Below are 57468 nucleotides of genomic sequence, written 5' to 3'. Positions count from 1 at the left end.
CGGCTATTCCAGCCTCAGCTACTTACAAAATCTGGATGTGGATGTCCTTAAAATTGATAAATCTTTTGTCGATGCGCTGGAATATAAAAACGTCACGCCGCATATTATTGAAATGGCGAAAACGCTCAAACTTAAGATGGTCGCAGAAGGCATCGAAACGACCAGGCAAGAACAGTGGCTACGCCAGCATGGCGTACATTATGGTCAGGGCTGGTTATACAGTAAGCCCCTACCCGCTACGGCATTTATTCTTTGGGCGGAACAGCGGCTATAACGTCGCACAGCAGAAAAGAACAGTATGGAGAGGCACAAATGGGTGGGGGCCCTGCCAGCTACATCCCGGCACACGCGTCATCTGCCTTGGCTGCTTCCTTCCGGACCTGACCTGGTAAACAGAGTAGCGTTGCGGGAGAACCAACAGAGCCCCCATTGAGAGCGTTGTGAACCAACGCGCAGGCGCATTATCACTGCTATATCGTGCAATTGCAACCCATCAGGCATCGGATGCTGGTTTCTTGCGCATCCGGGCTTTCCTCCCCCCTTATTCCAGATTATCCTGAAGCATTAACGCAGGATTCTATTATGGATATTCAGGACACATTTCCTCAACGCGTCTGGCAAATCGTCGCCTCGATCCCGGAAGGATTTGTCACGACCTACGGTGATGTCGCCCGGCTTGCCGGTTCGCCTCGGGCGGCGCGTCAGGTCGGCGGAGTTTTAAAACGTCTGCCGGAAGGCAGCACTTTACCATGGCATCGGGTGGTGAACCGCCACGGCGCAATATCACTTACCGGGCCGGATCTACAGCGGCAACGTCAGGCATTACTGGCGGAAGGCGTGGTGGTGTCGGGAAGCGGACAAATCGATTTACAACGCTATCGCTGGGTGTATTAACCCTCTCCGTAACGGAGAGGGTTGGCGCAGGATTAATACTGGGTAGGCGCAGGAACGGCAGAAGACGGATTGACCTGGGTCGGCGAAGTCGATGGAACCGTCGTCGTCGCACCACCGCTGGCCTGCACAGGCACCGCCGTTTGCTGTACCGGTACCAGCGTCAGATCCGCTTTAGTGCCGCCATTGTTAATCACCGGTTTCACGCTATCGGTAATAAATACCAGCTTATTGTCAACGGTGATAGCCGCGCTCAGGAGAATACGCGCGTTAGGTTGAATATCTGATGGATTAAACGGCAACACAAAACTGAAAGGCGCCTGTTTACCTTCGGTACGTACCGCTTTTTGCGACAGCACCTTAGACGGCGCATCAGCCAGCGAAGCATCTGAAAGCGTCACGGTCAGCACCGCATCTGGCGGCAGAGCGACCTTCTGGCGGATCCAGACGGTACCGGAAACATTGGGTTGCTGAATAGTAGACTGGTTAGCTGTAATCGACATGTTAGGGTTTGGCGCAGGCGTCTGGATATCAGCGCTTTTATCAGCGCAGGCCGCCAGAGATATCGCAACCGCTAAACCACTTACGATGTGCACGAGTTTCATTCAATTCTCCTTATCATCAATGCACCAGCAGGCCTTTCCCCCCGCCGGAAGAGTGGTTAACAGAAACATAACGTGATTAAGTGTGGCACATGTCACTCATTTTTGCCTGGAATTGGTCTGTTATTCAGACTTTTGTACCCATCGGACCACTTGCAAAATTGCGTTATACTCTGCCCTACCTCGCTTCGGCATCGTTGTCACCTGGAGAGTATGTATGAGTCAGACACTGAATAATTTGCTGACATTATTGAATCTGGAAAAAATTGAAGAAGGACTCTTTCGGGGCCAAAGTGAAGACTTAGGGCTGCGCCAGGTATTTGGCGGTCAGGTGGTGGGCCAGGCGCTCTATGCCGCCAAAGAAACGGTGCCGGAAGCGCGACTGGTGCATTCATTCCACAGTTATTTTCTGCGGCCAGGCGACAGCCAAAAACCCATTATCTATGACGTAGAAGTGCTGCGCGATGGGAATAGCTTCAGCGCCCGCCGCGTTGCCGCTATTCAGAACGGGAAACCCATCTTTTACATGACCGCCTCATTCCAGGCACCGGAACCGGGTTTTGAACATCAAAAAACCATGCCGACGGCAGTCGGGCCGGAAGGACTACCGTCAGAAACGGAAATCGCGCAATCGCTGGCGCATTTACTGCCGCCGATTCTGAAAGAAAAGTTTCTCTGCGATCGCCCGCTGGAAATTCGTCCCGTCGAATTTCACAATCCGTTGAAAGGTCACGTCGCCGCGCCTGTGCGTCAGGTATGGATTCGCGCCAACGGCACCGTTCCGGATGACATTCGCGTCCATCAATATTTACTGGGATATGCCTCGGATCTGAATTTCCTTCCCGTCGCGCTTCAGCCTCACGGCATCGGTTTTCTGGAAAAGGGCATTCAGATCGCCACTATTGATCACTCTATGTGGTTCCATCGTCCGTTCAATTTTAATGAATGGCTACTTTATAGCGTGGAGAGCACTTCCGCCTCCAGCGCCCGGGGCTTTGTTCGCGGCGAGTTTTATACTCAGGATGGCGCTCTGGTCGCTTCAACCGTGCAGGAAGGGGTAATGCGTAATCACAATTAAAAAACATGCCGCTATGCGGCGTTAATGGCCTGATGACGCTGCGCTTATCCGGCCTACGGTAAACTGGATAAGCGCAGCGCCATCAGGCATGTTGCGCAATCACGCGTTATACGCATTCTCGCCGTGACTGTTCACATCCAGCCCCTCGCGCTCCTGCTCTTCCGGTACACGCAGTCCAACAAGGATATCCGCCAGTTTGTAACCAACAAACGCGACAACGCCGGACCAGACGACCGTAATAGCAATACTTTCCAGCTGTACCATCACCTGATGTCCCATCGTAACGCCGTCGACAAAGCCAACGCCGCCCAGCGAACTGGCGGCAAAAACGCCGGTCAGGATACAGCCGACTATTCCGCAAACACCGTGAACGCCAAATACGTCGCACGGATCATCTACCCGTAACAGACGTTTAAGCATGGTGACTCCCCACAATCCCGCCAGACCCGCAATAACGCCGATAACCAGCGCGCCGCCAACGCCAACATAGCCACAGGCTGGCGTCACGCCGACCAGACCGGCAATCGCGCCGGAACACGCTCCCAGCAGGGAAGGCTTACCGCGTAGCGTCCACTCGCCGATAATCCACCCCAGAATCGCGGCGGCGGTCGCCACCACGGTGTTCACAAAGGCCAGCGCTGCTATCTCGTTTGCGCTACCAGCAGAACCCGCGTTAAATCCAAACCAGCCGATATACAGAATCGCAGTACCGGTAAAGACCATCGGCAGGTTATGGGGTTTAAATGCTTCTTTCCCAAAGCCGACGCGTTTGCCAATTAAATAAGCCCCCACCAGCCCGGCGATAGCGGCGTTAATATGCACCACCGTACCACCGGCAAAATCCAGCGCGCCGTGAGCAGCCAGCAGGCCGCCGCCCCACACCATGTGCGCAATCGGAATATAAGAGAGCGTGAACCACACCACGACAAAAATCAGTACCGCCGAAAAACGAATACGCTCCGCCAGCGCGCCGACAATCAGCCCGACGGTAATACAGGCGAAAGATCCCTGAAACGCGACATGAATATACTGATAAATCGTACCCGTTACCGCCGTCAACGCGATATTCTTCAACATCGCCCCATCGGCATTACCGAAGAAATGATTCCCTTCGCCAAAAGCCAGCGAATAGCCGTACACCACCCATAAAATACAGACCAGCGCAAAGGTGACGGTCACTTGCGTTAACATTGACAGCACGTTCTTGGCGCGAATTAATCCGCCGTAAAACAGCGCGATACCCGGTATCGTCATGAACAGCACCAGCGCGGTGCAAATCATCATAAAAGCACTATCCGCTTTATCGGCAACCGCCGGCGCGGCTATCGTTAGCCCAGGCAGCAGCGCCAGTGAAGCCAGTGTGGTTTTTATCATCGCTATCTTCATTTTTTCATTTCCTGTTGCTGTGTGGCGGGTCTTACAGCGCTGCTTCGTCAGCTTCGCCGGTACGAATCCGAATAACGCGCATGAGCTCCGCGACGAAAATTTTGCCGTCGCCAATTTTTCCGGTGTAAGCCGCTTTACTGATGATATCGATCACCTCTTCCAGTTGGTCGTCGGCGATAGCCACATCAATTTTGACCTTCGGCAGGAAATTCACGCTGTACTCCGCGCCGCGGTACAGTTCGGCGTGTCCTTTCTGACGGCCAAACCCTTTCACTTCGGTGACGGTCAGTCCCTGAATGCCAATGGAAGAAAGCGCCTCCCGCACGTCCTCCAGCTTGAACGGTTTGATAATCACAGTAACCAGCTTCATAGAACCCTCCAGTCAGAATTAGGTAACGGCTGCCGCCGCGCATGGACTCTTCAGGATGGATATTGCAAAGGATGTGCCAGAAGCTGGCGAGCGAGGAAAAGCGCGGTTAGCGGCGCGTCTTTATATTGACGCGCCCCAAAATCGAAGCAGGGAAAGAAAAACGCACCATGACGGTGCATGATGGGCGAGGTTTTGCTCTGTGGCGCCAAACCTTACGCCGCAGGGCCGGATTCTTCGTGTACGCTGGCGGCTAACTCCTCGCCAACTAACTGTAATTGATACATTTGCCAGTAGCGCCCTTGCGCCGCCAGCAATTGTTGATGCGTCCCGCGCTCCACCGCCTGGCCGCGATGGAGAACCAGAATGGTATCCGCCTCCACGATTGTCGATAGCCGATGGGCAATAACCACCAGCGTGGTGCGCTCGCGAATCGCCGCCAGCGCCTGCTGTATCGCCTGCTCAGTGCCGGAATCGATGCTGGCCGTCGCTTCATCAAGAATTAATATTTGCGGGGCGTCAACCAGCACGCGCGCCAGCGCCAATAGCTGTTTTTGCCCGACGGACAGCGTATTTCCCTGCTCGCCGAGATGCGTATGCAGCCCGTCGCTCAGGCCGCGCGCCAGATCTGCCAGTTGTACCGTTTCCAGCGCCTGCCACACCTGCGCCTCGGAGACATCGCGCCCCAGCGTCACATTAGCCAGAAAGGTATCCGCCATCACTACCGGGTCCTGTTGAACCATCGCCACGCCCTGGCGTAAAACGCGATGATTAAGAGAGGCGATTTCTCGCCCATCCAGCCGAATTTCGCCTTGTGTCAGGGGGTAATACCCCATTAATAAGCTGGCGAGCGTGCTCTTCCCGCTGCCGGTGTGCCCCACCAGCGCCACAAAGCTACGGGACGGTACTGAGAGCGTAATGTCCTGTAAAACAAGATTATCGTCGCGGTAAGCAAACGACAGATGATCAATATCAATCGCCCCGCTTTGTAACGGCCTGTCGTCGCTGCCATAGCGCTGGCGCGGGCGATCCATCAGTTCAAAAACACGTTCTCCCGCCACAACCGCCTGCTGTAGCATGGATTGCTGGGTGGTCAGTTCAATGAGCGGCTCGTTCAGACGTGACAAATAGCTAATGAACGCATACAGCACTCCGACCTCAATCGTGCCGGCAGACGTAAAGCTGAAAAGCATCAACAGACCGCACAAAATGAGCGCAGAAAAGAGGCTAAGCAGCGGACGCAATAAAAAGCCGTCTAAGCGTAGTGTCTGCATCCGCGCCATGTAGTGCGAGCGGCTGGCCTCGCCCATGCGTTCGCCGAAGCGCGCCTGCTGGCGAAACTGCTGGATTACGCTCATCCCGTTGATGATTTCGTTAAAGCCGTCGTTAATATCCGCCAGGTATGCCCGCACGCGGCGTACAATCGGCGTGCTGTAGCGCTGATAAATGACCATCACGGTCAATACCGCCGGAAAAATCAAAATCGCCACCAGCGCCATCCGCCAGTCAAGGCTGAACATAGCGACCAGCATGGCGCCGATCAACGCCGCGCTACGTAATACCGTTGCGACGACCGTGACGTACAGATCGCGGATGACTTCCGTATCGTTGGTCACACGTGAAATTAATTGTCCGACAGGCTGCGTGTCGAAGGCGCTTAGCGGCTGGCGCAAGGCGGCATCCATGACGTCCGTGCGCAAGGACTGAACCACGCCAACGGCCGCCCGGTTAAATAATAAAGACTGGGCGTAATGCAGACCCGCCGCCAGAAACTGTAGCCCCACATAGGCGGCCGCCAGCCCCGCGACCTTGCCCAACGGTAAATGGTGGCGGGCCACCATGTTATCAATGAAATAGCTGATCAGCAGCGGACCGCTAACCTCCGCCGCCGCCGCAATCCACAGCATCATCACCGCGACAGAGAGCGGTTTTCGCCATGGCGAGCCATACGCCAGCAACCGTTTCAGCGTCGGCCATAGCTGTCCAAAACTACGCATTCACCGCCTCCTCGCCGCGTTCCGGCGCGTCATCCAGAGCGGCCTCCAGTTGCTGATAGCGATACATATCGCGATACCAGCCAATCTGCTGCGCCAGTTGATCGTGATCGCCGCGCTGAACAACATGACCATGTTGCATAACGATAATTTCATTGGCGTCGGTCAGCGCGGATAAACGATGCGCGCTGATGATGACCGTACGCCCTTCGCCCCACTGGCGCAAATTATGCAAAATCTGATGCTCCGTGCGGCCATCTACTGCAGAAAGCGCATCATCAAGAAGCAGAATTTCCGCATTTAACAGTAGCGCTCTGGCAATCGAGATACGCTGTTTTTGCCCTCCCGATAACATGACGCCACGTTCACCTACCTGCGTGTCGTAGCCCTGAGGCAAACGGAGAATATCCTCATGTACGCTGGCTAAACGCGCCACCTGTTCAATCTCCTCCTGAGTCGCCTCCGGGCGTCCGAGCGCAATATTATTGGCAATAGAGTCCGAGAACAAAAACGGCGTCTGGCTGACGACCGCCAGTCGGCTACGCCAGCTATCCAGTTGCAGATGCGTCAACGGCATGTCATGGAATCGGATCTCTCCCTGCGTCACATCAAAATGGCGCTGGATAAGCGACAATATTGTGCTTTTCCCCGCGCCGGTCGGACCGCATATCCCCAGCATCTGACCCGGTTTAAGACGAAAGTTCACATTCTCCAGCGCCGGATGCGTCGTTTGCGGATAGCAAAACTCACGAATGGCCGCCGTCAGTTCGCCGCGCCCCGCCGGGACCGGCTCTTCGCCATCCTTAACTACCGGCGCTTCCGCCAGCATGGCGCGGATGCGGCTGTATGCGGCGCTACCCCGCTCCACGATATTAAACATCCAGGCCAGCGCCAGCATCGGCCAAATCATCAACCCCAGATACATCATAAAGCTGGTGAGTTCGCCCAGCGTCAGGCTGCCGTTAACCACCATCCAGCTTCCGCCGCTAATCGCGAGCAGGTTCGCCATGCCAATGGCGATGTAAATGGTTGGATCAAAACGCGCGTCAATACGCGCCACGCGCATATTTTTCTTGCCGGTATCTTCGGCATCCGCCGCAAACAGCGAAGACTGGCGATCCTCCAGACCAAACGCTTTGATCATGCGGATGCTGGTCAGACTCTCCTGCGTGCGATCGTTCAGGCTGGAGAAGGCGGCCTGCGCCAGTTTGAAATAATCATGCAGCCGATCGCCGTAACGTTTGATCATCAGCGCCATAATCGGCATTGGCAACAGCGCTAATAGCGTTAGCTGCCAGCTAATTTGCGTCGACATGACAATCAGTACCGCGCAGCCCATTACCAGCGAGTCAACCAGCGTCAGAACGCCCTCGCCCGCCGCAAATACGACGCGATCCACATCATTCGTCGCGCGCGCGATAAGATCGCCCGTCCGATGGCGCTGATAAAATTCAGGATGCTGACGACTCAGCTGGCGATAATAATCCTCACGCAGTTCGACGGCTAATTGATAAGAAGCGCCAAATAGCAGCACGCGCCAGACATAGCGCAACAAATAGACCACTACGGCGATCAGGGCAATGGTGCCAATCCACATCGCTATTCGGCCTGGAGTAAAATGCTGTGCGGTTACGCCATCCACGACAATCCCCACCACTTTGGGCGGGATCAGCTGAAGCATCGCAATAAGCATAAGCAGGGCCACCGCGCCAAGATAGCGACGCCATTCCCGGCGAAAGTACCAGCTTAATTGAGCAAATAATCGCACGCGTTATTTCCTGATATGATTTCCGGCAATACCGGGAGAATTATTCAATGGGCAGAGAGGTGGTGTACTTAATCTGTTCCATCGCAAAACTGGAGGTGACGTCTGACAGTCCTGGAACGCTATTGACCAGACGTTTATAGAAGTCGTCATACCGCTTCATGTCGGCCACCTGAACTCGCATCAGATAGTCGTATTCCCCCGCCATCCGCCAGAAGCCAAGCACTTCCGGCATCTCAGAGACGACGGTCACGAACCGACAGTACCATTCACTGCTGTGGTGCTGCGTTTTTATCAACACAAAAGCGGTTAATCCCAGCCCCAGTTTTTCCGGGTCCAGCAGCGCGACCCTGCCAAGCAGGATACCGTCATCTTCCAGGCGTTTAAGCCGCTTCCAGCAAGGCGTTGTCGTCAGATTAACGGCATCCGCCAGCGCCTGCAAAGAGAGGGTACAGTCCTGCTGCAATAAGCAAAGCAGTTTACGGTCAATTTTATCTAACATACCCACTCCATAGAGAATATTTTTCTCCTTACATTGTAATTTAAAGGTCAAATAGCAACAATTTTTTCCGTACTTTTCGCTACTCTTGGCACAAAATGATAAATGGATATTAATGATGAGTAGCAATTGGGTTAAAAATGCCATTAATGAAATTAACGCTGACCACCAGCGCTCGGCGGATACGCATCTTATTCGTTTGCCCCTGCCGGCATTTCCAGGTATCCAGCTTTACCTGAAAGACGAAAGCACGCATCCCACCGGTAGCCTCAAGCATCGTCTGGCGCGCTCGCTGTTCCTTTATGGGCTGTGCAATGGCTGGATTAAAGAAGGCACTCCGATTATTGAAGCGTCATCAGGCTCAACGGCGATTTCCGAAGCCTGGTTCGCGCGTTTACTGGGACTACCGTTCATCGCCGTCATGCCCGCCTGTACCGCAAAACGTAAAATCGAACAGATTCAATTTTACGGCGGCCACTGTCATTTTGTGGAGAGCGCCTGCGAAATTTATGCCGCCTCCGAGCGGCTGGCGCATGAACTGAACGGTCACTATATGGACCAGTTTACCTACGCAGAACGAGCTACCGACTGGCGGGGCAACAATAATATTGCCGACAGTATTTTCCGCCAGATGCGCAACGAACCCCATCCGGTACCGCGATTTATCGTCATGAGCGCCGGAACGGGCGGAACCTCTGCGACGATTGGGCGCTATATTCGCTGCCAGGGCTATGATACTCAGCTCATGGTGGTGGATCCGGAAAATTCCGTCTTTTTACCTTACTGGCAGGATCGCGACGCTTCATTACGCAGCCCGGTAGGCAGTAAAATTGAAGGAATTGGTCGTCCGCGAGTAGAGCCTTCTTTTATTCCGGATGTCGTAGATGAGATGCTGCGCGTGCCGGACGCCGCCAGCGTTGCCACCGCACACTGGCTGGAAACGCAGCTAGGCCGTAAAGTCGGCGCCTCTACCGGCACGAATATGTGGGGAGCGCTGCAACTAGCGGCCCGGATGCGCGAGGCTGGAGAAACCGGCGCTATCGTGACGTTATTGTGCGATAGCGGCGATCGCTATCTGGATACCTATTACCATCCGTCCTGGGTTAGCGACCATATCGGCGATTTGACGCCGTGGTCAGCGGCCATCGAAAAATTACTTACCGGCGACTAGAAACAAAAAAAAGCCAGACTGAATGTCTGGCTTGCTGGAAGAGATCTCTCATTCGGGGGAATAAGGTAGATGCGGATTGTCCAGCCAATGCGTCAAAAAGTGTGATACCGCTTGATTACCACAATGTCCGATAACCGAAAGGTGTGGCAGCGCGGCGATAAGCTGCGGCATGGCATTGCCCATAATGAGCCCCCGCCCGACGCTGCCCAGCATTTCCCGATCGTTCATCGCGTCGCCAAACGCCATGCAATCTGCCAGTGAAAGCCCTAAATGGTTGCTCAATACCGCCAGCGCCGATCCTTTATTGCACCCCAGCGGTAGCACTTCCAGGCAGTCGACGGCAGAGAAACAGAGGTGCGCGCGTTCTTCCAGCGCCTCATTGAGCTGAATGCGCAAACGGATCAGATCGTCATGATCGCCGCAAAAACAGATCTTCGTCACCTGATGGGCCGGAATGCTTTTTATATCGATAACCTGATAACGAAAGCCGCTGTAGACGTGCGCCTGGAGTAGCGTGGGGATCTCCTGGCCTGTAAACCAGCCATTGTCATTAAACACATGCATACTGGCTCGGGTATCCCAGGCATGGTGCATCACCGTATCGGCAACCTGAGGATCGAGATCCTGACGATGCAGCACGTCGCCTTCCAGCGAGTGAATTCGCGTCCCGTTACCGGTAATAAGATAAGCATCCAGTGAAAGCGTCCCCAGAATATGCCGCATTTCCAGCACATGACGACCCGTAGCGAATGTCAGGGTGATATCGCGTTCGCGCAGACGCGCCAGCGTGGCGATCGTTTCTCTACCCAAATGGTGATCGGGCATTAATAACGTGCCATCCATATCAAATGCTGCCAGACGGGCCATCTCTTTCTCCACACTGTGACGCGGTTAACTTGTTGTTCAGTATTACCTGAGATATACGGAAGTAATAGTGAACAGATAAAAGGAAGTGTTCCGGGTTTCTATGAGGCTACTGAATCGGCTTAATCAATATCAACGCCTCTGGCAGCCTTCCGCCGGGGAAACGCAACATGTCACCGTTAGCGAACTGGCCGAACGCTGTTTTTGTAGCGAGCGCCATCTGCGAACGCTGCTGCGTCAGGCCCAGCAGGCAGGTTGGCTAAGATGGGAGGCGCAGTCCGGGCGCGGGAAACGTGGACGGCTCCAGTTTCTGGTCACGCCGGAATCGCTCCGCACCGCCATGATGGAACAGGCGCTGGAAAAAGGGCAGCAGCTCAACGTACTGGAACTGGCGCAGCTGGCGCCGGGCGAGTTACGGGCGATGCTCCAGCCTTTTATGGGCGGCCAATGGCAAAACGATACGCCGACATTGCGTATTCCCTACTATCGTCCGCTTGATCCGCTGCAGCCGGGTTTCCTGCCAGGCCGCGCGGAACAGCATCTCGCAGGGCAAGTTTTTTCCGGGTTAACGCGCTTCGACCGCGACAGTCAATATCCTTGCGGGGATTTGGCGCATCACTGGGAGATTTCCGCCGACGGTTTACGCTGGGATTTTTATATTCGCTCCACGCTGCACTGGCATAATGGCGATACGGTGGATACCGCGCAGCTACACGAACGCCTGGAAAGGCTGCTTACCCTACCGGCGTTAAGCAAATTGTTTATTAGCGTCGCACGGATCGAAGTAACGCATCCTCAGTGCCTGACCTTTCTCCTTCACCGACCTGATTACTGGCTGGCGCATCGTCTGGCGAGCTATTGTAGCGGTCTGGCGCATCCTGACCTGCCGCTTATCGGCACCGGTCCTTTTCGCCTGGCGTTGTTCACGCCGGAACTGGTGCGTCTGGAAAGTCATGACCATTATCACCTCAGCCATCCGCTGCTGAAAGCGATTGAATTCTGGATCACCCCGCAACTGTTTGCCCAGGATCTGGGCACCAGTTGCCGCCATCCGGTGCAGATTGCCATCGGCAAACCGGAAGAGCTGGCGACGCTGAGTCAGGTAAGTAGTGGTATCAGTCTTGGCTTTTGTTATTTAACCCTCAAAAAGGGCTCACGGCTCAACGTACAGCAGGCGCGGCGTCTGATACATATTATCCATCATACTTCGCTGCTGAAAACCTTACCGGTAGATGAGAACTTGATTATGCCAAGTCAGGGGCTGCTACCCGGCTGGACAATCCCGCAATGGCAGGACGTTGATGAAACGCCATTGCCGAAAAAACTTACCCTGGCGTATCACCTTCCCGTAGAGCTGCATACGATGGCGGAACAGCTTCGACATTACCTGGCGACGCTCGGCTGTGAGTTAACGTTGATTTTTCATAATGCCAAAAACTGGGATAACTGCCCTGCGTTGGCGCAAGCGGATCTGATGATGGGCGACAGGCTGATCGGCGAAGCGCCGGAATATACGCTGGAGCAGTGGCTACGTTGCGATCAGATCTGGCCGCATGTCCTGGACGCGCCTGCGTTTTCCCATCTGCAGGCTACGCTTGACGCTCTGCAAATTCAGCCCAATGAAAAAGATCGCCGCGCCGCGCTACAACAAGTTTTTGCTAACCTGATGGATGACGCCACACTTACGCCGCTGTTTAATTATCACTATCGCATCAGCGCCCCACCGGGCGTTAACGGCGTTCGACTCACCCCTCGCGGCTGGTTTGAATTTAGCGAAGCCTGGCTTCCGCCGCCTTCGCCGTGAAGAAGCTGGTCGGGATTATCCGTACGCGTTACCATATTGGCTTTCGTCATTGATCAGGATAACTATGAAACGCGCCGTTGTTGTATTTAGTGGAGGTCAGGACTCCACCACTTGTCTGGCGCAAGCGCGGCATCAGTATGATGAAGTGCATTGTGTCACGTTTGATTATGGTCAGCGCCACCGCGCAGAGATTGATGTCGCGCGCGCACTGGCGTTAAAACTTGGCGCACGCGCGCATAAAGTGCTGGATGTCACTTTACTGAACGAACTGGCGGTCAGTAGCCTGACGCGGGATAGCATTCCGGTGCCGGACTATGAACCGAACGCTGACGGTATCCCCAATACTTTCGTACCGGGACGCAATATTCTCTTTCTGACGCTGGCGGCGATTTACGCTTATCAGGTCAAAGCCGAAGCGGTGATCACCGGCGTTTGCGAGACCGATTTTTCCGGCTATCCAGACTGTCGCGATGAGTTCGTCAAAGCGCTGAATCACGCGGTGAATCTGGGCATGGCGAAAGATATCCGTTTCGAAACGCCCCTAATGTGGATTGATAAAGCTGAAACCTGGGCGCTGGCCGATTATTGGGGCCAACTGGATTTAGTTCGCGAAGAGACGCTGACCTGCTATAACGGCATTAAAGGCGATGGCTGTGGTCATTGCGCAGCCTGTAATCTGCGCGCTAACGGCCTGAATCATTATCTGTCGAATAAAGCGGCGGTGATGGCGGCAATGAAGCAAAAAACCGGGTTAAGGTGATTGTTTTGCCGGATGGCGGCGCACGCGCCTTATCCGGCCTGGCGATATTCACCATGGTCAATATCGCCAGGCCGGACAAGTTCAACGCCATCAGACAGCGAGGCGTTATTGCACCATCTGTTCCAGCTTTTCACGCAATTCGCCTTCCAGCGGCAGCGCTTTTTGCGTTTTTAAATCAATACAAACAAACGTGATGAGCGCATCAGCCACCACCTGCCCTTCTGGCTCCAGCGTAATCGTCTGGCTTAATACGCCGCTTTTACCGTTAAGCTGTTGTACCTGGCTGGTCACGGTCAGTAGATCGCTCAATACCGCCGGGCGACGGTAATTTATATTGATGTTTACCACCACAAAGGCAATATTGCGGGCCGTCATCCACTGAAAGCTGTCGCTGTTTTCCAGCCCATCCCAACGGGCCTCTTCCAGAAACTCCAGATAGCGGGCATTATTAACATGTTGATAAACATCAAGATGATATCCACGAACTTTGATTTGTGTTTGCATAGCGCAATAACCTTACGTTGTTGTTATAAGTAAACGACAAGTACAGAGGTCATAACTGGTATGACCTCTACAGTCTGGCAAATTTTTGCCACTGTGCAAGTGATTACAATGTTAAAACTGCCAGATTACGCTCCACCAGCGCGCTTCCCATTCCCGGCACCTGCTTTAAATCATCCACCGTTTTAAAAGGACCATACTCCTCCCGATAGCTCACAATAGCCTGCGCTTTTTTCAGCCCAACGCCGTTCATCACCCGCGCCAGATCCTCCGCAGACGCGGTATTAATGCTCACCCTGGTACCTTCATCATCGCTGGCTTTAGCAGGTAATGCCGCTTTGGCGGAGGATGAAGAAGGCGTATCCGCTTTTGTTTCCACCGCTGCATTTTTTGCGACAGGCGTCGCCGCCAGCGCGCTATGGGCCATGCCCGCGCAGGTTAAAGAAAGTGTAATAAGCAGTGCTTTAATTCCGTGTTTCATACTGTTTTCTCCTTGTTTGTTAACAGTGCAGCCACGATAGCGGGGCGGAGAAAAACGAACAAACGACAATTCTCAGAAATGGAAAAGGCCGCGAAAGCGGCCTTTGTGGGATACAACGTTTTGCAATTTTTTGCGAAGCGCCTCGACGATTACTGCTGTTCCAGAGCGTCGCCGATTTTGATTTTCGCCTCTTTACGCAGATTGCTCATCAGCGCCTCAAAGACAATTTGCGCATTGTTCTGCGTGATGCCCTGCACCATCGCTTTTTTCTGCGCTTCCGGCATGGCGCCCGCTTTCACCTCGTCAAACGCCAGCAGAACGACGTTACCCTGCATATCGTTCGCCACGCCATAAACTGGCTTATCTTTCGTCGGAAGGCTTAACGCAAAGGCCGCCTGACTCACCGGATCCTGACTGGTACGACTTAACGTTTTAGGCTCGCCAAAACTCAGACCCGCCGCTTTCATCGCTTCCGCGCCTTTGCCCGCTTTCAGCTCGACCAGCAGTTTTTCCGCATCCAGCTTCGCCTGTTGTTCCGCTTTGTTATGCTTCACCAGGGCAGTGACCTGTTCTTTCACTTCTGCCAACGGCTTCACGGCTTCAGGTTTATGTTCGCTCACGCGCACAACAAAAGCCCGGTCGCCATCTACGGTGATAATGTCTGAATTCGGCCCCGGCGTACCGTTTTCGCCTACCAGACCGCCATTAAAGATAGCATCGGCTACCGGTTTGAAGTTCAGCTCTTCCGGTAAGGTGTCACGGCTAAACCAGCCGGTTTCAACTGCTTTTACGCCAGCGACCTGTTCAGCGCCTGCTAACGACTCATTGTCGTTGCTTGCCGCATCGCTCACCTTCTGCTGCAACGCATAGTAAGCATCCAGCGCTTTTTCCTGTTTCACTTTCGCGGCAATGTCGTCGCGAACCTCGCTTAACGGTTTCACTTTGGCAGGCTGAATATCATCCAGACGCGCCACCAGAAAACCGACAGACGACTTAATCACGCCAGATATCTGGCCTTTTTCTTTTAATCCGGCGTTTTTCAGTTCCGGCACCGTGGCAGACTCTTCCAGCCAGCCCATATCGCCGCCATTACGCGCAGAGATGATATCGGTAGATTTCTCTTTCGCCAGCGTGGCGAAATCTTCGCCCTTGTTCAGCGCATCCAGTACCGCTTTCGCATCATCTTCCGTTTTGGTCTGAATAATGCTGTAACGAATGCGCTCCGGCTGAGTAAACTGATCTACATGCTGGTCATAATAGGCCTGAATATCCGCATCGCTGACCGGTGCCTGCATCGTCGCGGCATCCAGCTTGATATAGCTTACGCGGAACTGTTCCGGCGTCATAAAGCGGACTTTATTCTGATCGTAGTAGCTGGACACTTCCTGATCGGTCACCTGCTGCTTCGCCGCCAGCGCGTTGACATCAATAACGGCTTCACGCACCACGCGCTGTTGAGAGACTAATGCCGCCAGTTCGTCGGTTTCCCCTTTCAGCATAAAATCAGTACCGGCCACGCCGTTGATCAGTTGCTGAGTGGTAAGCTGGTTACGCAGCGCCTGAGCGTACTGATCGGCGGTCATTCCCATCTGATTCACAATCGCGTTATAGCGGTTGTTGTCAAACTTACCGTCCACCTGAAAAGCGGGAGTGGCGAAAATCGCCTGTTTTACCTGCTCATCGCTGATGCCCAGTTTCAGTTCGCGGGAATATTGATCCAACAGCGCTTCATCTATCAGACGATTCAGCACCTGCTGGCGCAGGCTTTTCATATAACCTTCGTTGGCCGCCAGTTCAGAATACCTGTCGCCCAACTGCTGCTGCATACGGTTACGTTCGTTGTTAAACGCATTCTCAAACTGTGCCCGGCTGATTTCCTGGCCATTCACTTTTGCGGCGTAGTTATTGCTTCCGCCAATCAGGTAACCACTAACGCCGGTCAAAATGAACGACACGATAATGATAACGAAAATAATCTTGAGCACGAGACTGTTTGCAGCCGTGCGTAAGCTGTCCATCATGGTGTAACCACACTCCGCTGTAGGTGACTTTACACTTTATCTTTCAGGCGGCTTCTCCGCTGGCTACCGAGTGATTCGCTCAGTCGCCGCGTCGACGCAACCTGAATGATTTGCGTATAGAGACTTCACGCGCATCGCATTTTCTGAACGCGGCGCACAAAAGCCTATTGTGACAAGAAACGAGGGCAATTGTCAGCCCGCAACGCACAGAAAGTCCCGAATCGCCAATAAAAAAGGCACATCAGTTGATGCGCCCTTGTACTTTGTCACATCCCCCGAGGGGATCACGCTTAGTTTACCGCGTCTTTCAGCGCTTTACCTGCACGGAAACTCGGCACTTTGGCAGCGGCGATGGTGATCTCTTTACCTGTTTGCGGGTTGCGACCAGTACGGGCAGCACGCTCTTTAACAGCAAAAGTACCAAAGCCTACCAGTGCAACGTCATCCCCTTCTTTCAGAGATTCGGTAACAGAAGCAATAATCGCATCTAACGCACGTCCAGCCGCAGCCTTAGAGATATCAGCCCCTGCAGCAATTTTTTCGATCAGTTGAGATTTATTCACTCTTCTCTTCCTCTTTATAATTTATATCGCACCTGAATCCTTCGAAGTACGACCGCGCAGCAGTTATATCAGGCCTGCCACGCCCTTACAACACCCGTTAATGGTGGCAGACCCAATCAACCATCTAAATTAGCTATACAAAAAAAGGCTGGCAAGTCCGAAATAGCCTGCCAGCCCTGTTTTTATTAGCGCTATTTGCGCGAGGTCACTATTTTGCGGTTACAACCTGCATTCCAGACGGTTCGTTTTGCAGAGCAAGCGTCAGAACTTCCTCAATACGCTTAACCGGGTGAATATCCAGATCGGCAATGACGTTGTCCGGAATTTCCTCCAGGTCACGTTTATTTTCGAATGGAATTAAGACCGTTTTAATCCCGCCGCGATGCGCCGCCAACAGTTTTTCTTTCAGGCCGCCGATCGGCAATACCTGACCACGCAGCGTGATCTCACCGGTCATTGCCACATCTGCGCGCACCGGATTACCGGTCAGGCAGGAAACCAGCGCGGTACACATCGCGATACCGGCACTTGGACCGTCTTTCGGCGTTGCGCCTTCCGGCACGTGAACGTGGATATCGCGTTTTTCGTAAAAGTCCGGATTAATACCCAGTTTTTCCGCGCGCGCGCGCACCACGGTCAGCGCCGCCTGAATAGATTCCTGCATCACTTCACCGAGCGAGCCGGTGTAGGTCAACTTGCCTTTGCCCGGTACGCAGGCGGTTTCGATGGTCAACAGATCGCCGCCCACTTCCGTCCACGCCAGGCCCGTCACCTGACCTACGCGGTTTTCGCTATCCGCGCGGCCATAATCAAAGCGCTGCACACCGAGGTAGTCGTGCAGATTATCGCCGTTAATTTCGATATGTTTTAACGACTTATCGAGCAACAGTTGTTTAACCGCTTTGCGGCACAGTTTGGAGATTTCACGCTCCAGACTACGCACGCCCGCTTCACGCGTGTAATAGCGAATAATACCGATAATCGCGCTATCGTCGACCGTCAGTTCACCTTTCTTCAGCGCGTTACGCTCGATCTGCTTCGGCAGCAGGTGACGTTTAGCAATATTCAGCTTCTCGTCTTCGGTATAACCGGACAGACGGATCACTTCCATACGATCCAGCAGCGGCGCCGGAATGTTCATGGAGTTGGAAGTGGCGACAAACATCACATCGCTGAGATCGTAATCCACTTCCAGGTAATGATCGCTGAACGCCACGTTTTGCTCCGGATCCAGCACTTCCAGCAGTGCGGAAGCCGGATCGCCGCGCATGTCAGAAGACATTTTGTCGATCTCATCGAGCAGGAACAGTGGGTTTTTAACCCCCACTTTGGCCATTTTTTGGATCAGTTTACCCGGCATAGAGCCAATGTAAGTCCGGCGATGACCGCGGATTTCCGCTTCATCACGCACGCCGCCCAGCGCCATACGGATGTATTTACGCCCTGTTGCTTTAGCGATGGACTGGCCCAACGAGGTTTTACCTACCCCCGGCGGCCCCACCAGACACAGGATCGGCCCCTTGATTTTATTTACACGGCTTTGAACCGCGAGATACTCAAGGATGCGGTCTTTCACGCGCTCCAGACCATAATGGTCAGTATCGAGGATTTCCTGCGCCTGACGCAGGTCTTTTTTGACCTTGCTACGCGCATTCCACGGCACCTGCACCATCCAGTCGATGTAGCCGCGCACCACGGTCGCTTCCGCCGACATCGGAGACATCATTTTCAGCTTCTGCAGTTCCGCTTCCGCTTTCTCTTTCGCCTCTTTCGGCATTTTCGCCGCGTCGATCTTACGCTTCAGCGCTTCGTTTTCGTCCGGCGCGTCGTCCATCTCGCCAAGTTCTTTCTGAATCGCTTTCATTTGCTCGTTCAGATAGTACTCGCGCTGGGATTTCTCCATCTGCTTTTTCACGCGGTTGCGAATGCGTTTCTCAACCTGCAGCAGATCGATTTCAGATTCCATCATCGCCATCAGATATTCCAGACGTTCGTTAACGTCGGACATCTCCAGTACGGACTGTTTATCCGCCAGTTTCAGCGGCATATGCGCGGCGATGGTGTCAGCCAGACGTGCAGGGTCGTCAATGCTATTGAGTGACGTCAGCACTTCCGGCGGAATTTTTTTGTTCAGCTTGATGTAGCCTTCGAACTGGCTGATAGCGGTACGCACCAGCACTTCTTGTTCTCGCTCATCAATGGCTGGCGAATCAAGGTACTCCGCCTTCGCGGAGAAATGTTCGCCGTTGTCAGACAGCGCGGAAATACGCGCGCGCTGTAACCCCTCGACCAGCACTTTTACGGTGCCGTCAGGCAGTTTCAACATCTGCAAAATAGAGGCCACGGTCCCGACGGTGAAAAGATCGTTTACACCCGGCTCATCCGTTGATGCTTCCTTCTGGGCGACCAGCATGATTTTTTTATCATGGTCCATAGCCGCTTCCAGACAACGGATAGATTTTTCCCGCCCTACAAATAAGGGTATGACCATGTGCGGATAAACCACCACATCGCGCAACGGCAATACGGGGATTTCAATGCGTTCAGAACGCTCAGGATTCATAGAGCTCTCTCTTAGTTTAGTGTCCGCCAGGTAATCAGATAGTATAGCTGTGCTCCATACCACCTATAACATGTACGTCAGTATATGGGGATGTTTCCCACACATTCAACGGCGTGTTTACAGGAAAAACGAAAGGGGAGATAAAATCCCCCCTTTTTTGGCTAACTGATTGTATGAATGTTTAATTATTCGCCAGAAGCCTGCGCTTCCGGTTTGCCGTAAATCAGCAACGGCTTACTCTGACCGGCAATAACGGACTCGTCGATCACCACTTTTTCGACGTCTTCCATAGATGGCAAATCGTACATGGTATCCAGCAGCGCTGCTTCGACGATAGAACGCAGACCACGGGCACCGGTTTTACGCGCCATTGCTTTCCTGGCGATAGCGTCCAGCGCTTCGTCACGGAATTCCAGATCGACGCCTTCCAGGTTAAACAGCGCCTGATACTGCTTGGTCAGCGCATTTTTCGGCTCTTTCAGGATTTGAATCAGCGCTTCTTCGCTGAGTTCATTCAGCGTCGCTACCACTGGCAGACGACCGATAAACTCAGGAATCAGACCAAATTTGATCAAATCTTCCGGTTCAACCTGCGACAACAGCTCGCCTTCGCTGGCTTTGTCGGACTTCGCTTTCACCGTCGCGCCAAAACCAATGCCGGAGCCGGTTTCAACACGGTTAGCGATCACTTTATCCAGACCGGCAAACGCGCCGCCGCAGATAAACAGAATCTTAGAGGTATCTACCTGTAAGAACTCCTGCTGCGGATGTTTGCGACCGCCCTGCGGTGGAACCGCGGCGACGGTGCCTTCGATCAGTTTCAGCAACGCCTGCTGTACGCCTTCGCCGGAAACATCGCGGGTAATGGACGGATTGTCTGATTTACGCGAAATCTTATCGATTTCATCAATGTAGACAATCCCACGCTGCGCTTTTTGCACGTCGTAGTCGCATTTCTGCAACAGTTTCTGAATGATATTCTCGACGTCTTCACCAACGTAACCCGCTTCGGTTAGCGTGGTCGCATCCGCCATAGTGAACGGCACATCCAGCAAGCGCGCCAGCGTTTCCGCCAGCAGCGTTTTACCGGAACCGGTCGGTCCAATCAGCAGAATGTTGCTTTTGCCTAACTCGACGCCATTGCTGGTATCGCCGTTACGCAGACGCTTGTAGTGGTTATAGACCGCCACCGCCAGCACTTTTTTCGCCTGCTCCTGGCCGATAACGTAATCGTCCAGGTGGGTACGAATTTCATGCGGCGTCGGCAGCGCACTACGTTCACGGTGCGGAGCAACTTCTTTAATTTCTTCGCGAATAATGTCGTTACATAAATCGACGCATTCGTCGCAGATATACACGGATGGACCGGCAATCAGCTTGCGCACTTCATGCTGGCTTTTGCCGCAAAAAGAGCAGTACAACAATTTGCCCGAGCCATCTTTGCGTTTATCTGTCATGAGTCAAAACCTCTTCTTTGTTCTTTGTGCCGCACACGACGACGCAAATGCCATTCTCAGGCGCAAGCCGCTAATCAGCGTTGTGCCGCCCTTCATTAGTATATACACAAAATCATTCGAGCTACATCAAGGCGGCAACTCGGCGACTCCGCAGGCGCTTACATAAGTAAGTCACCGGGAGGCGCGCTGGCAGCCAACACCGAGGTAGCGTGAAGGATGAAGTGTATAGCGGCACACTTGCGTCCAGGGCATCAATTACGATGGGTCAAAATTGAGTCAACCAAACCGTACTCTACCGCTTCAGGCGCGGAGAGGAAGCGATCGCGCTCAGTATCACGTTCAATCTGCTCAAGAGATTGACCCGTATGATGCGCCATAAGTTCATTCATGCGCCCTTTTACTTTCAAAATTTCGCGGGCGTGAATTTCAATATCCGTCGCCTGGCCCTGGTAGCCGCCCAGCGGCTGGTGGATCATGACGCGAGAGTTCGGCAAGCAGAAACGTTTGCCTTTCGCCCCGGCAGTCAGCAGAAACGCCCCCATAGAGGCCGCCTGTCCCATACAAATGGTGCTGACGTCTGGCTTAATAAACTGCATGGTGTCATAGATGGACATCCCCGCAGTAATTACGCCGCCAGGAGAATTAATGTACAGATAGATATCTTTTTCCGGGTTTTCCGCTTCCAGGAACAGCATCTGCGCCACGATCAGGTTAGCCATATGGTCTTCGACCTGGCCGGTCAGAAATATGACGCGTTCCTTAAGTAGACGAGAATAGATATCAAAAGAGCGCTCACCGCGTGAGGTCTGTTCAATGACCATCGGCACCAGCGCCATATGAGGGGCCAAATTATCTCGTTCTCCGCTGTATGACATTTCCGTCTCCTGGATAAAAATTGAAAAAACCTGCTGTACTGATTGTAACCTGATGGACGGATTATCAGCCAGTCCCTCTGTAATGGGTACGGCATCGCCATAATTCAAGCATAACAATCTTTTGCTCTAACGCTAACACTGAAACGCGGTTTTCGCACCCTTACCATGCAAAATGCGTGACAAAAAAAACCCGTCACTGAAAGGTGACGGGTTTTTGTGCAAATTTCGTGCTTTTAACGCGAAAAATTACGCCTGCTGGTTCATCAGCTCATTGAAGGAAGTGGCTTTTTCAGACACTTTCGCTTTTGCCAGAACCGCTTCAACAGCCTGTTCTTCCAGAGCGACGTTACGCATATTGTCCATCAGCTCTTTATTTTTGCTGTAGAACTCAATCACTTCTTTCGGATCTTCGTAAGCAGACGCCATCTCTTCGATCAGGCCTTTAACGCGTTCTTCGTCCGCTTTCAGCTCGTTGGTACGAATGACTTCGCCGAGCAGCAGACCGACAACTACACGACGCTTAGCCTGTTCTTCGAACAGTTCGCGCGGCAGCTCCAGAGCCTGTTTCTCGTTACCACCAAAACGCTGCGCAGCCTGACGACGCAGAACGTCGATTTCGCTGTCGATCAGCGCAGCCGGTACGTCGATGTCGTTAGCTTTTACCAGACCTTCAATCGCCTGAGACTTAACGCGGTTACGCACCGCGCCTTTCAGCTCGCGTTCCATGTTTTTACGTACTTCAGCGCGCAGACCGGCTACGGAACCATCTTCAACGCCGAAACGTTTGATGAATTCTTCGGTCAGTTCCGGCAGTTCGCGTTCTTCAACTTTCTTCAGGTTGATAACGAACTTAGCCGCTTTACCTTTCAGGTTTTCAGCGTGGTACTCTTCCGGGAAGGTCACATCGATAGTGAACTCTTCGCCAGCTTTGTGGCCTTTAACGCCGTCTTCAAAGCCCGGAATCATACGACCCTGGCCCATCGCCAGAACGAAATCGGTCGCTTTGCCGCCTTCGAACTCTTCGCCGTCTACAGAGCCGGTGAAGTCGATGGTCACGCGGTCTTCCGCATCCGCAGCGCCGTCTTTTTCTTTCCAGGTCGCCTGCTGCTTACGCAGGGTGTCCAGCATCACATCAACGTCAGCGTCGGTGACTTCAACAACCGGCTTTTCAACTTCGATGGACTCGAGGCCAGTCAGCTCAACTTCCGGATAGACTTCAAACTCGACGGAGTAAGTGAAGTCTTCACCCACTTTGTATTCGCCCGGAACATAGTTCGGCGCGCCTGCCGGGTTAATTTTTTCTTTGATGATCGCGTCAACGAAGTTGCGGCTCATCAGATCGCCCAGCACGTCCTGGCGAACAGAAGCGCCATAACGCTGAGCGACGATATTCATCGGTACTTTGCCTTTACGGAAGCCGTCAATACGTACTTTTTTCGCTACGTTGACCAGCTCGCTTTTTACAGCGGTCTCGATGCTGTCAGCAGCGATTGTAATCGTTACACGGCGGCCAAGGCCCTGAGTGGTTTCAACTGAAACTTGCATCTTGTTACCTCAAAAAATCACAGTGCTCGGTCAACTCTACTCCGCAAGCACGTGCTATTTGCTTCGCGGAACCGGGATGTTCTCATAATCAATCACATTCCCTGTCGTCAGAATCATCCCGAAGACGTTCATATATAAGACGGCGCATTATAGCGGCATCACTTTTGTGAGTCGAGAACGGTGATTGTGCGATGCTGCGGCGGTTTTCACAATTCTCGGCTAATTTTTGTCTGAATACTGTACGACACGCTCAAAATTCAGACAAAACAAAACGGCCCGCAGGCCGTTTTCACATAATTCTGTAGCAACATACTGGAAAAGCGGAGGTAGTTGCAAATCCGTTTTGCTACGCGATGCTTCCCGCGCCGCGACAAGGAGGCGACGCGAAGATAGTATCCTGCAACCCTTCCCACTCTTTGAGGGTATAAGTATGCAGTGCCAGCGCATGTACGGTTGTGGAGAGTTCCGCCGTTAACGTACCGTAAATCATCCGATGACGATTAAGAAAACGTTCGCCTGTAAAGCGATCGCTCACCAGCACGACCTTAAAATGGCTTTCCGATCCTGCAGGAACATTGTGACGATAGCTTTCATCCACAACTTCGAGAAACACGGGGTCGAACGCTGTCCTTAATTTTTCTTCTATTTGCTCACGTATCATCATGAAAATCTCCTCCGACAACGCTGTGATGTCACCCATCCCTTTAAATACTAGCCGCTTTTACCGTTTCCATTACAGCATGACAACAAAAATTTAGCTTTCGTCTGATTATTTCAGCCAAACGTATGAAGTTTACTGCCTTAATCATTCTTTTAGCGCTCAAAATCCCCGCTCGCGCCGTTATCGATACCAAATCGGACATTACGACGAATTTACCTGCGTTGACCACTTCCCCTCGCCGTTAGCGGTGTTATGATGGCGGGAATTTTTACCTATCACGTTTTAAGCGTCATTGAGAGCCTGAATATGTTAAAAAAACTTCTCTTTCCGTTAGTCGCTCTGTTTATGCTGGCAGGATGCGCCACACCGCCGACGACCATTGACGTCGCGCCGAAGATCACCTTGCCACAGCAGGACCCGAGCCTGATGGGCGTCACCGTTAGCATTACCGGCGCGGACCAACGCCAGGATCAAGCGTTAGCGAAAGTCACGCGTAACAACCAGCTGGTAACGTTAACCGCCTCCCGCGATTTACGCTTCCTGTTACAAGAAGTCCTGGAAAAACAGATGACGGCACGGGGCTATATGATCGGGCCTAACGGCGCGGTTAATCTGCAGATTATTGTTAACCAACTGTATGCTGATGTTTCCCAGGGCAGCGTGCGCTACAACATCGCGACCAAAGCGGATATCGCGATTATTGCGACCGCGGCAAATGGCAGCAAGATGACCAAAAACTATCGCGCCAACTACTCTATTGAAGGGGCGTTCCAGGCCTCTAACCAGAATATTGCCGACGCGGTGAACAGCGTTCTGACCGATACCATTGCTGATATGTCTCAGGACACCAGTATTCACGATTTTATCAAGCAAAATGCCCGTTAATAGCAACAACAAGACCCGGCAAAAGCCGGGTCTGTAGATGCCTATGTCAAGTCAATATTTACGTATTTTCCAGCAACCGCGTTCAGCCATTCTGCTGATATTGGGTTTTGCCTCTGGCCTCCCGCTGGCGCTCACCTCCGGTACGCTACAGGCGTGGATGACCGTCGAGAATATCGATCTTAAAACGATTGGCTTCTTCTCGCTGGTTGGTCAGGCCTATGTGTTTAAGTTTCTCTGGTCCCCGCTGATGGACCGCTACACGCCGCCTTTTTTAGGTCGTCGTCGCGGTTGGTTACTCGCCACCCAACTGTTGTTACTGGCGGCGATTGCGGCGATGGGCTTTCTTGAACCCGGCACGCAGCTACGCTGGATGGCGGCGCTGGCGGTGGTGATTGCTTTTTGCTCCGCCTCGCAGGATATCGTGTTCGACGCCTGGAAAACCGATGTTTTACCCGCAGAAGAACGCGGCGCTGGCGCGGCAATCAGCGTGCTTGGCTACCGGTTGGGGATGCTGGTTTCCGGCGGACTGGCGCTATGGCTGGCCGATCGCTGGCTCGGCTGGCAGGGCATGTACTGGCTGATGGCGGCATTGCTGATCCCCTGCATTATCGCCACCTTACTGGCGCCGGAACCGACCGATACTATCCCCTCCCCGAAATCGCTGGAACAGGCCGTCGTCGCGCCGCTACGCGATTTCTTTGGCCGTAATAACGCCTGGCTGATTTTACTGCTCATTGTGCTTTATAAACTGGGTGACGCCTTCGCTATGAGCCTGACCACCACCTTTTTGATTCGCGGCGTCGGCTTTGACGCCGGCGAAGTCGGCGTGGTCAATAAAACGCTGGGCCTGCTGGCAACGATCGTCGGCGCGTTATACGGCGGCATATTAATGCAGCGTCTTTCGCTGTTTCGCGCGCTGCTGATTTTCGGCATTTTGCAAGGCGCGTCCAACGCCGGTTACTGGTTGCTCTCCATTACCGATAAAAACATGTTCAGCATGGGCGCGGCGGTCTTTTTCGAAAATCTGTGCGGCGGGATGGGTACTGCCGCCTTTGTCGCCTTATTAATGACGCTATGTAATAAGTCGTTTTCCGCAACACAGTTTGCCCTACTGTCGGCCCTCTCCGCAGTAGGCCGGGTTTATGTTGGTCCTGTAGCGGGCTGGTTCGTTGAAGCGCACGGCTGGCCGACATTCTACCTCTTCTCGGTTGTTGCCGCCGTTCCCGGGCTGTTACTGTTGCTGGTCTGTCGGCAAACGCTGGAATATAGCTGGCAGAACGAGCGTTTCATTCCCCGCACGCAATACCGTGGCGCCTACAATTTCGCGCTTTCAATCCTGCTCGCGGGCGTCGCTTTGCTGGCGGTCTGGGTACTCCTGCTGACCATGAACGCGTTGGATTACACTAACTTTTCATTCCTGCCCGAATTGCTTGAGACTGCGGTAGCGGTTGCCGTGTGCGGCATTGTCTTTGGCGGGTTGCTGGACTACCTGGCGCTACGAAAAACACGCCTGCTGTAAAACATTATTTGCCGTTGTAATAACGACCCGGAATTATAACGGCTAAATAACCATCAATTGATAAAAAATATATTTGTCTTTTTGTGCGCAACAGAATTTTGGAAATTATTGGTAATTTCTACGCTACCTATTTTCTTTACACGATTCAGCCGATTAAATTTAAATTTCTGCCGTTGATTGTCCTTTTATTGATAATAAATTGTTAAGTAATTGTTTTATTTTCACATTGGTTATACCAATTATCCCTCAACATCCCACTTACAGACCTCATCCGTTATAACGCAAAGTTTCAACAGTGTCTTAAAGTTATTTCGACATACTTGGCAACATATGTGACATGCGCGGCAGAACTTGGTAACACAGAACCAATCATGTTTACAGTAATGTAACCTTACCGTAAAATGCCCCTACACTTTAAACGCCACCAGGTCCCGTGGAATTGAGGTCGTTAAATGAGACTCAGGAAATACAATAAAAGTTTGGGATGGTTGTCATTAATTGCAGGCACTGCATTACTCAGTGGCTGTAATTCTGCGCTGCTGGATCCCAAAGGACAGATTGGACTGGAGCAACGTTCGCTGATACTGACGGCATTTGGCCTGATGTTGATCGTCGTTATTCCCGCCATCTTGATGGCTGTTGGTTTCGCCTGGAAGTATCGTGCGAGTAATAAGGATGCGAAGTATAGCCCGAACTGGTCACACTCCAATAAAGTGGAAGCCGTGGTCTGGACGGTGCCTATCTTGATCATCATTTTCCTTGCCGTACTGACCTGGAAAACCACGCACGCGCTTGAACCAAGCAAGCCGCTGGCGCATGACGAAAAACCAATCACCATCGAAGTGGTTTCCATGGACTGGAAATGGTTCTTCATCTATCCGGAGCAGGGTATCGCCACCGTCAACGAGATCGCCTTCCCGGCGAACACGCCGGTTTATTTCAAAGTGACCTCCAACTCCGTGATGAACTCCTTCTTTATCCCGCGTCTGGGTAGCCAGATTTATGCCATGGCCGGTATGCAAACGCGTTTGCATCTGATCGCCAACGAACCCGGAACCTACGATGGCATCTCCGCCAGCTATAGCGGCCCGGGCTTCTCTGGTATGAAGTTTAAAGCTATCGCCACCAAAGACCGCGCAGAATTCGACCAATGGGTCGCAAAAGCGAAGCAGTCTCCGAACACCATGAATGATATGGCGGCGTTCGAGAAAGTGGCTATGCCAAGCGAGTACAACAAGGTGGAATATTTCTCCAGCGTGAAACCAGATTTGTTCAAGGACGTTATTAACAAATTCATGGACCACGGTAAGAGCATGGACATGACCCAACCTGAAGGTGAGCACAGCTCGCATGAAGGAATGGAAGGTATGGACATGAGCCACGCGGAATCCGCCAACTCCAAGGGTTGAGGAAGATAAGATGTTCGGAAAATTATCACTGGATGCAGTACCGTTCCATGAACCTATCGTCATGGTAACGATCGCTGCAATTATCGTCGGGGGACTGGCGATACTGGCAGCGATTACTTACTTCGGTAAGTGGACCTACCTATGGAAAGAGTGGTTAACGTCAGTTGACCATAAACGCCTCGGCATCATGTATATCATCGTCGCGATTGTGATGCTGTTACGTGGTTTCGCCGATGCCATCATGATGCGTAGCCAGCAGGCGCTTGCCTCCGCCGGCGAAGCGGGTTTTCTACCGCCGCACCACTACGATCAGATCTTTACCGCTCACGGCGTAATCATGATCTTCTTCGTGGCGATGCCCTTCGTTATCGGTCTGATGAACCTGGTGGTTCCGCTGCAGATCGGCGCGCGCGACGTTGCGTTCCCTTTCCTGAACAACCTGAGCTTCTGGTTCACCGTTGTCGGCGTTATCCTGGTTAACCTCTCGCTGGGCGTGGGTGAATTCGCGCAGACAGGGTGGCTGGCTTATCCGCCGCTATCGGGAATAGAGTACAGTCCCAGCGTCGGGGTCGATTACTGGATATGGGCGTTGCAACTCTCGGGTATTGGTACGACGTTAACCGGTATCAACTTCTTCGTGACGATCCTGAAGATGCGTGCGCCGGGTATGACAATGTTCAAGATGCCGGTCTTTACCTGGGCCTCTTTGTGCGCCAACGTACTGATCATCGCCTCTTTCCCGATTCTGACGGTTACCGTCGCGTTGCTGACCCTGGATCGCTATCTGGGCACCCATTTCTTTACCAACGATATGGGCGGCAACATGATGATGTACATCAACCTGATTTGGGCCTGGGGCCATCCGGAAGTGTACATTCTGATTCTGCCGGTCTTCGGGGTATTCTCCGAAATCGCAGCGACCTTCTCGCGTAAACGTCTGTTCGGCTATACCTCGCTGGTTTGGGCGACCGTCTGTATTACCGTACTGTCGTTTATCGTTTGGCTGCACCACTTCTTCACGATGGGCGCAGGCGCGAATGTTAACGCCTTCTTCGGTATCACCACCATGATTATCGCCATCCCGACCGGGGTGAAGATCTTCAACTGGTTGTTCACCATGTATCAGGGCCGTATCGTCTTCCATTCCGCAATGATGTGGACCATCGGCTTTATCGTGACCTTCTCGGTCGGCGGTATGACCGGCGTGCTGCTGGCGGTACCGGGCGCGGACTTCGTCCTGCACAACAGCCTGTTCCTGATTGCGCACTTCCATAACGTGATCATCGGCGGCGTGGTGTTTGGCTGCTTCGCGGGTATGACCTACTGGTGGCCGAAGGCGTTTGGCTTCAAGCTGAACGAAACCTGGGGTAAACGCGCCTTCTGGTTCTGGATTATCGGTTTCTTTGTAGCCTTTATGCCGCTGTACGTACTGGGCTTCATGGGCATGACCCGTCGCCTCAGCCAGCAAATTGATCCGCAGTTCCATACGATGCTGATGGTTGCCGCCGCCGGCGCCGCGCTGATTGCGCTGGGTATCCTGTGCCAACTGATTCAGATCTTCGTTTCTATTCGCGACCGCGATCAGAACCGCGATCTGACCGGCGACCCATGGGGTGGCCGTACGCTGGAGTGGTCAACCTCGTCTCCGCCGCCGTTCTATAACTTTGCCGTTGTGCCGCACGTTCACGAACGTGACGCCTTCTGGGAAATGAAAGAAAAAGGCGAAGCGTACCAACAGCCTGGACAGTATGAAGAGATTCATATGCCGAAAAATAGCGGTGCCGGTATTGTTATCGCCGCCTTCGCAACGGTATTTGGCTTCGCCATGATCTGGCATATCTGGTGGCTGGCGATAGTGGGTTTCGCAGGCATGATCATCAGCTGGATTGTAAAAAGCTTTGATGAAGATGTGGATTACTACGTGCCGGTCCCGGAAGTCGAAAAACTGGAAAACCAGCATTTCGATGAGATTACTAAGGCAGGGCTGAAAAATGGCAACTGATACTTTAACGCACGCGACTGCCCACGCGCACGAACACGGGCACCATGACGCAGGCCAGAACAAAATCTTCGGATTTTGGGTCTACCTGATGAGCGACTGCATTCTGTTCTCTATTCTGTTTGCTACCTATGCCGTTCTGGTGAACGGCACCGCTGGCGGCCCGACAGGTAAGGATATTTTTGAACTGCCGTTCGTTCTGGTTGAAACCTTCCTGCTGTTATTTAGCTCCATTACCTACGGCATGGCGGCGATCGCCATGCACAAGAACAACAAGAGCCAGGTTATCTCCTGGCTGGCGTTGACCTTCTTGTTCGGTGCCGGATTTATCGGGATGGAACTCTATGAATTCCATCACCTGATTGTTAACGGTATGGGCCCGGATCGCAGCGGCTTCCTGTCTGCGTTCTTCGCGCTGGTCGGCACGCACGGTCTGCACGTCACTTCCGGTTTGATCTGGATGGCGGTGCTGATGGTGCAAGTTGCCCGTCGCGGTCTGACCAGCACTAACCGTACCCGCATCATGTGCCTGAGCCTGTTCTGGCACTTCCTGGATGTGATTTGGATTTGCGTATTCACTGTTGTTTATCTGATGGGGGCGATGTAATGAGTCATTCTACCGAGAGCGGCGGCGCATCCCACGGCAGCGTAAAAACGTACATGACCGGCTTTATCCTGTCGGTCATCCTGACGGTTATTCCATTCTGGATGGTGATGACCGGCGCTGCCTCTCCGGCCGTTATTCTGGGATCTATCCTGGCAATGGCAGTGGTGCAGATTTTGGTGCATCTGGTGTGTTTCCTGCACATGAACACCAAATCTGATGAAGGCTGGAACATGACGGCCTTCATCTTTACCGTGCTGATCATCGCCATCCTGGTTGTGGGCTCCATCTGGATTATGTGGAACCTCAACTACAACATGATGATGCACTAAGAGCGGCGAGTATGATGTTTAAGCAATACCTGCAAGTAACGAAACCAGGCATCATCTTTGGCAACCTGATCTCGGTGATCGGGGGATTTCTGCTGGCCTCAAAGGGCAGCATTGACTATCCCCTGTTCATTTATACGCTGGTCGGGGTGTCACTGGTTGTGGCGTCGGGTTGTGTATTTAACAACTACATCGACAGGGATATCGACAGGAAGATGGAAAGGACCAAGAATCGGGTGCTGGTCAAAGGCCTGATTTCTCCTGGCGTCTCGCTGGTATACGCCACCCTGCTGGGTATTGCTGGCTTTATGCTGTTGTGGTTTGGCGCCAATCCTCTGGCCTGCTGGCTGGGGGTGATGGGCTTCGTGGTCTACGTTGGCGTGTACAGCTTGTACATGAAGCGTCACTCCGTTTACGGAACGCTGATTGGTTCTCTCTCCGGCGCAGCGCCGCCGGTGATTGGCTACTGCGCCGTAACGGGCGACTTTGACAGCGGCGCGGCGATCCTGTTGGCTATTTTCAGCCTCTGGCAGATGCCGCACTCTTACGCCATCGCCATTTTCCGCTTTAAGGACTATCAGGCGGCCAATATCCCGGTTCTGCCGGTGGTAAAAGGAATCTCAGTCGCTAAAAACCACATCACGCTGTACATCATTGCGTTTGCCGTTGCAACGCTAATGCTCACGTTGGGCGGTTATGCCGGTTACAAATACCTGGTGGTCGCCGCGGCGGTCAGCGTTTGGTGGCTCGGCATGGCGCTACGCGGTTACAAAGTGGAAGATGATAAGGTCTGGGCGCGCAAGCTGTTCGGCTTCTCTATCATTGCGATTACCGCGCTGAGTATCATGATGTCCGTTGATTTTATGGTGCCGAATTCGCAGAATCTGCTGACTTACGTCTGGTAACAAGCGTTGCTATTGAAAAAACCGCCGTGTCACAAACGGCGGTTTTTTTATCCATTTCATCAGGCAGTAACGCCCCACGAGTTATCGATTCTGAATAATATGTAAATTATCCGTTTTCAGTAAATCAACTTTTTTACCATTGATTGTTGCCGTCGCTGACTTCACGGTGAAAGTAAGTTTATGGTAATCACACAAGTCACCGTTTTTCATCAAGAGATATCCCATCGACTTAAAAGAATCCCCCATACCCTGTTCAGCACCCAGAGTATTGAGACCCAAAGGAGGAAAAGCGACCATTCTTTCGTCACTAACTCCAGCATCATTTTTTAATATCAATTCCACACGTAAGTTCGCAACATGAATTAACTTATTCGTATTGACAACAAATCCAATCTGACACAGAGGAATATTATCAATCCTGCCAAATAATCCCGCATATTTTTCTAATGTCAGCTCAGGAAGTTGCTGACTAAAATCATTACGGCGCTTTCGATCTTTTTCACAATAATCAAGATAATCGCGTTGTGTCATCTTTTTTATATAGCTGTTATCGTAATAGTGCCAGGATTGTTGGCAATCGACATCTACACTCTGGCCATTAAAATACATCTGTGCTAAATAATCAGCGGCCGCCTGTAATTCTTTCTCATAAGCTTTTTTAAAAAAATACAGCGCTTTATCGTAATCAACGTTAACCATTACGCCAGAATAGTACATACGACCTAACGTATACAATGCTTCTCCATTACCTTGCTGCGCCGCCATTTCATACCATTTCCGGGCTTTCTCTCCATCTGGTTGTAATCCCAATCCAGCGTGTTCATAAAGAAAACCTAACAGCGTCTGTGAGTCGGCATCCCCCTTCTCGGCCGAAATTCGGAGCCATTTCAGCGCTTCAGCAATATCTATCGTTTTCGTTTCATTATTAAAATACAAAGTAGAGACCAGTTTTGCCGTCTGATACGCGACCTCAGGATCACCCTCTCTCGCCCAGAGTATCGCTATCCGCGCAAGATGTGATGAGTCAAAACCTATTCGACTCAGCAGTTTTCGCTCATCTGATTGCGGGGCATAAAAATAGAAACTTAAGCCTTGAATAAAATGAGGACGAAATGAAAGGTCTCTATATGCCTCAAGTTTATTACTATAAACACTCCCAATTATACGTTCACTCACCTTTTTATCGAGATTGATATTGGATAGATTAATTTTTTCTCTAAGCTGTTTTGCTAATGTTTTCACTTGCGTAATGTCCTTTTGGGTACCGATGCCATATTCATAGAAATAAGCTGCATTAAAGCAACCATAATCACCGTCCAAATCACAAGCCTGCTCGTAGTACTTTATTGCTTGCGGAATATCCACAGATACTGAAACACCGTACTCATAAATAAACCCCAACTCCGCCAGCGCTTGAGCATTATTATCTTTGGCTAACGCTTTTAGCTCATTTAGCGCCTGAATATCTTTCTGCGCAATACGGCTATACAACGCGTCAATATCATCACCTGCCTGGCATACCGATGCGAAAGAAAGCCCAAGCAGAAACAAAATATTCCATTTCCGTTTTATCATTTTTCATTCCCTTATTCTTTATCTAAAAAGCGCACACTATCAGCTTTCAGTAAATCGACATTCTTACCGTTAATCGTTGCCGTAGCGGATTTCAGCGTAAAATGGATATCGCCGATCCCGTGACAAAAAGCTTGCGTATACAGCGGGAGATCGTATGGGGTAACGAGAGGATCAACATCATGATTTTGCATATCTATCCCCAGAGTATTCAAACCGAATGGCGGAATCATTAACGTTTCCTCAGTTGCCATTCCATCATCATTTTTCAGCTCAAGCGTAATATGCAAATTCGCCATGTTACGGATTTTATCTGTGCCAATCTGAAAAATTAGTGCGCATTCTTTCGGCTTAGCCGTTATCCCGCGAGAGAAAATACTTTCTTTTTTTAGGGTTACTTTGGGTAAAGCATCCGCGTTGTTTTTTCGACTCTGAATATCCGCTGCGCATTTACTTAAAAATATTTTTTCCTCAACCTTCTTACCTACATATCGAGATGCTTTCTTGTAATACGACCAGGCTTTATCACAATCAGGTGCAGTACCTAAACCGTTATAATACATCCAACTCAACGGCATCGTTGAGCGCGAATTAGTACCATCATTTTCAACCTGCGTAAATAATGCCAGCGCTTTAGCGTAATCAGTGCGCCCTGTTGCGCCAGAATAATAGATTTTACCTAACGCAATCTGTGCATCGCTGTCCCCCTGCTTAGCCGCCTGTCCATACCATTTTTGTGCTTCCTGAATGTCTGGCTTAATCCCCCACTCATCGCCCTCTCCCCCCGAATAAATACCCCCCAAGAGAGATTGGGCCTCAACGACGCCTTTTTCCGCGGCGGCGCGAAACCACTTCAATGACGCAGGTCTGGCTTGATAAGGCTCGTCCGCATAGCGACCGGAAAAGTCATTAAGGGTGAGTCGCCCCATCTGATAATCCATTTGCGGGTCGCCATCCTGCGACCATAACGTAGCCAGCCGAAATGTTTTTTCCTGGTTAAATCCAATACGGCTAAAAAAAAGCGCATCGCTCTCGGGTCTATTATTTAGAGCATGAATTAGTATACTAATAAATGCCGCCCGCTGCGATTTATCCGTATCGGCCAATGCTTTTGCCATGTAAATTTCTTGCGAAAACTTATCAATATATTCTTGCTCAATCAATAAATTATCCAGATTCATTTTCTTAGCATACTTATTGGCCTGAGCGCTATCTTTCGCCACTCCGTCGCCATACTGATAAGCATACTTCACATTATAACAGCCGTAGTTACCGCCAAGCTCACAGGCCTGCTTGTAATACTGCAACGCCCGTTCGCGATTCATCGGTACACTAAGGCCGTATTCATGGATAAACCCCAGTTCATCCAGAACCGAAGCTCTTTTTTCCACAGGCAAAGCATCAAGATCCTTCTGGGTAAGCGCAGCGTATTTTACATCATCTTTACTGTTGTTCTCTGATGCATTCACCTGGTTAGCAAATAAAACACCCGCTAAAATACATAATGATAAGAATTTAATTTCCATAACGAATTCACTCCTTGAATAATATAATAAATGCGACTGCTGACGAACCTTCTGCCTGATAAACGCGCGCCATCACGCAGAAAGTTTGCTATCAGTCTCGGCGTTGTTGAATAAATCAAATTTTCAGGAGATGGACGGTTCTGATCATTGCCATCGTTTCAGAATCGGCTTCCTATGGCAAAGCAAAAGTTTAAAGTCACCCACCGGCCAGCCACACTCAGGCAGCGCGGTTCGCTGACAGTCTGACTTGACGAGTCTGTTATTGCTATATGAAGCAACAGCGTACACAGCCTGAAGGCCGTGGCTAACCGCTACACTATACTGAGATGGCTCAGATAGCCACTACAGCTCAAGGAGATCGGAATATGAATGAGCACAAGGCTATGCTGACTCTCCCGATCGCCCCTATCGTGTTAACAATTTATCTCTTTTTTAGCTCAACTGTTTCAAAAACATAATATTTGCTAATTAACCCTCTATTTACCCGGCACACTCCCCGCACTACACTACTCCCAGCTTTTATACAGAGGTGGCAATGAACGATTATAAAATGACGCCAGGGGAGCTGCGCGCCACATGGGGTTTAGGGACCGTCTTTTCGTTGCGTATGCTGGGTATGTTTATGGTTCTACCAGTACTGACCACATACGGTATGGCGCTACAGGGCGCCAGCGAAGCATTAATCGGCATTGCGATCGGCATTTACGGGCTGGCGCAGGCTATCTTTCAAATTCCCTTTGGGCTGCTGTCCGACCGCATTGGCCGTAAGCCGCTGATTGTCGGCGGACTGGCGGTATTTGTCGCGGGCAGCGTCATTGCCGCGCTCTCTCACTCAATCTGGGGCATTATTCTGGGGCGAGCGCTACAAGGGTCCGGCGCTATTGCCGCCGCCGTCATGGCGCTTCTATCTGATCTCACCCGAGAGCAAAACCGTACCAAAGCGATGGCGTTTATCGGCGTCAGCTTTGGTATCACCTTCGCGATTGCGATGGTATTAGGGCCGATCGTTACCCATAGTCTGGGATTGAACGCGTTGTTCTGGATGATCGCCGCCCTCGCCACCCTGGGCATTATTTTGACGATCTGGGTGGTTCCCAACAGTACCAACCATGTGCTGAATCGCGAATCCGGGATGGTCAAAGGCAGCTTCAGTAAAGTGCTGGCGGAGCCGAGGCTGCTCAAGCTCAATTTCGGCATTATGTGTCTACATATTTTATTGATGTCCACCTTTGTCGCCCTGCCCGGCCAGCTTGCCGATGCCGGTTTCCCTGCCGCCGAACACTGGAAGGTGTATCTGGCAACCATGGTGATCGCCTTTGCCGCCGTCGTGCCTTTTATTATCTATGCTGAAGTCAAACGGCGGATGAAGCAGGTATTCCTGTTCTGCGTGGGGCTCATTATCGTCGCAGAAATCGTGTTGTGGGGAGCGGGCCAGCATTTCTGGGAGCTGGTGATTGGCGTACAACTCTTTTTCCTCGCCTTTAATCTGATGGAGGCGCTGCTGCCTTCGCTTATTAGCAAAGAGTCGCCCGCGGGGTATAAAGGAACGGCGATGGGCGTCTATTCTACCAGTCAGTTTCTTGGCGTGGCGCTTGGCGGCTCGCTGGGCGGCTGGATAGACGGCACGTTTGATGGGCAAACCGTTTTCCTTGCCGGGGCCGTACTGGCGATGGTATGGCTGGCGGTGGCAAGTACCATGAAAGAGCCGCCCTATGTCAGCAGCCTGCGCGTGGAAATTCCAGCGGATATTGTTGCTGACGACAGGCTAAAACAGCGACTGTTGGCAATGAAAGGCGTAAGCGAAGCGCTGATCGTGGCGGAAGAGCATTCCGCTTACGTCAAAATCGACAGCAAAGTGACCAATCGCTTTGAAGTTGAACAGCTTATCAGCAAAGGATGAATACTGCATTGCCGGATGGCGGCGAGGCTCTATCCGGCATAACAACTTAATCGCGGAAGTTTTTGTACTGGAACGGCTGGCCCAAATCGCCGCCGCGAACCAGCGCCATTACCGATTGCAGATCGTCACGTGATTTGCCCGTCACGCGAATCTCTTCCCCCTGAATTTGCGCCTGCACCTTCAGTTTGCTGTCTTTAATCAGCTTGACGACTTTCTTCTGCACGGCGCTTTCAATGCCCTGCTTCAGCTTCGCTTCCACATACCAGGTTTTACCGCTATGCACGAACTCGTCCGGTACATCCAGCGAAGCGCCTTCAATACCGCGTTTAAGCAGCTTGGCGCGCAGAATATCGAGCAACTGATTGACCTGAAAATCGGACTCGCTCAGCACCTTGATGGTTTTATTGGCATCGTTCAGTTCAATAGTCGCCTCTACGCCACGGAAGTCAAAACGAGACTCAACCTCGCGAACCGCGTTATCCACACCGTTACGCGCTTCCTGCAGATCAACTTCAGAAACAATATCGAAAGATGGCATCTTTTCTTCTCCCTTCATTTTCGTTGCGTTGCATAATACCTGCAACGAGGCTTAACGAGAAGCTTAGCTGATGACGCTATAATTAGCGCCATAACACCTGGCGCTGTTGCAGGTGAGGAGGAACAATGAAAATTACTGTACTGGGATGCGGAGCCTTAGGACAACTTTGGCTTTCGGCACTGTGCAAACACGGACATGACGTACAGGGCTGGCTACGGGTGCCACAACCTTATTGCAGCGTAAATCTGATCGATACCGATGGTTCCTTTTTCAACGAATCACTGACGGCAAACGATCCGGATTTTTTGGCGAAGAGCGAACTGTTGTTAGTCACGCTGAAAGCGTGGCAGGTTTCCGACGCAGTACGAACCCTGGCGTCAACCCTACCGGTGACGTCGCCTATCCTGCTCATTCATAATGGAATGGGAACCATAGAAGAGCTGCAAAATATCCAACAGCCGATGTTGATGGGGACTATCACCCATGCTGCGCGCCGCGACGGTAATATCATTATTCATGTCGCTAACGGTACTACGCATATTGGCCCGGCGCGCGAGCAAGACGGCGATTACAGTTATCTCGCCGATATCCTGCAGGGGGTACTGCCCGATGTCGCCTGGCATAACAATATCCGCGCAGAGATGTGGCGCAAACTGGCGGTCAACTGTGTTATCAACCCGCTCACCGCGCTTTGGAACTGCCCGAACGGCGAGCTGCGCCATCATACTGATGAAATCAACGCAATTTGCGAAGAGGTCGCCGCCGTGATTGAACGTGAAGGCTACCACACATCGGCAGACGATTTACGCTATTATGTTGAGCAAGTGATTGACAGTACGGCAGAAAACATCTCATCCATGTTGCAGGACGTGCGTGCCATGCGCCATACCGAAATTGACTACATCACCGGTTATTTACTCAAGCGCGCCCGTGTGCACGGTCTCGCCGTTCCGGAAAATAGCCGCCTGTTTGAAATGGTAAAGCGAAAGGAGAGTGAGTATGAGCGCTCAGGCACTGGTATGCCTCGCCCCTGGTAGTGAAGAGACCGAAGCGGTCACCACTATCGATCTGCTGGTTCGCGGCGGAATCCACGTCACTACCGCCAGCGTCGCCAGCGATGGCAACCTGACGATTGTCTGCTCGCGCGGTGTAAAGCTACTGGCGGATGCGCCGCTGGTTGAAGTTGCCGACGGCGATTATGACATCATCGTGTTGCCCGGCGGAATTAAAGGCGCCGAGTGCTTTCGCGACAGCCCGCTGCTGGTCGAAACCGTAAAACAGTTTCACCGCTCCGGGCGCATTGTCGCAGCCATTTGCGCCGCAGCCGCCACAGTGCTCGTGCCGCACGATATCTTCCCTATCGGCAATATGACCGGTTTTCCGGCGCTGAAAGATAAGATCCCCGCCGAACAGTGGCTGGATAAGCGTGTGGTGTGGGATGCGCGGGTAAAATTATTAACCAGCCAGGGACCTGGTACCGCTATCGATTTTGGCTTGAAAATCATCGACTTGTTGGCTGGCCGTGAAAAAGCGCATGAAGTGGCTTCGCAACTGGTGATGGCGGCGGGGATTTATAACTACTACGAATAAGAATGATTGCCGGATGGCGGCGTAAACACCTTATCCGGCCTACAAAACGGTACAGTCTGTAGGCCGAATAAGCGGCAGCGCCATCCGGCAGTTATTTTACGGGCGTTCGCCCTGCGCCAGACGCGCATTAATATGCGCAATCACCCCAGGTAAATCCGCCAGTGAATCCACCACGTAATGCGCCCCGGCGGCGTACAGCTTGCTGGCCGCGTGCTCGCGGCGGACCGCAACGTCCTCTTTCGACATTGTCTGATAGGCGTCCCATGTTGCGCCGAATTCGTTACCCGATACCGCCAACCCCACCGTCCACATCCCCGCGTTAAGCCCCTCGCTAATGCCTGGCGCGGCATCATCTACCTTCACACAGTGCGCGACCGCATCAATGCCCAGCGCAATCACGTTTTGCAGCGCCATCCACGGCCCCGGGCGACCACCCGCGGCCAGGTCGTCCGTTGCCACCCAATGATCCGGACAATAGCCATGCCCGGCGGCGGCGGGGACCAGGCGCTCCATCACCGCTCGTGGGTAACCAGAGCAGGAGCCTATCTTAATGCCCTCGGCTCGTAGCGCCGCGATCGTGTCGATAACTCCGGCAATAGGAGAAGAAAAATCGACAACTTTAGCAATCTGTAACGGCATGAAGGCGGAATAGATGGCATCAATATCTGCTGCGTTCATGGAGCGGCCAAACTTTGCCTGCCAGCGCGCGTCAACAGCAGGTAATTTTCCCAGCGCTTCAATGTGTTGCCATTTACCCAGCCCCATTGGCACGCGTGCTTCGGCGAGGGTGATCTCCACATCAAATGCCTGACGGAACGCCTCGACGAAAATTTGCGTCGGCGCGAAGGAGCCAAAATCGACGGTGGTGCCCGCCCAGTCGAGAATAACAGCGTGAATACGGTTCATCATGGTTCCTTATTTCGTCCAGTACATGGCGGTACGAATGGCGGTCAGCAGGGCAGTGATATCGGCGGCATATACTTCGCCAATATTGCCGATGCGGAAGCAGTCGCTTTGCGACACTTTGCCAGGATAGATAACAAAGCCCTGCTCTTTGAGGCGGCGATAAAATTCGCTAAAGCGATACTGCGGGTCTTCCGGTGAATAAAAGGCGGTGATAATGGGCGAATGAAGTTCGTCATCCAGCAGCGTGTTAAAGCCCAGCGCCCGCATTCCGGCCACCAGGCTGCGCTGATTTTGCTGATAGCGTTGATGACGTGCCGCCACGCCACCTTCTTTCGCCAGCTCTTTCAGCGCCTGGGCAAACGCCAGGACGGTATGTGTGGGCGAAGTAAAACGCCATTTGCCGTGGTTATCCTCCATGCAACGCCACTGGGCGTAGAGATCTAACGACAGCGAGCGGGAACGCCCTTTGCACGCGGCCAGTTTTTGCTCGCGGGCAATCACGAAGGCAAAACCCGGCACGCCCTGAATGCATTTATTGGCGGAGCTGATCAGATAGTCGATGTGTAATGCTGCAATATCCATGGGGATGCCGCCGAAGCTACTCATGGCGTCAACGATGTAGGTTTTGCCATAGCGATGCGCCAGAGTGCCCACCTCATCAATGGGGTTGAGCATCCCGGTGGTCGTTTCGCTATGCACCATGGCGATATGGCTGATCGTCGGGTCGGCGTTGAGGATCGCGTCGATCGCCTGCACGTCCGGGCGCGCAACTTCGCCGCAGTCGTAAGCGTGATGGGCGATACCCATAAGGCCGGCCATCTCGACCATTCGTGCGCCGTATGCACCGTTGCTGACGATCAGCACCTTATCCTGCGACCCCAATGCGCTGCCCAGTACGGCTTCCACAGCATAGCTACCGCTGCCTTGCAGTAGTACGGAGGTGTAGCCTTCGGAGGCCGTTGCCAGTTCGGTCAGCTGCTGGCGGATCTGTTCCACCACGCCGATATTGTAATCATCATCCCAGGTACAGCTATCGAACAACATCGCTTCTTTCACGGTGCGAGAGGTGGTGAGCGGGCCAGGAGTCAGCAGCAGATAGTTACACGAAGTCATGTTATTTACCTTTGGTCTATACCAGATTGCATTTATCATGACGATCTTTGCCGCGATGGGTCAAAGAGAAAATCGCGCTGCAACAAAAAATTCATCTCTGCTTGTATAATGGCGGCAGGCAAAACGGAAGCGAGTAAGCATGAAACCTATCCCGGGCGATATCCCGCAGTACCTGTTGATCAAGGCGCAGCTTCAGGCGCGTATTCAGAGCGGTGCGTTGAAAAGCGGTGATAAACTGCCGTCTGAACGCGAACTGTGCGCGATCTTCAACACCACGCGCATTACTATTCGCGAAAGCCTGGCGCAGCTGGAGTCCAGTGGGCTTATCTGGCGCGCCGATCGTCGCGGTTGGTTCGTTACGCCGGAACGCCTGTGGCTGGATCCGACCCAGAACACCAACTTCCATAAGCTTTGCCGCGAGCAGGGGCGGGAGCCAAAAACCGCGCTACTGAGCGGCGTGTTAACCACCGTGCCTGTCGAGGTCATGGAGCCCCTCCAGCTCCAGCCGTTTGATCAAATCTATCTGCTGACCCGTCTGCGTTACGCCGATGGCCGCGCCGTGTGCTACTGCGAAAACCATTGTTTGCCCGCCCGCGTGCCTGAGCTGCTGCAGTACGATCTCAACGGCAGCCTGACCGAGGTATACGAGTCGCACTACAACCTCGTCTATACCAGCATGCATCTGTCGTTCTACCCCACCGCCATGCCTGCGCAGGCCGCACAGGCGCTGGGCGTTATGGAAGGGCGCCCGGCGCTGTTGCTGCGCCGTCTGAACTACGATCAACACGGGCGAGTGCTGGATCTGGATATCGAATACTGGCGTCACGACAGCCTGCGCATTGAGGTAGATACCCACTAGCGGGTGCGCCGGATGTTGGCTGCGGGCCTTATCCGGCCTGTCAATCGTATCGTCTCACGGCTATCCGGATAAGCGCAGCATCCTCCGGCGTGGACTGATTTATTTCTCTTTCATCGTTTTGTCATATAAGCCGTTTAGCGTAAAAAGCAAACCTGGTATAGGCCAGAAAATGCAATGTACGCTATGAGGCTATTACGATGAAACTTTCCCGACTTGCTCTGCTGTCTGTCTTCGCTCTCGCCAGCGCCCCGTCATGGGCGGAATCGGTGGTCACAGTGTACTCCATCGACGGGCTGCACGATGGCGATAACAGCTGGTACCAGGTGCAGTTTGACGCATTCACCAAAGCGACCGGCATTACCGTACGCTATGTTGAAGGCGGTGGTGGCGTGGTAGTGGAACGTCTGGCAAAAGAGCGCACGAATCCACAGGCCGACGTGCTGGTAACCGCGCCGCCATTTATTCAGCGCGCCGCCGCCGAAAAGCTGCTGGCGAACTTTAACACCGACGCCGCCTCGGCTATCCCCGATGCCAACAACCTTTATTCGCCGCTGGTAAAGAACTATCTGAGCTTTATCTACAACAGCAAGCTGCTGAAAACTGCCCCGGCGAGCTGGCAGGATCTGCTTGACGGTAAATTCAAAAATAAACTCCAGTATTCCACGCCAGGTCAGGCCGCTGACGGCACGGCGGTGATGCTGCAGGCTTTCCACAGCTTCGGCAGTAAAGATGCCGGTTTTGCGTATCTCGGCAAGCTGCAGGCCAATAACGTCGGGCCATCTGCCTCTACCGGCAAGCTAACCGCGCTGGTTAATAAAGGTGAAATCTACGTCGCTAACGGCGACCTGCAAATGAACCTCGCGCAGATGGAACGTAACCCGAACGTGAAAATCTTCTGGCCGGCCAACGACAAAGGCGAGCGCAGCGCGCTGGCCATCCCTTATGTCATTGGCCTGGTCCAGGGGGCGCCGCAGAGTGAAAATGGTAAAAAGCTGATTAACTTCCTGCTGAGTAAAGAAGCGCAGACTCGCGTCAGCGAACTCTCCTGGGGAATGCCGGTACGCAGCGACGTGACGCCGAGCGACGAACATTACAAGGCCGCCACTGCCGCGTTAGAAGGCGTGCAGAGCTGGCAGCCAAATTGGGATGACGTAGCCGTTTCGCTGTCGGCAGATATTAGCCGTTGGCACAAAGTGACCGAAAGCGAGTAAGCCTGATGCTGATGAAAACGACTGCCGTTCACGCCCCTGCATCGCAGGGGACATCGGGGATAGTCCTCGACTCGCTGCGCGTTGCGTATCACGGCAACGTGGTGCTTAAACCGCTCTCTTTGACGATTGAACCTGGCGAAGTGCTGGCGCTGATTGGCCCATCAGGATCTGGAAAAACGACGGTGCTGCGTGCGGTTGCGGGCTTTGTGCAACCTGCAGGCGGTCGTATTCTGATTGGCGATACGGACGTCACCCATCTGCCACCCTATAAACGCGGGTTGGCGATGGTGGTGCAGAACTACGCCTTGTTCCCGCATCTGAAAGTGGAAGACAACGTCGCTTTTGGCCTGCGTGCGCAGAAGCAGCCAAAGGCGCTAATTAATGAGCGTGTAACGCAGGCGCTGAAAACGGTTGGCATGAGTGATTACGCCGCCCGTTATCCGCATCAACTTTCCGGCGGCCAGCAGCAACGCGTGGCCATCGCCCGCGCGATTGCCGTGCGCCCGCGCGTGCTGTTGCTGGATGAACCACTGTCAGCGCTGGACGCACAGATTCGTCATAATATGGTGGAAGAAATCGCCTGTCTTCACCGTGAGCTGCCGGAACTCACTATTCTCTACGTCACCCACGATCAAACGGAAGCGCTCACCCTGGCCGATAAAATCGGCATTATGAAGGATGGCTCGCTGATTGCTCACGGCGAAACCCGCGCGCTATATCAGCATCCGCCCAATCGTTTTGCCGCCGAATTCTTAGGTCGCGCCAATATTCTCTCCGCCATCGCGCTGGGGATAACGGAGGCTCCGGGGCTGGTGGACGTCAGCTGCGGCGGTGCGGTGATTCGCGCGTTCAGCCGGGGCAGCCACCACGGTTACAACAAACTGCTGTGCATTCGTCCTCAGCACCTCAGCCTGACGCCGCGTTCGGCCTACAGCAACCGCTTCAACGCCACACTGCAATCGGTGCACTGGCAGGGCGATTTAACCCATCTGCTGTGTGACGTTGCTGGCGAAACGGTGCGGATGGTGTTGACGCATGTCAATCCGCTGCCGCGCGTGGGCGACAAGCTGGCGCTGTGGTTCGAACCGGATGATGCGGTCCTGATTGAGGTATAACCATGTCACTCATTTTACCACTGGAAAAACAGGCGCTTAACCTACGCCCACTGCTGTGGCTGCTGCTCCCGTTACTGGTGCTGGCGACGCTGTTTTTCTGGCCTCTGTCGCTCATCGTTGAACAGGCGCTACGCGGTGCCAATGGCGAGATCGGGCTCGAGACCTTCCGGCAGGTGGTCGACTCGAAACGCTTTGTCGGCGCGTTGCTGAACACGTTGCAAATCGCCTTTTTCGCCACCGCCGGTTGCCTGCTGCTGGGCAGCGTGATGTCGCTGATTCTGGTGTTTATTCCTTTCCCCGGCAGCGGGTTGATTGGTCGGGTCGTCGATACTTTTATTGCGCTGCCGACCTTCCTGATTACGCTGGCGTTCACCTTTATTTATGGGTCAGCGGGTCTGCTCAACGGTACGCTGATGAGCCTGTTTGCCTTTGAGCTACCGCCGGTGGATTTTCTCTACTCGATGCAGGGCGTCATTCTGGCGGAGATCACGGTGTTCACTCCGCTGGTGATGCGGCCACTGATGGCCGCGCTGCGGCAAATTGATAAAAGCCAGCTAGAGGCAGCCAGCATTCTGGGGGCGCACCCGTTACGGGTGATTGGGCAGGTGATTTTCCCGGCGGCGCTACCGGCGCTGATGGCTGGTGGCAGCCTGTGCCTGCTGTTGACCACTAACGAGTTTGGCATCGTACTGTTTATTGGCGCGAAAGGGGTTAACACCCTGCCGATGATGGTTTACAGCAAAGCGATTCTGGAGTCCGACTATACGGTCGCCTGCATGATTGCGTTGATTAACATTGTCTTGTCGCTGGGGCTGTTCTCCCTCTATCGCCTGGCGGCATCGCGTACCGGCGTAAGGAGCTAGCCATGCTAATTTGGTCATCTAAAGGACGCGCAGCGGCGGGCGTTGTGGCTAGCGTACTGTTTATCGTGTTCTTTTTCCTGCCGCTCGCGGTGATTCTAATGTCCAGCCTTAGCCAGCAGTGGAACGGTATTCTGCCGAGTGGCTTCACGCTGAACCACTTTGTTAACGCTCTGCACGGTGCGGCATGGGATGCCCTACTTGCCAGCCTCACGATTGGCTTTTGCGCCAGCCTGTTTGCGCTGCTTTGCGGCGTTTGGGCGGCGCTGGCGCTGCGTCAATATGGGGTGAAAACGCAGAAATGGTTAAGTATGGTGTTCTATCTGCCGAGTGCGATTCCGTCAGTGTCCGTAGGCCTGGGCATTCTGGTTGCTTTCAGCCAGGGGCCATTGCAAATGAACGGCACCCTATGGATTGTGCTGACAGCGCACTTTGTGCTGATTTCCGCCTTTACCTTCAGTAACGTGTCGACCGGACTGGCGCGAATTTCCGCCGATATTGAAAACGTCGCGTCGAGTCTGGGGGCATCGCCCTGGTATCGTCTGCGTCACGTGACGTTGCCGTTATTGATGCCGTGGATGATGTCAGCGCTGGCGCTGAGTTTATCGCTCTCCATGGGGGAGTTGGGCGCGACGATGATGATTTATCCGCCGGGCTGGACGACGCTGCCAGTGGCTATCTTTAGCCTGACCGACCGTGGAAATATCGCCGACGGCGCGGCGCTGACTATTGTGCTGGTGGCCATTACGCTGCTGCTGATGATGAAGCTGGAGCGCATTGCAAAACGGTTGGGGCAGAAATAAAACGGTAGGCCGGGTAGGACATAGCCGCCACCCGGCAAAGGAATTACGGACGATACACTTTCACGTTTTCAAAGCCCTGCTCGCGCAGATAGAGCGCCTGCAGGCGGCTCATTACCCCGCGTTCGCACCACAGCAGCCAGGTTTTGCTCTGATCGAGGTCGCCAAATTTAGTGCTCAGCTTGTAGAACGGCAGCGAAACGACGTCCACACCTTCCACTTTCAGCGGCTTGTCATCCTGCTCATCCACAGAACGGATATCCAGAATCACGTCGTTCGGGCCGAAACCGCTCACGGTTTCTACTTCCACCACCTCCTGCTGGGTCTGCTGGGCGATTTCACGAATATCGACGTTGTTCGCTTCTTCTACCACCTTATCGAGAATACTGAAGTCGAAATTTTCTTCTTCGGCTTCAATTTTCGCTTTAATGGCTTTCACCGTCGGACTTTTTGAAATCACGCCACAGTATTCCGGCATCGTACGGGCAAAATCTTCCGTACCAATCTGGCGCGCCAGGTTGATAATGTGCTCTTTATCGTAAGAGATCAGCGGGCGCAGGATCAGCGTGTCAGACACGTTATCGATCAAGCGCAAGTTGGTTAGCGTCTGGCTGGACACCTGGCCCAGCGCTTCGCCGGTCACCAGCGCCTGTACGCCGTAACGTTCCGCCACTTTCGACGCCGCGCGTACCATCATACGTTTGAGCACCACGCCCATCTGGCCGTCGTCGACTTTCTCCAGAATCTCGCCGACCACTGGTTCAAAGTTAATCGCCACAAAACGCACGCGATGGGAGCTGCCAAAGCGGTTCCACAGGTAATGCGCCACCTGGCGAACGCCGATTTCATGCGCCGCGCCGCCAAGGTTAAAGAAGCAATAGTGTACGCGACAGCCGCGACGCATCAGCATATAGCTGGAGACGCCGGAGTCAAAACCGCCGGAGATCAGCGATAGCACATCTTCCTGGGTGCCAATCGGGAAACCGCCAATACCTTCATAACGCCCTTTGATCAGCAGCAGGCGATCATCTTCCACTTCCAGATGCACCGTCACATCCGGGTTAGTGAGCTTCACGCGCGCCGATTCAATATGCTGATTTAATCCGCCGCCGACATAGCGCTCCACCTCAATGGAGCTAAACTCATGCTTACCGCGACGTTTTACGCGCACGCAGAAGGTTTTGCCTTCAAGCTGCTCGCGATACTGCGCCAACGCTTTCTCGAAAATGTCGTGCATATCGGTGAACGGCACATCTTCGACTTCAAGAATATGGTGAATCCCCGGAATGCGGGTCAGCGCGTCGCGAATCGCCAGACGCTGGTTTTCATCTTTGGCGCGAACTTCAATGTTATCCCAGTGACGGACAACCGCGAGGGTCTCATCGTAGTGCTTTAAAACGTTACGGATATTCCCGGTTAAAATTTTTATAAAGCGCAAACGCACAGATTGGCTTTTGATAGTGATTTCCGGGAACAATTTAATGATAAACTTCATGGCGGCAATGGTTCTTTAGCAAGCTATCTAAGGCTTGTCGTGGAGAAATAGTACAGCAGCCCATACCTACGGCTGCATCCAGGCGCGGAAGTATATCACCATCACGGACATCTTGCGCATTTCCCCTTACCATTGCGCGTTATTTGCTTATCAGTGTGAGTCCGTTACCATAGACTTGTGCTGCCATTACAGAGAGTCAAACAGTCATCATGCCGAAGAAAAATGAGGCGCCCGCCAGCTTTGAAACTGCGCTGAGCGAGCTGGAACATATTGTTACCCGCCTGGAAAGCGGCGATTTGCCGCTGGAAGACGCGCTGAATGAATTCGAGCGCGGCGTACAACTGGCGCGTCAGGGGCAGGCAAAACTGCAGCAGGCGGAACAGCGCGTGCAAATTTTGCTGTCTGATAATGAAGAGGCTTCACCTGAGCCTTTTATCGCGGATAATGAGTAAATGGACTTTACGCAGCAGCTACAGGCTTGCGTAACGCAAGCGAATCAGGCGCTGAGCCGTTTTATCGCGCCACTGCCCTTTCAGAACACTCCCGTGGTCGAAGCCATGCAGTATGGCGCATTATTAGGCGGTAAACGCCTGCGGCCATTTCTGGTTTACGCCACCGGTCAAATGTTTGGCGTCAGTACGGCAACGCTGGATGCGCCAGCTGCGGCGGTCGAATGCATTCATGCCTATTCGCTGATCCATGACGACCTGCCAGCGATGGACGATGACGATTTGCGTCGCGGCCTGCCGACTTGCCATATTAAATTTGGCGAAGCCAACGCAATCCTGGCGGGAGACGCGTTGCAGACGCTGGCGTTTGCCATTATCAGCGACGCGCCGATGCCGGAAGTTGCCGATCGCGATCGTATCGCGATGATCGCCGAACTGGCAAACGCCAGCGGTATCGCCGGTATGTGCGGCGGTCAGGCATTGGATCTGGCGGCAGAAGGCCAGCGGATCACTCTGGACGCGCTGGAACGCATTCATCGCCATAAGACCGGCGCGCTCATTCGCGCCGCCGTTAGACTTGGCGCATTGAGCGCGGGCGATAAAGGACGGAATACTCTGCCGATACTTGACCGCTATGCAGAGAGTATCGGCCTTGCCTTCCAGGTTCAGGATGACATTCTGGATGTGGTGGGCGATACTGCAACGTTAGGTAAACGTCAGGGCGCAGACCAGCAGCTTGGCAAAAGTACCTACCCTGCACTTCTGGGTCTTGAGCAAGCCCGGAATAAAGCCCGGGACCTGATAGAGGACGCCCGTCAGTCGTTACATCAGCTGGCCGCGCAATCACTGGACACCTCGGCACTGGAAGCGCTAGCGAACTACATAATCCAGCGTGATAAATAAACCCCATATCCAATGAGCTTGCGATGAGTTTTGATATAGCCAAATACCCTACCCTGGCATTGGTCGACTCCACCCAGGAGTTACGACTGTTACCGAAAGAGAGTCTGCCGAAACTCTGCGACGAGCTACGCCGCTACTTACTCGACAGCGTAAGCCGTTCCAGCGGGCACTTCGCTTCCGGGCTGGGCACGGTAGAACTTACCGTGGCGCTGCATTATGTCTACAACACCCCGTTTGACCAGCTAATCTGGGATGTTGGACACCAGGCTTATCCACATAAAATCCTTACCGGTCGTCGCGACAAAATCGGCACCATTCGCCAGAAAGGCGGTCTGCACCCGTTCCCGTGGCGCGGAGAAAGCGAATACGATGTGCTGAGCGTTGGGCATTCCTCCACCTCCATCAGCGCCGGTATCGGTATTGCCGTGGCGGCGGAGAAAGAAGGCAAAGATCGCCGCACCGTCTGTGTGATTGGCGACGGCGCCATCACCGCCGGTATGGCGTTTGAAGCAATGAATCACGCAGGCGATATCCGACCCGACATGCTGGTCATTCTGAACGACAATGAAATGTCGATTTCGGAAAACGTCGGCGCGCTCAACAACCATCTGGCGCAGCTACTTTCCGGTAAGCTTTACTCTTCTCTGCGCGAAGGCGGAAAAAAGGTCTTCTCCGGCGTACCGCCAATTAAAGAACTGCTCAAGCGTACCGAAGAACATATTAAAGGCATGGTTGTGCCGGGAACACTGTTCGAAGAGCTGGGCTTTAACTACATCGGGCCGGTCGATGGTCACGATGTCATGGGGCTTATCAGCACATTGAAGAACATGCGCGACCTGAAAGGCCCGCAGTTCCTGCATATCATGACCAAGAAAGGCCGCGGCTATGAGCCCGCGGAAAAAGATCCGATCACTTTCCATGCGGTGCCTAAATTTGATCCTTCCAGCGGATGTTTGCCGAAAAGCAGCGGCGGTCTGCCAGGTTATTCAAAAATCTTCGGTGACTGGCTGTGTGAAACCGCCGCCAAAGACAGCAAGCTGATGGCGATCACCCCGGCAATGCGCGAAGGTTCCGGCATGGTGGAATTTTCACGTAAATTCCCGGATCGCTATTTTGACGTCGCCATCGCCGAGCAGCATGCCGTCACCTTCGCCGCAGGTCTGGCGATTGGCGGCTATAAGCCCGTCGTGGCGATCTACTCTACTTTCCTGCAACGCGCCTACGATCAGGTCATCCATGACGTCGCTATCCAGAAACTGCCGGTCATGTTCGCCATCGATCGCGCCGGTATCGTTGGCGCGGATGGACAAACACACCAGGGCGCGTTCGATCTCTCCTATCTGCGCTGCATCCCGGATATGGTGATCATGACGCCAAGCGACGAAAACGAATGTCGCCAGATGTTATTTACCGGGTATCACTATAACGACGGCCCGACGGCAGTACGTTATCCACGCGGTAATGCGCAGGGCGTGGCGCTAACCCCGCTGGAAAAACTGCCTATTGGTAAAGGCCTTGTGAAGCGTCATGGCGAAAAACTGGCGATTCTGAACTTTGGCACCTTAATGCCTGAGGCGGCGAAAGTCGCCGAAGCGCTGAACGCCACGCTGGTCGACATGCGCTTTGTTAAGCCGCTGGACGACACGTTAATTCTGGAGATGGCCGCGCAGCATGACGCGCTGGTGACGCTGGAAGAAAACGCCATTATGGGCGGCGCTGGCAGCGGCGTAAACGAAGTGCTAATGGCCCATCGTAAACCTGTACCTGTGCTGAATATCGGTCTTCCGGATTTCTTTATCCCGCAAGGAACGCAGGAAGAAGCCCGCGCGGAACTGGGGCTTGACGCCGCAGGCATTGAAGCCAAAATCAAGGCCTGGCTGGCATAATCCCCTCTTTGCTCCTGCTATGCTTGAAGAGTGACGGGTATAACAGGAGCGGAGTCATGCAATACAACACGTTAGGAAATACAGATCTTCGGGTTTCCCGCCTTTGTCTGGGCTGCATGACATTCGGCGAGCCGAGTCGCGGCAATCACGCCTGGACGCTTCCCGAAGAGAGCAGCCGTCCCATCATCAAGCGCGCCCTTGAGGGCGGCATTAACTTTTTTGATACCGCCAACAGCTACTCCGACGGCAGCAGCGAAGAGATTAGCAGCGAAGAGATTGTCGGTCGCGCGCTGCGTGATTTCGCCCGGCGCGACGAGGTGGTGGTAGCGACGAAAGTCTTCCATCGCGTCGGCGATCTGCCGGAAGGATTGTCCCGCGCGCAAATCCTGCGCTCTATTGACGATAGCCTCACCCGTCTGGGAATGGAGTATGTCGATATCCTGCAAATCCACCGCTGGGATTACACCACGCCGATAGAAGAGACTCTGGAAGCGCTAAACGACGTGGTGAAGGCGGGTAAAGCCCGCTATATCGGCGCTTCCTCAATGCACGCCTCACAATTTGCCCAAGCGCTGGCGCTACAAAAACAACACGGCTGGGCGCCGTTTGTCACCATGCAGGATCACTATAACCTGATCTACCGCGAGGAAGAGCGTGAGATGCTACCGCTGTGCTGGCAGGAAGGCGTCGCCGTGATTCCGTGGAGTCCGCTGGCGCGCGGGCGCTTAACTCGCCCCTGGGGAGAAACCACGGCCCGGCTGGTCTCGGATGACGTGGGCAAAAATTTATACGCTGAAAGCGATAAAAATGATGCGCAAATAGCGGAACGGCTGGCTGGCGTCAGCAAGGCGCTTGGCGCAACGCGAGCGCAGGTCGCGCTGGCCTGGCTGCTCAGTAAACGAGGCGTCGCCGCGCCGATTATCGGCGCTTCGCGTGAAGAGCAGTTAGATGAGTTGCTGAATGCCGTTGATTTAACGCTCAAACCGGAGCAGATTGCCGAACTCGAAACGCCGTACAAACAACATCCGGTGGTGGGATTTAAATAATCTGCCATTGCCCGATGGCGCGGCGCTTATCGGGCCTGCGAAATCGACATATTGTTCGGGGGTAGGCCGGATAAGGCGTTTACGCCGCCATCCGGCAAACCCTTTAAATAATACCGAGCGGCCAGTGATGACCGATAAAATACAGTATGCCGGCGGATATCACGCCGGCGACGATATCATCGATCATAATCCCCATGCCGCCGTGCACGTTGCGATCAAACCAACGGATCGGCCAGGGTTTCCACATATCCAGAATGCGGAAAATAACGAACCCGGCAGCCACCCACTGCCAGTCCGTCGTCGGCAACGCCATTAGCGTTATCCACATACCGATAAATTCATCCCAGACAATACTGCCGTGGTCGTGTACGCCCATATCTTTCGCCGTCTGATGGCAAAGATAAACGCCAATGCAGATCCCAAACATCACGACCAGCGAATAAAGCTGCCACGGCAGAAACGTCATCAAATACCAGAATGGGATCGCCGCCAGCGAGCCCATCGTGCCCGGCACCACGGGGCTCAGCCCGCTGCCAAAGCCGGTAGCGAGCAGGTGCCACGGATTGCGCAAATTCAGGCGGCTTTTCGCAACATCTTTATGGCGTGGCAAAATGATCATATCCTTTCCAGTCAAAAGTGACAGGTTCTCCGTCACGCACAAAGGCGATCCCTTCGATATCCGCCGTCATTTGCCCGATACAGGTAAACGGCACGCCCAGATGACCAAGCGCGACATCCAGCGCGCCACGGTTCAGCTCCGGGACGGTAAAGCACAGTTCATAATCTTCGCCGCCGGATAACATCCAGCGAAGCTTTTGTTCGGGATCATTGGCATGTCCCCACAGTTCTTCGGAGTCAGGCAGCGCCTCCAAATCGATTCGCGCGCCGCAGTTGCTGGCTTGAAGAATGTGACCAAGATCGGAGATCAAACCGTCGGAAAGATCGATCGCCGAACTGGCGAGATCGCGTAGCGCCTGTCCTTGTAAAATACGCGGCGTCGGGCGCAGATGGCGTTTGACCAGATAGTCGGCATCCCCCCAGCTTCCCACGCGAAAATCACCCCGTAGAATCGCCAGCCCGGCAGCGCTATCACCCAACGTGCCAGTAACATAAATCCAGTCGCCCGGTTTTGCGCCAGAACGTTTCAGCGCCCGACCGGCTGGCACAAGGCCATGAATACCCAGCGTCATCGACAGCGGGCCGCGCGTGGTATCGCCGCCAATGAGCTGCATGTCGTAGTAATCCAGTTGTTCAAACAGGCTGTCGCTGAACGCGGCAAGCCACGCCTCATCGACGTCAGGAAGCGTGAGCGCCAGCGTTAACCATGCCGGATCGGCGCCCATTGCCGCCAGATCGCTTAAATTCACCGCCAGCGCTTTATACGCCAGATCGGCAGGATCGATATCGGGTAAGAAATGGATGCCCGCCACCAGCGTATCGGTACTGATCGCCAGGGTCTGCTTTTCAGGAATATTCAGGAGCGCGCAATCGTCGCCAATACCGGTTTCAACATCAAGACGAGAGCTTCTTACACGGTCAAAATAACGGGCAATCAGGGAAAACTCGCCACATGCCATACGTTATGCCTCAGCAGAAAAAAAGAAAAGGCCGGAGACGGCGGGTATCATCCATCGCCCGCTATCTTTCCGGCCTGTGAATCACTTTTTGTTGGGACGAATCACCGGAGCTGCTTTATCCAGTACGCCGTTGACGAATTTGTGGCTGTCTTCAGCGCCAAAGGTTTTCGCCAGTTCAATCGCTTCGTTGATGGCCACTTTATAAGGCACATCGCTGCGTTTTGACAGCTCAAACAACGCAATACGCAGCACGGCTTTTTCAACCTGTCCCAGCTCTTCAAGCAGGCGGGACAGATACGGTTTCATTAAACCATCCAGGTACGCGCTGTTAGTCGCCACCCCGGATAGCAGTTCACGGAAATAGAGAACGTCGACGTCTTTTACGTCCTGTTCCGCCAGGAACTGGTATTCAACATCAGCGATGTCGTTCTGGGACAACTGCCAGGAGTAAAGCGCCTGGACGGCACACTCACGGGCGCGGCGACGAGCAGCAGGTTTCACGGAATTCCCCTTACAAAAAATCAGGCCTTAATGGCTTTCAATACATTAATCATTTCAAGCGCGGTCAGCGCAGCTTCTGCGCCTTTATTACCGGCTTTTGTACCAGCACGTTCGATGGCTTGTTCAATACTCTCGGTGGTCAGAACACCAAAGGCTACCGGCACGCCGCTGTCCTGGGCAACGCTTGCCAGGCCATTACTGGCGCCGCCTGCCACATATTCAAAGTGCGCAGTCCCCCCGCGAATCACGGTTCCCAGCGCAACCACGGCGTCATATTTACCGCTTTTCGCCAGCGCTTCGGTCGCCAGCGGCAGTTCATAAGCGCCAGGCACCCACACTACGGTAATATTATCATCTTTTACCTGACCAATACGCGTCAGGGCATCAACCGCGCCATCCAGCAGGCTGTCGTTGATAAACTGATTGAAACGCGCAATAGTGATGGCGACACGAGCGTCAGGGGCTGCAACGTTAGCTTTAATAATGTTCATATTCTCTCTTCCAGGGTTCATTTGGCCCCGCAGGGGGGCGGATTTTATCATAATAATTTGAGCGCTGCTCCCCTTTCGACGGGAGAACTCATGCGCTCACCATATGCAGGCAAACATCCGGGCCGACATGACGTATTTCGCTGAAGGTAAATTGCGGCGCGTCGGCGAGCTTCTCAAGCCCCGGCAATTCGCATAATCCCCGCGCCTGGGTTCCCAACAATTTAGGCGCGACATAGACAATCAGTTCATCCACCAGCCCGGCTTGCAGCAACGCGCCCGCCAGTCCCGGTCCGGCTTCAACCCATATGCTATTAATCTGCTGCCTGCCTAACTGCATCATCAGCACAACCAGATCCAAATGTCCGTTGTGCGCCGGCACGCTGATAGTACGAACCGAATCGGGCCACGTGCGTCTATCTTCCTGGGTACGCGCAATCCACGTTTCGCCAGGCTGCTGCACAATACGATGCGCAGGCGTTACCCGGTTTTGGCTGTCGATAACAATTCGCACCGGCTGGCGCAGATTTTCCTGCGGGTAAGACGCCTGCGTAGAGGCGTCTAACTCCGCCCAACGCACCGTCAAGGCCGGATCGTCAGCCAATACCGTCGCGCTACTGGTTAAGATAGCGTGGCTTTGCGCACGCAAGCGCTGAACGTCACGCCGGGCCTGCGGCGAGGTGATCCACTGGCTTTCGCCGCTGGCCATCGCCGTCCGTCCGTCGACGGAGGCGCCCAGTTTAAGCTGAAGATAAGGGAATCCGGTACGCATCCGCTTGAGGAAGCCTTTATTGAGCGCCTCCGCTTCACTCATCATTAACCCGTGGCTGACCGCAATACCCGCCTGTTGCAGGCGATACAGCCCACGCCCGGCGACCTGTGGGTTCGGGTCCTGCATCGCGGCGACCACGCGCGCGACGCCGGCCGCAATCAGCGCATCGCAACATGGCGGCGTTCGCCCATGATGGCTACAGGGTTCAAGCGTGACATAGGCGGTTGCGCCTTTGGCTTTTGCGCCCGCCATCCGCAGCGCATGGACCTCGGCGTGCGGCTCTCCGGCGCGATGGTGATAACCTTCGCCGACGATGTCGCCATTGTTAACAATGACACAGCCGACATTAGGGTTCGGGTGAGTGGTGAAACGTCCACGCTGCGCCAGTTTGAGCGCTCGCGCCATGTAAAACTCATCCTGCATGGCTTAGTCCTGTAGGCGAGCGATTTCTTCGCCAAAGTCTTTGATATCTTCGAAACTGCGATAGACGGAGGCAAAGCGAATATACGCGACTTTATCGAGTTTTTTCAGCTGCTCCATGACCAGGTTGCCAATCATCTTGCTGGGAACTTCACGCTCCCCAGTGGCACGTAATTGTGACTTAATATGGTTCAATGCCATTTCAACATCATCTGCGCTGACGGGTCTTTTTTCCAGCGCTCTCAACATGCCGCTACGCAGCTTATCCTCATTAAAGGGTTCGCGCACATCGTTGCTTTTTATCACGCGCGGCATGACCAGTTCAGCCACTTCAAAGGTCGTAAAGCGTTCATTACACACCAGGCACTGCCGACGGCGGCGCACGGACGAGCCCTCGCCTACAAGACGAGAGTCAATGACTTTGGTATCTACGGCGAAACAAAATGGGCAATGCATACGGCGTCCTGACCAGATGATTTAGGAAATGCTATTTTACCCTGAACTGGCGCGACAACAAAGGCGGAGCGCTTTTGAGATAAAGGATCGGTGCCTTTGTGCGTATAGCGCACTACCATTACGCTATCGAACCATGAAGGAAATGATCGACATGACAAGACGTTACCTAAGAATTCTCCTGGTGGGAAGTCTCTTGAGCCTGACCGCCTGCGCGCCGCAGAGCGAAGTTCGCCAGATGCATCAAAGCATTAGCACCCTGAATAAAGAGATGACCCAACTGAATCAGGAAACGGTAAAAATTACCCAACAAAATAAGCTGAATGCGGAGTCAACCCGCGGCGTCTATTTGTTGCCTGGCGCCAATACGCCTGCCCGGCTGGAGAGCCAGATCGGTACGCTACGTATGACATTGCTGGAAATTACGCCTGTCGCAGACGGCGCTCACGCAACGTTACACATTCAGGGCGAGTCCCGCGATCCGCTGCCGGCATTCAGCGCTACCGTAGAGTACGGGCAACTTCAGGGCACTACGGAGAACTATCAGGAGGTGAATGCACAGAGCCTTCTGGTAAATGCCCCAGCCAGCTTGCTGGCGCCCAGTGATGTCAATATTTCGTTACCGTTGAAGGGGATCACACCGGCGCAGTTAGGCTTCATTCGCATCCATGATATTCAGCCTGTTAATCAATAAACGTTCTGGCGGAGCGTTTTGTGCGTTCCGCAACATCCCCCGCGCGACTTTTGTTGCCCTACTGACATTTCCGTCATTTATGGCATGAATTGGTAATATTCATGAAAGATAGTACTGTCGCCGCGTCTAAAATGCGCAAACGTGAACGCAATCGATTACGTAAATGATAGATATGTGAAACAAGACATATTTTTGTGAGCAATGATTTTTATAATAGGCTCCGCAGAAACACGAAATATTTAGAAACGCAAATTGCGTTCTTTTCACTCCCGTAAGGGATTTCAAACAGTGGCATACATATGAAAAAAACTTTACTCGCAGTCAGCGCAGCGCTGGCGCTCACCTCATCTTTTACTGCTAACGCAGCAGAAAATGATCAGCCGCAGTATTTGTCCGACTGGTGGCACCAGAGCGTAAACGTGGTAGGCAGCTACCATACCCGTTTCTCGCCGAAATTGAACAACGACGTCTATCTGGAATATGAAGCATTTGCCAAAAAAGACTGGTTTGATTTCTACGGCTATATCGATATTCCCAAAACCTTTGATTGGGGTAACGGCAACGATAAAGGTATCTGGTCCGACGGTTCTCCGCTGTTCATGGAAATCGAACCGCGTTTCTCGATTGATAAGCTGACCGGCGCAGACCTGAGCTTCGGCCCGTTTAAAGAGTGGTATTTCGCCAACAACTACATCTACGATATGGGCGATAACAAAGCCAGCCGCCAGAGCACGTGGTATATGGGTCTGGGGACCGATATCGACACCGGCCTGCCGATGGGCCTGTCGCTGAACGTGTATGCGAAATATCAGTGGCAAAACTACGGTGCTTCCAATGAAAACGAATGGGACGGCTACCGTTTCAAAGTGAAATACTTCGTCCCCATCACCGATCTGTGGGGCGGTAAACTGAGCTATATCGGCTTTACCAACTTTGACTGGGGATCTGATTTAGGCGACGATCCGAACCGTACCAGCAATTCCATCGCTTCCAGCCATATCCTGGCGCTGAACTACGATCACTGGCACTACTCGGTCGTTGCGCGTTACTTCCATAACGGCGGACAGTGGCAGAATGGCGCAAAACTGAACTGGGGCGACGGCGATTTCAGCGCGAAATCTACCGGCTGGGGCGGCTACCTGGTCGTGGGTTACAACTTCTAAACCTGCAATAAATATCCTCCGGCATAGCCGGAGGTTTTTCAGATGCGCCTGTAAGGCTCTCTTACCAGCCGCGCCCTAACAGGCGCATACGATCTGACATTTGCATCAAACTTCGTTACTTACGGCCCGTAAA

General features: G+C 53.2%; 55 protein-coding genes and 1 other RNA gene (1 of these 56 only partly in view). 27 read left to right on the top strand and 29 right to left on the bottom strand.

Going from position 1 to position 57468, the window contains the following annotated elements:
* On the top strand, window positions 1-274 hold the end of the coding sequence (locus J4650_RS18555) for an EAL domain-containing protein (RefSeq protein WP_000213140.1). 1277 nt of this gene lie to the left of the window's left edge; the window shows 274 of its 1551 coding nt (coding positions 1278-1551); its start codon lies off the left edge, out of view; its stop codon occupies window positions 272-274.
* 49 nt (window positions 275-323) lie between these two features.
* Here the strand turns inward: J4650_RS18555 and ffs are convergent.
* An RNA gene (ffs, locus tag J4650_RS18550) (signal recognition particle sRNA small type) lies at window positions 324-420 on the bottom strand.
* A gap of 84 nt (window positions 421-504) precedes the next feature.
* On the opposite strand from ffs, the gene J4650_RS18545 reads away from it, so the two are divergent.
* Window positions 505-894 (top strand): MGMT family protein, encoded by a 390-nt coding sequence (locus J4650_RS18545; RefSeq protein ID WP_000961285.1) that lies wholly within the window; start codon window positions 505-507, stop codon window positions 892-894.
* Window positions 895-926: 32 nt separating this feature from the next.
* Here the strand turns inward: J4650_RS18545 and J4650_RS18540 are convergent, their stop codons facing one another.
* Window positions 927-1496: a YbaY family lipoprotein gene (locus J4650_RS18540; protein ID WP_000779802.1), complete on the bottom strand. Its 570-nt coding sequence runs from the start codon at window positions 1494-1496 to the stop codon at window positions 927-929.
* A gap of 214 nt (window positions 1497-1710) precedes the next feature.
* On the opposite strand from J4650_RS18540, the gene tesB reads away from it, so the two are divergent.
* Complete coding sequence (tesB, locus tag J4650_RS18535) at window positions 1711-2571, top strand: acyl-CoA thioesterase II (protein WP_000084176.1); 861 nt, start codon at window positions 1711-1713, stop codon at window positions 2569-2571.
* A gap of 99 nt (window positions 2572-2670) precedes the next feature.
* Here tesB and amtB read toward each other — a convergent pair whose 3' ends face one another.
* The 5 genes from amtB to decR form a co-directional block, all read right to left on the bottom strand.
* Complete coding sequence (gene amtB / locus J4650_RS18530; protein ID WP_000684912.1) at window positions 2671-3957, bottom strand: ammonium transporter AmtB; 1287 nt, start codon at window positions 3955-3957, stop codon at window positions 2671-2673.
* Window positions 3958-3988: 31 nt separating this feature from the next.
* Window positions 3989-4327, bottom strand: a complete 339-nt coding sequence (gene glnK, locus J4650_RS18525) for a P-II family nitrogen regulator (protein WP_000780341.1) — start codon at window positions 4325-4327, stop codon at window positions 3989-3991.
* Window positions 4328-4539: 212 nt separating this feature from the next.
* Entirely contained in the window at window positions 4540-6321 is a 1782-nt protein-coding gene (locus J4650_RS18520; protein WP_001256079.1) for a SmdB family multidrug efflux ABC transporter permease/ATP-binding protein, read from the bottom strand.
* Window positions 6314-8086: a SmdA family multidrug ABC transporter permease/ATP-binding protein gene (locus tag J4650_RS18515; RefSeq protein ID WP_001235560.1), complete on the bottom strand. Its 1773-nt coding sequence runs from the start codon at window positions 8084-8086 to the stop codon at window positions 6314-6316. The genes J4650_RS18520 and J4650_RS18515 overlap by 8 nt, the downstream gene beginning before the upstream one ends.
* Window positions 8087-8126: 40 nt before the next feature.
* The gene (gene decR / locus J4650_RS18510) at window positions 8127-8585 is read right to left on the bottom strand and encodes a DNA-binding transcriptional regulator DecR (RefSeq protein WP_000884593.1); all 459 of its coding nucleotides are present in this window, start codon (window positions 8583-8585) and stop codon (window positions 8127-8129) included.
* A gap of 112 nt (window positions 8586-8697) precedes the next feature.
* On the opposite strand from decR, the gene cdsH reads away from it, so the two are divergent.
* The gene (gene cdsH, locus J4650_RS18505) at window positions 8698-9753 is read left to right on the top strand and encodes a cysteine desulfhydrase (protein WP_023994252.1); all 1056 of its coding nucleotides are present in this window, start codon (window positions 8698-8700) and stop codon (window positions 9751-9753) included.
* Between the two features lie 48 nt (window positions 9754-9801).
* Here the strand turns inward: cdsH and cof are convergent, their stop codons facing one another.
* Window positions 9802-10620, bottom strand: coding sequence for an HMP-PP phosphatase (cof, locus tag J4650_RS18500; protein WP_023993896.1), 819 nt, complete (start codon window positions 10618-10620; stop codon window positions 9802-9804).
* A gap of 100 nt (window positions 10621-10720) precedes the next feature.
* Between cof and J4650_RS18495 the strand changes: the two genes are divergently transcribed.
* A complete protein-coding gene (locus J4650_RS18495; protein WP_001238160.1) occupies window positions 10721-12421 on the top strand; it encodes an SgrR family transcriptional regulator in 1701 nt (566 codons plus the stop codon).
* 64 nt (window positions 12422-12485) lie between these two features.
* Window positions 12486-13181, top strand: a complete 696-nt coding sequence (gene queC / locus J4650_RS18490; protein ID WP_000817201.1) for a 7-cyano-7-deazaguanine synthase QueC — start codon at window positions 12486-12488, stop codon at window positions 13179-13181.
* 105 nt (window positions 13182-13286) lie between these two features.
* On the opposite strand, the gene fadM is transcribed toward queC, so the two are convergent.
* The 9 genes from fadM to bolA all read right to left on the bottom strand — a co-directional run bounded on the left by fadM (window position 13287) and on the right by bolA (window position 23851).
* Window positions 13287-13685, bottom strand: a complete 399-nt coding sequence (gene fadM, locus J4650_RS18485; RefSeq protein WP_001194543.1) for a long-chain acyl-CoA thioesterase FadM — start codon at window positions 13683-13685, stop codon at window positions 13287-13289.
* Between the two features lie 103 nt (window positions 13686-13788).
* A complete protein-coding gene (locus J4650_RS18480) occupies window positions 13789-14163 on the bottom strand; it encodes a helix-hairpin-helix domain-containing protein (protein WP_000680322.1) in 375 nt (124 codons plus the stop codon).
* A 149-nt stretch (window positions 14164-14312) separates the two neighbouring features.
* Complete coding sequence (gene ppiD, locus J4650_RS18475; protein WP_000969434.1) at window positions 14313-16184, bottom strand: peptidylprolyl isomerase; 1872 nt, start codon at window positions 16182-16184, stop codon at window positions 14313-14315.
* 290 nt (window positions 16185-16474) lie between these two features.
* On the bottom strand, window positions 16475-16765 hold the full coding sequence (gene hupB, locus J4650_RS18470) for a nucleoid-associated protein HU-beta (RefSeq protein WP_254888479.1): 291 nt from the start codon (window positions 16763-16765) through the stop codon (window positions 16475-16477).
* Window positions 16766-16955: 190 nt separating this feature from the next.
* The gene (gene lon, locus J4650_RS18465; protein WP_001067723.1) at window positions 16956-19310 is read right to left on the bottom strand and encodes an endopeptidase La; all 2355 of its coding nucleotides are present in this window, start codon (window positions 19308-19310) and stop codon (window positions 16956-16958) included.
* A 185-nt stretch (window positions 19311-19495) separates the two neighbouring features.
* A complete protein-coding gene (clpX, locus tag J4650_RS18460) occupies window positions 19496-20767 on the bottom strand; it encodes an ATP-dependent protease ATP-binding subunit ClpX (protein ID WP_000130314.1) in 1272 nt (423 codons plus the stop codon).
* Window positions 20768-21018: 251 nt separating this feature from the next.
* Entirely contained in the window at window positions 21019-21642 is a 624-nt protein-coding gene (gene clpP / locus J4650_RS18455) for an ATP-dependent Clp endopeptidase proteolytic subunit ClpP (protein ID WP_000122257.1), read from the bottom strand.
* 246 nt (window positions 21643-21888) lie between these two features.
* Window positions 21889-23187, bottom strand: a complete 1299-nt coding sequence (tig, locus tag J4650_RS18450; protein WP_001198403.1) for a trigger factor — start codon at window positions 23185-23187, stop codon at window positions 21889-21891.
* 346 nt (window positions 23188-23533) lie between these two features.
* Complete coding sequence (gene bolA, locus J4650_RS18445) at window positions 23534-23851, bottom strand: transcriptional regulator BolA (protein WP_000973433.1); 318 nt, start codon at window positions 23849-23851, stop codon at window positions 23534-23536.
* 303 nt (window positions 23852-24154) lie between these two features.
* Between bolA and J4650_RS18440 the strand changes: the two genes are divergently transcribed.
* From J4650_RS18440 to cyoE, 7 genes are all read left to right on the top strand, one after another.
* Complete coding sequence (locus tag J4650_RS18440; protein ID WP_001537832.1) at window positions 24155-24733, top strand: lipoprotein; 579 nt, start codon at window positions 24155-24157, stop codon at window positions 24731-24733.
* A 43-nt stretch (window positions 24734-24776) separates the two neighbouring features.
* Window positions 24777-26252 (top strand): muropeptide MFS transporter AmpG, encoded by a 1476-nt coding sequence (ampG, locus tag J4650_RS18435; RefSeq protein WP_000098471.1) that lies wholly within the window; start codon window positions 24777-24779, stop codon window positions 26250-26252.
* A gap of 452 nt (window positions 26253-26704) precedes the next feature.
* Window positions 26705-27661, top strand: a complete 957-nt coding sequence (cyoA, locus tag J4650_RS18430; RefSeq protein ID WP_001239448.1) for a cytochrome o ubiquinol oxidase subunit II — start codon at window positions 26705-26707, stop codon at window positions 27659-27661.
* A gap of 10 nt (window positions 27662-27671) precedes the next feature.
* Window positions 27672-29663 (top strand): cytochrome o ubiquinol oxidase subunit I, encoded by a 1992-nt coding sequence (gene cyoB / locus J4650_RS18425; RefSeq protein ID WP_000467158.1) that lies wholly within the window; start codon window positions 27672-27674, stop codon window positions 29661-29663.
* On the top strand, window positions 29653-30267 hold the full coding sequence (locus J4650_RS18420; RefSeq protein ID WP_000179833.1) for a cytochrome o ubiquinol oxidase subunit III: 615 nt from the start codon (window positions 29653-29655) through the stop codon (window positions 30265-30267). The genes cyoB and J4650_RS18420 overlap by 11 nt, the downstream gene beginning before the upstream one ends.
* Window positions 30267-30596 carry a cytochrome o ubiquinol oxidase subunit IV gene (locus J4650_RS18415; protein ID WP_000019878.1) on the top strand — a complete coding sequence of 110 codons (330 nt, stop codon included), beginning with the start codon at window positions 30267-30269 and terminating at the stop codon, window positions 30594-30596. Before J4650_RS18420 ends, J4650_RS18415 begins: the two co-directional genes overlap by 1 nt.
* An 11-nt stretch (window positions 30597-30607) precedes the next feature.
* Window positions 30608-31498 (top strand): heme o synthase, encoded by an 891-nt coding sequence (cyoE, locus tag J4650_RS18410; RefSeq protein ID WP_000971352.1) that lies wholly within the window; start codon window positions 30608-30610, stop codon window positions 31496-31498.
* An 81-nt stretch (window positions 31499-31579) separates the two neighbouring features.
* Here the strand turns inward: cyoE and J4650_RS18405 are convergent, their stop codons facing one another.
* The gene (locus J4650_RS18405) at window positions 31580-33073 is read right to left on the bottom strand and encodes a tetratricopeptide repeat protein (protein ID WP_208231562.1); all 1494 of its coding nucleotides are present in this window, start codon (window positions 33071-33073) and stop codon (window positions 31580-31582) included.
* Between the two features lie 11 nt (window positions 33074-33084).
* On the bottom strand, window positions 33085-34596 hold the full coding sequence (locus tag J4650_RS18400) for a tetratricopeptide repeat protein (RefSeq protein ID WP_023993898.1): 1512 nt from the start codon (window positions 34594-34596) through the stop codon (window positions 33085-33087).
* 535 nt (window positions 34597-35131) lie between these two features.
* On the opposite strand from J4650_RS18400, the gene J4650_RS18395 reads away from it, so the two are divergent.
* Window positions 35132-36496: an MFS transporter gene (locus J4650_RS18395; protein WP_023258934.1), complete on the top strand. Its 1365-nt coding sequence runs from the start codon at window positions 35132-35134 to the stop codon at window positions 36494-36496.
* A gap of 46 nt (window positions 36497-36542) precedes the next feature.
* Here J4650_RS18395 and J4650_RS18390 read toward each other — a convergent pair whose 3' ends face one another.
* The gene (locus J4650_RS18390; protein WP_023993899.1) at window positions 36543-37034 is read right to left on the bottom strand and encodes a YajQ family cyclic di-GMP-binding protein; all 492 of its coding nucleotides are present in this window, start codon (window positions 37032-37034) and stop codon (window positions 36543-36545) included.
* 125 nt (window positions 37035-37159) lie between these two features.
* Here J4650_RS18390 and panE point away from each other — a divergent pair, with 125 nt between their 5' ends.
* Both panE and yajL read left to right on the top strand, forming a co-directional pair.
* Entirely contained in the window at window positions 37160-38071 is a 912-nt protein-coding gene (gene panE / locus J4650_RS18385; protein ID WP_000705816.1) for a 2-dehydropantoate 2-reductase, read from the top strand.
* Entirely contained in the window at window positions 38034-38624 is a 591-nt protein-coding gene (yajL, locus tag J4650_RS18380; protein WP_001275806.1) for a protein deglycase YajL, read from the top strand. The genes panE and yajL overlap by 38 nt, the downstream gene beginning before the upstream one ends.
* Before the next feature lie 96 nt (window positions 38625-38720).
* Here yajL and phnX read toward each other — a convergent pair whose 3' ends face one another.
* Window positions 38721-39530 (bottom strand): phosphonoacetaldehyde hydrolase, encoded by an 810-nt coding sequence (gene phnX / locus J4650_RS18375; RefSeq protein WP_001518130.1) that lies wholly within the window; start codon window positions 39528-39530, stop codon window positions 38721-38723.
* Between the two features lie 9 nt (window positions 39531-39539).
* Window positions 39540-40643, bottom strand: coding sequence for a 2-aminoethylphosphonate--pyruvate transaminase (gene phnW / locus J4650_RS18370; protein ID WP_023993900.1), 1104 nt, complete (start codon window positions 40641-40643; stop codon window positions 39540-39542).
* Between the two features lie 139 nt (window positions 40644-40782).
* Here phnW and phnR point away from each other — a divergent pair, with 139 nt between their 5' ends.
* The 5 genes from phnR to phnV all read left to right on the top strand — a co-directional run bounded on the left by phnR (window position 40783) and on the right by phnV (window position 45491).
* On the top strand, window positions 40783-41502 hold the full coding sequence (phnR, locus tag J4650_RS18365; protein ID WP_023209613.1) for a phosphonate utilization transcriptional regulator PhnR: 720 nt from the start codon (window positions 40783-40785) through the stop codon (window positions 41500-41502).
* Window positions 41503-41699: 197 nt separating this feature from the next.
* Window positions 41700-42713 carry a 2-aminoethylphosphonate ABC transporter substrate-binding protein gene (phnS, locus tag J4650_RS18360; protein ID WP_000778008.1) on the top strand — a complete coding sequence of 338 codons (1014 nt, stop codon included), beginning with the start codon at window positions 41700-41702 and terminating at the stop codon, window positions 42711-42713.
* Between the two features lie 5 nt (window positions 42714-42718).
* The gene (gene phnT / locus J4650_RS18355) at window positions 42719-43828 is read left to right on the top strand and encodes a 2-aminoethylphosphonate ABC transport system ATP-binding subunit PhnT (protein ID WP_023994375.1); all 1110 of its coding nucleotides are present in this window, start codon (window positions 42719-42721) and stop codon (window positions 43826-43828) included.
* A gap of 2 nt (window positions 43829-43830) precedes the next feature.
* Entirely contained in the window at window positions 43831-44691 is an 861-nt protein-coding gene (gene phnU / locus J4650_RS18350; protein ID WP_023994048.1) for a 2-aminoethylphosphonate ABC transporter permease subunit, read from the top strand.
* A gap of 2 nt (window positions 44692-44693) precedes the next feature.
* Window positions 44694-45491, top strand: coding sequence for a 2-aminoethylphosphonate ABC transport system, membrane component PhnV (gene phnV / locus J4650_RS18345; protein WP_000909803.1), 798 nt, complete (start codon window positions 44694-44696; stop codon window positions 45489-45491).
* Window positions 45492-45534: 43 nt separating this feature from the next.
* On the opposite strand, the gene thiI is transcribed toward phnV, so the two are convergent.
* A complete protein-coding gene (gene thiI, locus J4650_RS18340; protein WP_000668652.1) occupies window positions 45535-46983 on the bottom strand; it encodes a tRNA uracil 4-sulfurtransferase ThiI in 1449 nt (482 codons plus the stop codon).
* Between the two features lie 209 nt (window positions 46984-47192).
* On the opposite strand from thiI, the gene xseB reads away from it, so the two are divergent.
* The 4 genes from xseB to J4650_RS18320 are packed head-to-tail and all read left to right on the top strand — an operon-like array spanning window position 47193 to window position 51267.
* Window positions 47193-47435: an exodeoxyribonuclease VII small subunit gene (gene xseB, locus J4650_RS18335; protein WP_001124944.1), complete on the top strand. Its 243-nt coding sequence runs from the start codon at window positions 47193-47195 to the stop codon at window positions 47433-47435.
* Complete coding sequence (gene ispA, locus J4650_RS18330; RefSeq protein ID WP_000348074.1) at window positions 47436-48335, top strand: (2E,6E)-farnesyl diphosphate synthase; 900 nt, start codon at window positions 47436-47438, stop codon at window positions 48333-48335.
* A 23-nt stretch (window positions 48336-48358) separates the two neighbouring features.
* Complete coding sequence (gene dxs / locus J4650_RS18325) at window positions 48359-50221, top strand: 1-deoxy-D-xylulose-5-phosphate synthase (protein WP_000006777.1); 1863 nt, start codon at window positions 48359-48361, stop codon at window positions 50219-50221.
* A 56-nt stretch (window positions 50222-50277) separates the two neighbouring features.
* Entirely contained in the window at window positions 50278-51267 is a 990-nt protein-coding gene (locus tag J4650_RS18320; RefSeq protein ID WP_023994049.1) for an aldo/keto reductase, read from the top strand.
* A gap of 103 nt (window positions 51268-51370) precedes the next feature.
* Here the strand turns inward: J4650_RS18320 and pgpA are convergent, their stop codons facing one another.
* From pgpA to nrdR, 6 genes are all read right to left on the bottom strand, one after another.
* Window positions 51371-51886: a phosphatidylglycerophosphatase A gene (gene pgpA / locus J4650_RS18315; RefSeq protein WP_023256654.1), complete on the bottom strand. Its 516-nt coding sequence runs from the start codon at window positions 51884-51886 to the stop codon at window positions 51371-51373.
* Window positions 51864-52844: a thiamine-phosphate kinase gene (thiL, locus tag J4650_RS18310; RefSeq protein WP_000752133.1), complete on the bottom strand. Its 981-nt coding sequence runs from the start codon at window positions 52842-52844 to the stop codon at window positions 51864-51866. Before thiL ends, pgpA begins: the two co-directional genes overlap by 23 nt.
* 81 nt (window positions 52845-52925) lie before the next feature.
* On the bottom strand, window positions 52926-53345 hold the full coding sequence (nusB, locus tag J4650_RS18305) for a transcription antitermination factor NusB (RefSeq protein WP_000801129.1): 420 nt from the start codon (window positions 53343-53345) through the stop codon (window positions 52926-52928).
* 20 nt (window positions 53346-53365) lie between these two features.
* Entirely contained in the window at window positions 53366-53836 is a 471-nt protein-coding gene (gene ribE / locus J4650_RS18300; protein ID WP_001021372.1) for a 6,7-dimethyl-8-ribityllumazine synthase, read from the bottom strand.
* Window positions 53837-53924: 88 nt separating this feature from the next.
* Window positions 53925-55028 carry a bifunctional diaminohydroxyphosphoribosylaminopyrimidine deaminase/5-amino-6-(5-phosphoribosylamino)uracil reductase RibD gene (gene ribD, locus J4650_RS18295; protein WP_023994050.1) on the bottom strand — a complete coding sequence of 368 codons (1104 nt, stop codon included), beginning with the start codon at window positions 55026-55028 and terminating at the stop codon, window positions 53925-53927.
* 3 nt (window positions 55029-55031) lie between these two features.
* Window positions 55032-55481 carry a transcriptional regulator NrdR gene (nrdR, locus tag J4650_RS18290; protein ID WP_000543533.1) on the bottom strand — a complete coding sequence of 150 codons (450 nt, stop codon included), beginning with the start codon at window positions 55479-55481 and terminating at the stop codon, window positions 55032-55034.
* Between the two features lie 151 nt (window positions 55482-55632).
* Here nrdR and J4650_RS18285 point away from each other — a divergent pair, with 151 nt between their 5' ends.
* Together J4650_RS18285 and J4650_RS18280 are read left to right on the top strand one after the other, a co-directional pair.
* Window positions 55633-56172 carry a DUF3251 domain-containing protein gene (locus J4650_RS18285; RefSeq protein ID WP_000198484.1) on the top strand — a complete coding sequence of 180 codons (540 nt, stop codon included), beginning with the start codon at window positions 55633-55635 and terminating at the stop codon, window positions 56170-56172.
* A 299-nt stretch (window positions 56173-56471) separates the two neighbouring features.
* Window positions 56472-57335, top strand: a complete 864-nt coding sequence (locus tag J4650_RS18280; protein WP_000752021.1) for a nucleoside-specific channel-forming protein Tsx — start codon at window positions 56472-56474, stop codon at window positions 57333-57335.
* Window positions 57336-57468: the final 133 nt, after the last annotated feature.

Source organism: Salmonella sp. 32120201201600049SM (assembly GCF_017572835.1).
In the GTDB taxonomy this organism is placed as follows: Bacteria; Pseudomonadota; Gammaproteobacteria; order Enterobacterales; family Enterobacteriaceae; genus Salmonella; species Salmonella enterica.
Note: the sequence above shows the minus strand (reverse complement) of the source record. Positions and strands in the feature narration are given on the sequence as shown.

Bases quoted from the DNA above. Each gene is read 5' to 3' on its own strand.
- J4650_RS18415 (WP_000019878.1), top strand. From the start codon at position 30,267: ATGAGTCATTCTACCGAGAGCGGCGGCGCATCCCACGGCAGCGTAAAA.
- J4650_RS18480 (WP_000680322.1), bottom strand. From the start codon at position 14,163: ATGAAACACGGAATTAAAGCACTGCTTATTACACTTTCTTTAACCTGC.
- decR (WP_000884593.1), bottom strand. From the start codon at position 8,585: ATGTTAGATAAAATTGACCGTAAACTGCTTTGCTTATTGCAGCAGGAC.
- J4650_RS18405 (WP_208231562.1), bottom strand. From the start codon at position 33,073: ATGATAAAACGGAAATGGAATATTTTGTTTCTGCTTGGGCTTTCTTTC.
- J4650_RS18420 (WP_000179833.1), top strand. From the start codon at position 29,653: ATGGCAACTGATACTTTAACGCACGCGACTGCCCACGCGCACGAACAC.
- pgpA (WP_023256654.1), bottom strand. From the start codon at position 51,886: ATGATCATTTTGCCACGCCATAAAGATGTTGCGAAAAGCCGCCTGAAT.
- J4650_RS18280 (WP_000752021.1), top strand. From the start codon at position 56,472: ATGAAAAAAACTTTACTCGCAGTCAGCGCAGCGCTGGCGCTCACCTCA.
- ppiD (WP_000969434.1), bottom strand. From the start codon at position 16,184: ATGATGGACAGCTTACGCACGGCTGCAAACAGTCTCGTGCTCAAGATT.
- tesB (WP_000084176.1), top strand. From the start codon at position 1,711: ATGAGTCAGACACTGAATAATTTGCTGACATTATTGAATCTGGAAAAA.
- J4650_RS18520 (WP_001256079.1), bottom strand. From the start codon at position 6,321: ATGCGTAGTTTTGGACAGCTATGGCCGACGCTGAAACGGTTGCTGGCG.
- J4650_RS18440 (WP_001537832.1), top strand. From the start codon at position 24,155: ATGTTAAAAAAACTTCTCTTTCCGTTAGTCGCTCTGTTTATGCTGGCA.
- xseB (WP_001124944.1), top strand. From the start codon at position 47,193: ATGCCGAAGAAAAATGAGGCGCCCGCCAGCTTTGAAACTGCGCTGAGC.
- thiI (WP_000668652.1), bottom strand. From the start codon at position 46,983: ATGAAGTTTATCATTAAATTGTTCCCGGAAATCACTATCAAAAGCCAA.
- J4650_RS18395 (WP_023258934.1), top strand. From the start codon at position 35,132: ATGAACGATTATAAAATGACGCCAGGGGAGCTGCGCGCCACATGGGGT.
- lon (WP_001067723.1), bottom strand. From the start codon at position 19,310: ATGAATCCTGAGCGTTCTGAACGCATTGAAATCCCCGTATTGCCGTTG.
- amtB (WP_000684912.1), bottom strand. From the start codon at position 3,957: ATGAAGATAGCGATGATAAAAACCACACTGGCTTCACTGGCGCTGCTG.
- panE (WP_000705816.1), top strand. From the start codon at position 37,160: ATGAAAATTACTGTACTGGGATGCGGAGCCTTAGGACAACTTTGGCTT.
- fadM (WP_001194543.1), bottom strand. From the start codon at position 13,685: ATGCAAACACAAATCAAAGTTCGTGGATATCATCTTGATGTTTATCAA.
- J4650_RS18495 (WP_001238160.1), top strand. From the start codon at position 10,721: ATGAGGCTACTGAATCGGCTTAATCAATATCAACGCCTCTGGCAGCCT.
- clpX (WP_000130314.1), bottom strand. From the start codon at position 20,767: ATGACAGATAAACGCAAAGATGGCTCGGGCAAATTGTTGTACTGCTCT.
- yajL (WP_001275806.1), top strand. From the start codon at position 38,034: ATGAGCGCTCAGGCACTGGTATGCCTCGCCCCTGGTAGTGAAGAGACC.
- queC (WP_000817201.1), top strand. From the start codon at position 12,486: ATGAAACGCGCCGTTGTTGTATTTAGTGGAGGTCAGGACTCCACCACT.
- J4650_RS18400 (WP_023993898.1), bottom strand. From the start codon at position 34,596: ATGGAAATTAAATTCTTATCATTATGTATTTTAGCGGGTGTTTTATTT.
- ispA (WP_000348074.1), top strand. From the start codon at position 47,436: ATGGACTTTACGCAGCAGCTACAGGCTTGCGTAACGCAAGCGAATCAG.
- J4650_RS18540 (WP_000779802.1), bottom strand. From the start codon at position 1,496: ATGAAACTCGTGCACATCGTAAGTGGTTTAGCGGTTGCGATATCTCTG.
- bolA (WP_000973433.1), bottom strand. From the start codon at position 23,851: ATGATGATACGTGAGCAAATAGAAGAAAAATTAAGGACAGCGTTCGAC.
- J4650_RS18285 (WP_000198484.1), top strand. From the start codon at position 55,633: ATGACAAGACGTTACCTAAGAATTCTCCTGGTGGGAAGTCTCTTGAGC.
- phnV (WP_000909803.1), top strand. From the start codon at position 44,694: ATGCTAATTTGGTCATCTAAAGGACGCGCAGCGGCGGGCGTTGTGGCT.
- J4650_RS18320 (WP_023994049.1), top strand. From the start codon at position 50,278: ATGCAATACAACACGTTAGGAAATACAGATCTTCGGGTTTCCCGCCTT.
- ampG (WP_000098471.1), top strand. From the start codon at position 24,777: ATGTCAAGTCAATATTTACGTATTTTCCAGCAACCGCGTTCAGCCATT.
- phnU (WP_023994048.1), top strand. From the start codon at position 43,831: ATGTCACTCATTTTACCACTGGAAAAACAGGCGCTTAACCTACGCCCA.
- phnS (WP_000778008.1), top strand. From the start codon at position 41,700: ATGAAACTTTCCCGACTTGCTCTGCTGTCTGTCTTCGCTCTCGCCAGC.
- dxs (WP_000006777.1), top strand. From the start codon at position 48,359: ATGAGTTTTGATATAGCCAAATACCCTACCCTGGCATTGGTCGACTCC.
- cyoE (WP_000971352.1), top strand. From the start codon at position 30,608: ATGATGTTTAAGCAATACCTGCAAGTAACGAAACCAGGCATCATCTTT.
- phnT (WP_023994375.1), top strand. From the start codon at position 42,719: ATGCTGATGAAAACGACTGCCGTTCACGCCCCTGCATCGCAGGGGACA.
- glnK (WP_000780341.1), bottom strand. From the start codon at position 4,327: ATGAAGCTGGTTACTGTGATTATCAAACCGTTCAAGCTGGAGGACGTG.
- cdsH (WP_023994252.1), top strand. From the start codon at position 8,698: ATGATGAGTAGCAATTGGGTTAAAAATGCCATTAATGAAATTAACGCT.
- clpP (WP_000122257.1), bottom strand. From the start codon at position 21,642: ATGTCATACAGCGGAGAACGAGATAATTTGGCCCCTCATATGGCGCTG.
- J4650_RS18390 (WP_023993899.1), bottom strand. From the start codon at position 37,034: ATGCCATCTTTCGATATTGTTTCTGAAGTTGATCTGCAGGAAGCGCGT.
- phnX (WP_001518130.1), bottom strand. From the start codon at position 39,530: ATGAACCGTATTCACGCTGTTATTCTCGACTGGGCGGGCACCACCGTC.
- ribD (WP_023994050.1), bottom strand. From the start codon at position 55,028: ATGCAGGATGAGTTTTACATGGCGCGAGCGCTCAAACTGGCGCAGCGT.
- cyoA (WP_001239448.1), top strand. From the start codon at position 26,705: ATGAGACTCAGGAAATACAATAAAAGTTTGGGATGGTTGTCATTAATT.
- tig (WP_001198403.1), bottom strand. From the start codon at position 23,187: ATGCAAGTTTCAGTTGAAACCACTCAGGGCCTTGGCCGCCGTGTAACG.
- phnW (WP_023993900.1), bottom strand. From the start codon at position 40,643: ATGACTTCGTGTAACTATCTGCTGCTGACTCCTGGCCCGCTCACCACC.
- phnR (WP_023209613.1), top strand. From the start codon at position 40,783: ATGAAACCTATCCCGGGCGATATCCCGCAGTACCTGTTGATCAAGGCG.
- J4650_RS18545 (WP_000961285.1), top strand. From the start codon at position 505: ATGCTGGTTTCTTGCGCATCCGGGCTTTCCTCCCCCCTTATTCCAGAT.
- nrdR (WP_000543533.1), bottom strand. From the start codon at position 55,481: ATGCATTGCCCATTTTGTTTCGCCGTAGATACCAAAGTCATTGACTCT.
- thiL (WP_000752133.1), bottom strand. From the start codon at position 52,844: ATGGCATGTGGCGAGTTTTCCCTGATTGCCCGTTATTTTGACCGTGTA.
- ribE (WP_001021372.1), bottom strand. From the start codon at position 53,836: ATGAACATTATTAAAGCTAACGTTGCAGCCCCTGACGCTCGTGTCGCC.
- cof (WP_023993896.1), bottom strand. From the start codon at position 10,620: ATGGCCCGTCTGGCAGCATTTGATATGGATGGCACGTTATTAATGCCC.
- cyoB (WP_000467158.1), top strand. From the start codon at position 27,672: ATGTTCGGAAAATTATCACTGGATGCAGTACCGTTCCATGAACCTATC.